Genomic DNA, 57,671 nt, shown 5'->3' on the forward strand with positions numbered 1-57,671 from the left:
CGGAGATCGACAGGCGGGCGAACGGCCTGATGATCGGCATCACGACCCTGCGCGTGGTGCTGCGCTGGCTCTTCAGGAAGGCCGCTTTGGCCCCCTCGTCGATCGGCAAGGACCGGTCCAGGTACAACGCCAGCCACGGATCGGGATCCCCGGGGTCGTGCTTCATCTTCCTGAAAAGGCCCTGAAAGTCCATGTCAGTAGCTCCCGATCTCCTCGAGCTGGAGGCGGTAGAGTCGCGCGGTGACCCGGGCGGCCTTGAGGATTTTCGGCGCCATCCGCGGGAGGTTCAAGATACCACAGCGGAGCGCCTCTTCCAGCTCGCCCAGGTGATCTTCGTCGGCCTTCGCGTGATAGAGATAGAAGCTGACCGCCTGCGCCTCCAGGCGAAGGGCGGACTGCACATGCTCGGCCCACTGGGCCGCGACCCGCTTGCCGAGGCCCTCGATGATGTACATGGCGCCGAGGAGATCGAAGGGGTTCGGCTGATCGGCGCGATGGAAGATCCAGGCGGACAGGGCCTCGCTGCCGATGTTCAGCTCGTGCCGCGCGAGCCCGGCCGGGTCGCCGCCGCTCTTCAGGTAGTCTTCCTCCAGCATCAGGTAATCGCGGTGCTCCGCGGCCGCGTGGCGGATGAAGCGCGAGCGCAGCTCGGCGAACTCGTGGCCGATGTTGGAGGCGGCGCGCGCGATCCAGAGCGCCCCGTTCATCACCTGCGCCCGGTGGTTCAGCAGGAGCTCGTGGTAATCGGCCAGGCGGATGCGACGCTCGAACACGCGCCGCACGATCGGGATGTGATGCACCTGGGACTCGAAATCCAGCCAGATGGACGACAGCCCGCGCAGGACGGCCTGCGGTGAATCTTCGTCTCGAGGCGACGTACGTTCCGGAAGCATCCTGAACCTCCCTGGTGATGACGGCGGGTCAGACGACCGTGAGCAGCATGAAGGCGATGACGCAGCGGCCGCTCTCCGGGATGAAGCCGAGGACCTGCTGGCCCGGCTGCAGATCCCGCTCCTCGATCAGCTGGTGCAGCATGAGGAGAATGGATGCGGCCCCCGTGTTCCCCTGGGAATAGAGGTTCGTGAACCAGCGAGCCTCGGGCACCATCGCCCCGGTCTTCGCGAGCAGCTTGACCATCTCTCCGCGGAGAGAGTGGGACGAGTAGTGCGCGAGGAAGTGGTCGATGGCTCCGGGCCTCAGACGTCGCCGATCCACGAGCTCGAGGTAATGCTTCGCCCACACGGGGAACATGCGGTAAAGCAGATCGAAGTCCTGCTTGAGGACGACGGCGCCCTGCTTTGCCGCGAGCGCAGGGCTGTCGTAGTGACTCCAGGGCTTCCTCTCACCTGCCCGGTTCCTGGAGGTGCCGGCGTACATGCAGGGGTCGAAGCGGTCGGCGTAGGAGCAGAGATCGATCCATTCCACCCTCAGGGAGCGGCGCCCCTCGTTCGGCCTGGTCTCCAGGAGCCAGGCGCCGGCCCCGTCGGAGAGGGTCCAGCGGAGAAACTCGGTCTCCATCAAGGCGGAGGAGTCCTCGCCTTCCTGCTCCCGACCGGCATAGAAGCCAGGTCGGAAGAAGCGACTGGAGAACTCGGCGGCGCAGGCCACGCCGCAGTCGTGCTCGCCCGCCTTCAGCTGGAGGTAAACGGACTTGAACGCCATCATGCTGCTGGCACAGACGCTCTGAAAGCTCGCGATCTCCATGGGTCGCAGGCCGAGCTCGCCGTGGACCGCGCTGGCAAAACCGGGGACGAGGAGGTCGCCCTGGGTGGTGGCCGCCGCCAGGAAGGAGAGCCTCTCCGCGGCGATCTCGCTGCGCGAAAGCGCGTCCCGGATCGCGCGAGCCGCCATGTCCGCGCTGCTGTGAAGGTGCACGCCGTCCGGCGTCAACGCATAATGACGTGTCTTGATGCCGTTCTGCCGCAGGACGAAGCGCCCGAGCCTGGAGCGTCTGTCGTTGATCTCGCCGATGTACTGCTCCATCTCCTCGTTCGGGACCGGCTTGCCAGGCAAGAACGCGCCAGTGCTGGTGATGTAGACGGAACGATCCATGATCCTTCTCCGTGGCAGACATGGGCTTGGAGCTCGTCACGGCGGCATGCGGCATCAACATTACCTCAATCGCCCTCGCCGGGCCGAGGCGTAACCATGTCCCGTCCTCGCGCTCTCGCGCGCACCCGTCTTGGTCGGAACCTGCGCGATCGTGCTCCGGGCCGTCGAAGAGGTGAACCGCGCCGAGCTCGAGGGCATCCGCGCGCAGATCGAGCACGGCGTGCCTGTCGATGAGCTGCAGAGCTCGGCGCCGCCGCCCAGGTTCATCCACATCCTACGGCCCGTCGGCGCCATCCATGCGGGTCGACTTGGCAGCCGTCGTCGTAGCCAGACACGAGCTTCGTGCGCGGTGGCGCCCCGCTTGCATCAAGACGGCAGCGTCAGGTGCAGCCATGGCGCAAGAGGCCCCCAAGACACCCGAGAAAAGACGGCCAAAGCACGTACGCAGCCCCCTGAAAGACGTCGCTCCGAGCCGTCCCAGGGGAGCTCCTGCGCAGGACGATCGAGAGCAAGCGCCGAGGGCCGAGAGGGACCGCTCGCCCGCGCCGCCCGGCGAGCGATCGACCCAGGCGCCCCACGGAGCGCCGCGGCGTGAGCACGAACCGCGCGGCGGGCGCGAGGGGCAACACCGGGGCAGCGCCGAGCAGGCTCACGGTCATCGTGAGCTCGCTCAGCAGCTTCGCGTCGATAGCCTCCGCTGCTCGACGATGGCCGGCTCCGGGCACCCGACCTCCAGCCTGTCGGCGGCCGATCTCATCGCGGTGCTCCTCCGCGACTACCTCCGCTGGGATCTGAGCCATCCGGAGAACCCGAACAACGATCACGTGATCTTCTCGAAGGGCCATGCCTCCCCGCTGCTCTACGCGATGCTCAAGGCGGCGGGCGTCATCTCCGACGCGGAGCTCCTGTCGTATCGGCGCCTCGGGAGCCCGCTGCAGGGGCACCCGGTGCCGACGCTCCCCTGGATCGAGGTGGCGACCGGCTCCCTGGGTCAGGGGCTCCCCGTCGGCGTCGGGATCGCGCTCTCCGGGAAGTACCTCGAGAAGGCTCCCTACCGTGTCTGGGTGTTGCTCGGCGACAGCGAGATGTCCGAGGGCTCCATCTGGGAGGCGTTCGACCACGCGCGCCACGCGAAGCTCGGCAACCTCACGGCCATCCTCGACATGAACCGCCTGGGGCAACGCGGACAGACGCCCCTCGGCTGGGATTCCGCAGCCTATGCAGCGCGCGCCCGCGCGTTCGGCTGGCGCGCCCTGGAGATCGACGGCCACGATCCAGCCGCCATCTCCGGCGCCTATGCCGAAGCCCTCCGCGCCTCGGACGCGCCCGCCCTGATCGTCGCGCGCACGGTGAAGGGAAAGGGCGTGTCCCTCGTCGAGGACAAGGACGGCTGGCACGGAAAGGCGCTCGACCGTGCGCAGTGCGCGCAGGCGATCGAAGAGCTGGGAGGCATTCGCGACATCGTCATCGAGCCAGAGGCGCCTGCGCCGGGTGAGCCTGCGCCGCGGCCCGCCGCCGAGCCGCTGAGGCTCCCGAGCTACGAGCGCTCCTCGACCGTCGCGACGCGGAAAGCGTACGGCGACGCGCTCGAGGCGCTCGGCGCTGCGCGCGCGGAGATCGTCGCCGTGGACGCCGAGGTCAACAACTCGACCTTTGCCCAGGAGTTCGCGAAGGCCCATCCAGACCGCTATTTCGAGATGTTCATCAGCGAACAGCAGATGGTGGCCGCCGCCGTCGGGCTGAGCGTCCGGAGCTGGTCGCCGTTTGCGTCGACGTTCGCGGCTTTTCTCACGCGCGCCCACGATTTCATTCGGATGGCCGCGGTGTCGAGGGCCAATGTCCGCGTCTGCGGCTCGCACGCGGGCGTATCCATCGGCGAGGACGGTCCGTCGCAGATGGGGCTCGAGGATCTGGCCATGATGCGCGCCATCCACGGGAGCACCGTGCTCTATCCGTGCTGCGCCAATCAGACCGCGCGGTTGGTCGCTGCCATGGCCGACCAGAAGGGCATCGTCTATCTCCGGACGACGCGCGAGAAGACGCCTGTCCTGTACGATGCGACCGAAGCGTTCCCCATCGGCGGGAGCAAGGTGCTGCGCGAGACACCCCACGATCGCGTGACGATCATCGCTGCCGGCATCACCGTCCACGAAGCGCTGAAGGCCCACGCAGAGCTCGAGGCGAGCGGGCTCTCCGCTCGAGTCCTCGACGCGTATGGCGTCAAGCCGATCGACGCCGCCGGCATCCGCGCGGCGGTGCAGGCCACGGCTGGAAACGCCGTCATCGTGGAGGATCACTGGGCCGAGGGCGGCCTGGGCGACGCCGTGCTCGAAGCCCTGGCTGGCGAGGAGCCCGTCGTCGCGCGCGTCGTCCACCTCGCCGTGAGGGAGATGCCTGGCTCGGGCACCCCAGCCGAGCTCCTGCATGCGGCGGGGTTGGATGCTTCCGCCATCGTCGGCGCAGCGAAGCGCCTCGTCTCCGACGCAGCACGCCCTCTCCGGTGACAGAAGCGTGCCCTGTGCCTCGCGGTGAGCCGCCACGGCACCCGCGCGGGTGCCGTGGCGGAGGCGCGCACAAAATAAAAAAAAGAGCGCCCGTCCGACGGTGTGGGGGGGGAAACCGTCCCTCAGGCGCTCCGGTGTCATGGCTATGCAGGAGCTGGGCCAGGAGTCTCCTGACGGAGGTCCGTGAATTTACGTAGGCGTCGTCCGGGTGAGGCTTTCGTTTCTGGTGTGGTGGATTTCGTTGCTGAAGCGCCGGGGGGCCGTTTCCCGCGGGCGGTCGCGCGGCGGCGCCTGCCCGAGCGTCACGCGCGTGCTGCGCCTGGGCGGCCAGGCGGGCGCTGCGCCTAGGCGGGGCGGTGGGGCGTGCCGGCGATGGCTCCGACGCGGCGCGTCTTCGCCACGCGCCTCGCCTGCTGCCGGATGTGCTCCACGGCCTTCTCGAAGAAGGCGTCGGGGGAGGACTTGCTGACGGTGATCTGCTCTCCGCCGATGAGGACGACGAGGAGGCCCCTGTCGGTCCTGCCCACCGCGAAGAAGTCGACGGTGAACGGCAGCTCGTCCTCGACGGTGAGGGACAGCTGGCACTTCAAGACCTCGCCGACGCCGGGCTGATTCTCGACGACGAACCGCTGCAAGAGCCCGTTCGCGTGGGCGTCCCCGGCGATCCGGTTGAGCGCCCACTTGTCCCTCGGCCAGGCCATGTGGTCGCGGAGCTCATATATCCACTGCAAGAGCTCCTCGGCGACCTGGCCGATCGCCGCCTTGGAGGCCTCATAGGACAGCTTGATATGCTCGTATTTCGTCATCGGGGCTCCATCGCTCTCCGGCGCGCCCTCGAGGCTACCAGATCGCCGCGCCTCGCCGCACGCGGATCCGGCCCCTCGGCCTAGCCGACGCCGCGCGATCCCACGGCGCGGCGCGCGGCGTCGCGGGCGGCCTTCGGGGCGTGTGTCTGCGCACCCGGGCGGCTTCGGAGCCCGCTGGCCGTCCACGCCGCCGGCGGCTCCAGCACCACCGGGATATCGCCGGGCGCTCTGCTCGCGCTTCACCCGCCGCGTCGCGCACCCGACGGGCGCTCGAGGCCGCCGGGTTGCGCCAGCGCGGTGCGGGGGCGTGGCGCTGGTACCGTAACGAGCGGGCGACGCTCGAGATCGTCGTGGGGTGCCTGGTTCAACCGGTCTGCTGCCCCGTGGGGCCCGCCGGCGACCGTCGGGCGGGTCACTCTCCGTCGAACGTCTCGAAATAGTGGACGGCCCACGGAGGGAAGGGGGGCGCGGGCTGCTGGCGATGCCAGACCATCGGCACGAGCCCATCGAGGTGCTGTGGAAGTGCCTCGATTCCTTCGGGCGGTGCCTCGTGCTCGAAGCACCAGCCGCCCGAGAGACAGTCTTCCGATTCGATTTTCAGGTAAAAGTATCCCGCCATCGCCGGGATCTTCATCCAACGAAACCGCCCCAGCAGCGCATTGCCGAACAGCTTGATATTATAGTATTCTCCAGTTCCGTTGGCGTCGCCCTGATAGCGATAGATGAGCCGGATATCGCCGCCGTGGAGCTTCACGTACACGACAGTGCCAGAGTTCATATCGCGCCAGACACCCTCCAGTGGTCGCAACGCGATGCTTGCCGAGCCTGGCCTTGATCCTGCCGGCTCCGGCGCTGCCGCGCTGTTCGTTGCGGCTGCCAGCACCTGCCGGAAGCTCTCGGTCTGCGCTTCGAGCGCGACTCTGAGCGCCGCGACCTCCGACGCGAGCGTCGAGGGGCCTGTCGCATGCGCTGCAGCGCGGCCGTGCTGTCTTCCGACGGCGTTCCTGAACAGCGTACACACGGAGCCCAGCGCGGCTTGGAGGTTTCCGTCAGCGCGCCGCGCGAACGTGGCGGCCGTGACCCCGGCGAGGTCGCTCGGGAGGCCAATCGGCTCGTCCCGACAGTACACGATGAAGGTGCGCTCCCGGCCCAGTGCGCCCATGAACAGCCCGAGCTCGAACAGGACGTTGTCGCGAGGGCTGTTCATCGTCTGGCTGCGCTTCTGAACCAGATCGTCGGGTGTGAGGACCAGCACGGCGAAGTCGAAATCTCGGATCGCGCCGCAGAGGCTCTCCAGCGTGCCCCCGGAGAGGCCGAACACGCCCTGCGACCAGACCGTGCAGTCCGCGTCGTAGTCCATCCCGAGCTGGATGTGCTCGGCGACGCGGAGCCCTTCCACCGACGAGCCGATGAAGATGCGCGGTCTGGTGCTCAACGAGAACCCTCCCTCGAAAGCCCTCAGCGTACTTGCCTCGCACGTGCCTGACAAGACGCGTGCCGTCCCCTCGAGGCCCAGAGGCCCTCTCTCGCCTCGGGCCGCACGCTCAGGCATATTGTTGCAGCAGCGCGCCGCGCATGGGGTTGTCGCAGGCCTTCACCGCCGCGCGGAGCGCGTCCCTGTCGACCGGCACTCGGTGGAGGCTGACGTTGACCGCTCCGCCGCGCGCCTCCACGATCGCGTACTCGGCGTGGTGCAGCAGCGTGGGCGGCCCGCCGTTCGCGTACTCCTTGAACGGCATCCCGACGCTCCCCGGGTTCACGAGGAGCGTGCCGCGGTGCTGGCGGAGCATCTGGAGGTGCGTGTGCCCCCCGGCCATCACCGTCGCAGCGTGGCCCGCGAGGCGGCGATCGAGCTCCTCCGGCGGGGTGTTCGCGAGCAGATCCTCCATGTGAGACCGCGGCGAGCCGTGGAACACGAGGAGCGTCGACTGGGCGTCGAGCGGGATCTCGAGGCGCGCCTGGAACGTGCGCAGGAAGGCGAGCTCGTCGTTCGACAGCCGATCACGGCACCAGTCCACCGCGTCGACCACGATGGGGGCCTCGGTGTAGGTGCGGATCAGCTCGGGATCCAGCATGAACTCGTCGTGGTTCCCGAGGATGCAGGGGCACCCGAGCTCCTGCAGCATGTCCAGGATGGCCGAAGGCCGCGGTCCCAGCGTCGCGACGTCGCCGAGGCAGATCACCTGATCGACGCCCGTCGCCTGGATGCTGGCCAGCACGGCCCTGAGCGCCACTTCATTGCCGTGGATGTCGGATATCAGCGCGATCCGCATGGTGAAAACCTCCCCTTCGGCGGCCATCGAGACGTTGGAGCGGCTCTCGGCGCCTCGCGGCGTCCGATGGGCGGATTCGTGACGATAGACCATGTCGGCCGGCGCCTCCAGCCCCTCACGGCCGGGCGGGCGCGGCGCGGGGCAGCGCGGTGCTGCGACGGCGCGACGGCTGGCGGCGATGGACACGCGCATCACAACGGCGAAGTCTCCCTGTCCGCGCCGGACCACGAGCGGGTAGGATCGGCGCGTGCGCTCGCTCTGGCCGGTGGACGTCGTCGCCTTGAATCCCGTGTCGTGCGGCGCGGTCCTGTGGCGCATCGGCGGCGTGCTGCGCGTCACGATCATCGTGAAGGCGACGTTTGCGCTCGGCGCAGACGGCGACGCGGATCTCGTGGCGCCCGAGCCCGTCGAGCGCGAGGACCGCTTTCACGACGATGACCCCTCGCGGAGCCTGCGCGCGGCGAGCGACATCGCGCCGTACCTCCCCGGCGCGGGCGTCGTGCTGACCGGGCGCGCTCATGCGCCGGGCGCGGTGCCGGTGACCGCGCTCTCCGCGAGGCTCGCGCTCTTCCGCGATGGACCGCTGCTCGACAAGACGATCCACGTCTTCGGCGATCCGGCGCCGGGCAGCGGCGCGCCCGCACCGTTCCAGACAATGCCGCTCGTGTACGAGCGCGCGCCGGGCGGGTCCAGCTTGCCCTGGAACCCGGTCGGCGTCTCCGAGGCCGCCGATGGGACGCTAGCCGACGCGCTGGATCCAGCGGCGCGCTCCGGTCGAGCGCGCCCGAACCTGGTCAATCCCGCGAACCCTCACCGGCCTGCGTGCTTTGGACCGATCGCGCCTCACTGGCCCTTGCGGAAGCGGCTGTTCAACGGCCTCGAGCCCGGCGCGGCGGGGCCCTCGGTACAGCACGGCTCGCCCGGCGCGGACCCCGCCCTCGCCGAGCGCGCGAAGGTGCTTCACCTTCCCGATGATTTCGACTTTCGCGCCTTCAGCCCGGCGCCCTTCGATCAGCAGATCCCCTTTCTTCAGGGCGATGAGTGGATCCTCATGGAGCACCTGAGCGCCGGGAGAGCGCGCGTCCAGACGCGCCTCCCCGCGGCGCGCGCTCGCGTGCGCCGCTATCGCGTCGATGCCGCGCGGGTGAGCGGACCGCAGGAGATCTCGCTGATGGCCGACGCGCTCGTCATCGACGGTGATCGACAGACCGCCTCGCTGGTGTGGCGGGGCAACTTCGCGATCGAGAACCAGGACGTCCTCCAGCGCATCCGCCTGTTCGCAGGCGTCGAGACGCGCACTGTGACCGTCTCCTGGCCGGAGCACGGCGCGTCGCCCCTCGGGGAGCCTGCGGCGACACACAGGAGCTCGACGCCGGCCGCGCCCGTCCCCTCGTCGAGAGCGGCGCCCGCCGCGCTGGCGAAGACCGGCGCTCTCTCGAAGGTGGGAGCGCCCGTGCTCCCGTTCCGCGATGTGTCTGCCGCGCCGCAGGCTCCTTTCTCCCTCCTCGTGAACGGAGGCTCAACTCTACCGCTGGGCCAGCGGGTGCCGATCCCCGAGGACAGGCTCGCGGAGCTCGGGGCAGAGCGGGCGCGGTTCCCGGTGGCCGCGCCGGGTACGAGCGGGATGCGCGGGGAGGCACCCATCCCGGGCGCGCCGTGGAGCTCCGTGCCCGCGCCTCCGCTCGTCGTCCCGGGCGACCCTCGATCCTCGCAGGGGGCGCCCACGCTGGTGGGCTCTCGACCTCCGGAGCCGGGTGTCGCGGAGCCGGCGCCGCAGCCGGAGCCGGATCCCGCCGCAGCTCCTTGGCCGGAAGCGTCAGGGTCGATGCTCGTGCTGCGAGAGCCCTCGAAGCAGGCGGCGGCCATTCCGGTGGTGGAGGCGGCAAAGCCGGAGGCGATTGGCGTGCAGATCGAGGCGGCGCTGCCGACACCGGCCGAGGTGGCGCCGCCGGAGAGGGTGGCGCCGCCGGTCGACGTCGCGCCGCCAGCGCCGGCCGGGCTGGCGCCACCCGTGGACGTGACGCCGCCGGCCGCGATCGAGCCGCCTTCGGCCATGGCGCCGATGGCATCGATTCCGCCGCTCGCCGGGCAGGACGCGCGGAAGCGCGCAGAGGCGAAGCTCGCTCAAGGCCAGGCGCTCGACGGAGACGATCTGTCGGGCGGCGACCTGTCGGGACTCGACTTCAGCGGGCGATCGCTCGCGCGGTGCTCGCTGCGCGGCGCCAAGCTCCGTGGCGCGCGCCTCGCGGGCGCCACGCTCGTCGAGGCGGTGCTCGACGAGGCGGACCTCCGCGGCGCAGATCTGTCCCGCGCCGTCCTCACGAACGCGCGCGCCGATCGAGCGGAGCTCGTCGAGGCGGTGCTCGAGGAGGCGGACCTCCGCGGCGCCTCGCTCTCCAGGGCGAACCTCGGGCGAGCACGGCTCGCGCGCGCCCGCGGCGATGGCGCGACCCTCGCCGCGGCGAACCTGGAAGGCGCCGACATGGAGGGATCGCGCTTCGTGGGGGCCTCCTTCGCCGACGCCAACCTGCGGGAAGCCAAGGCCGACAGCGGCGATTTCACGTCGGCGCGGCTCGATCGCGCCGATCTGGGCGCGGCCTCCTTCCGCAAGGCCCGCCTCGTCTCCGCGGTGCTCGCGCATGCGCGGCTCGACCTGACCGATCTCCGCGGCGCTGACCTCGCGCGCGCCAACCTGCACGGGGCAGCACGGCGAAGAGCCAAGATCGCGGGCGCGAACATGAAGGATATCGACGAGACAGCGCCGGTGGCCCCCGATGACCCCGAACGCTCGTGAGCGCGTCCAGGCGGAGCGCGCGCAGGCGGCGCAGGCCCGGCGCTGCCCGGTCCGCTCCGGTGCGACGGGGCGTGGTGTGGTCGCCTTGCGAGGAGCCATGAGATGAACGGTGATCCCGAGGCCGCGCTCGCGCGTCAGTTCCGCGAGCTCGCCGGCGCGCCCAAAGAGACCGAGTGGCCCGTCGACTTCCACTTCAACATCGGCGGCTCCCCGGTCCGCGTGACGTATTCGGTACAAGACTTCATCCGGCTGAGGTCGCCGTACGCGCCCGGCGCGCAACGGCCCGTGGACGGCGCCCAGGCGGCCTATCGCGACCCCGCCGGCGCGCCGCTCTCTGCCGTCCGACCGATGGCCATCGAGCTGCGGCCCGAGACGCCCGAGCACCGCGCTGCCAAGGCCGCCCTCGTCTCGACCGAGGTCCAGACGGGCGATCCACCGTTCGATCACGAGGTCTATATCCACTCGCCGAGCGATCCCCACGTCGTCCAGCGGGTGCTCGGCTCGCCCGAGCTGCGCGCGAGCGTCCGCGCGCTGCTGGCCGAGGGGTTCTCGAGCATCGAACTCGACGACGATCGAGGCGAGATCTGCGCGCATCTCCAGGCGTTCACGGACAGGCACTGCAGGCCCGGCTGCGCCGCGCGCATGCTCGATGCGTTTGCCGCGATCGCCCGCAACGTCCCTCATGTGGCGCGATCGTCCGCGCCGCGGCCGGCGGACACCGGGCGCGCGCTGCTCCTCGTCGGCGGCGTCCTCTGCGCTGTTTTCCTCTTGCTCGGCGTGCCCGCCTATTTCCTCGCAGCGGGAGATCGCTGCGACTTCGAGAACAACGGCGGCGCGAGCGTGCTGCTGTCGTGGGATGGGTGCTTCACGCCGATTCCTCTGGGCATCGCGGCGGGGCTCCCCGTCGGGCTCGCGCTCGCAGCCGCCCTGTCGAGCCGCGTCCGGGGCCGGTCGGACTCCCACGAGCGCGCGTCGTCCGTCCATGCGATCTTGGTGATCCTCGCTGTCCAGCTCGCGATCGCCCTGTCCGCCGCCGTGCTGTGGGCCACGTAGCCAGCCGGGCGCCCGCGCGCGCAGCTCGCCTTCCGAGGCCCAGATCGCGCGGCTGGCGCGCTCACGGCGCGAGGACGATCACGTTGGTCACGCTCGGCACGATCTTGGCGCCGGGCGCGTTGGTGTTGTTCTGGATGGTCATGCTGGTGAGCCGCGCCAGCGGCATCCCCCCGACCACCACGGTGAACGCCGCTGTCACCGTGCGCGCAGGTCCCATGACGGTGCCAGAGGCGACGCCGGTCGCCAGCCCCGCGTTATCGCCGTTCGTGAGGACAGGCATCGTCGCCATGTTGTGCGCAGGCGTGCACGTCATCAGGACGTTCGGCACGAACGCCACGTTGGTGGGCTCGAGGCCGATGTTCGGGTAGGGGACGGGGATCGGGGCCGGCGCGGGCGGAGCCGGCGTGAGGCACACGTCAGGAAACGCGAGGCACATGCCGCCCGCGCTCGTCTTCGCCAACATATCGGGTTCTCCTCTCTTCGGCGCAGCGATCAGCCGAGGTGGATCTGCTCGCCGTCGACCTTGGCGAGGACACGGGCCGAGATGATCGCGTTCTCGCCGCGAATGCCGACCAGGTTCTGGGCGCGCAGATCGATGGTGCCCGCGCGCGTCTGATCGATCTCCTCGACGAAGCGGAACACACGTTTGACGCGTTGTGTCAAACGCGTGAGCGCCGTGTCGGCCTCCTGCGCGATGAGCGCGATCTTCGTCACTTCGGCTTGCACCAGCCTGCCGAAGAACCCGAGCTCATCGATCGCCACAGAGCCCTTCCTGGCGCGTACCTGCACCTCGGCGCCGGTCACGGCGACCTCGCGTGCGCTCGCGATGTCGATGCGCTCCGAGGCGCAGACCGCGAAACGTCCCCCACGGGCCTGCACCACCAGATCGCCGTCGGTCGCGAGCTTCGTCGGCGCGCCCTCGCGGCCGTCGAGCACGGCCAGCACATAGACCCCATCCGGCTCGATGGCGCAAAGCACCTTGTCCCCGACGTCGGGCGCAACGAGGCAGCTCTTCGCGCGCCGCGCCTCGCAGCTCCCCGAGGAGAGCCGCACCGCGAACGCCGCGCCGACCCGCTCGACGCGCCCCGTCTCCATGTAGGTCTCTGGGCTGGCCAGCTTCTTCGCTGCTGTCATGATCTGTCGACCTCTCGCTTCCTCGTGTGCGCGGCGGAGATTCTCCGCGAATCATCGTCTCTGGGGGCGTTCATCGGGTGTCCCTGCGTCGCGAGGGCTGACGACGCCCTGGCTCTCCTCTTCGCGCGCCGTGCCGTGCCTGGGCTGCCACATCTCCAGCCGGGCCAGGGCCTCATCGTCGCCGAGCCAGCCCGCGCCGCGGGGGAGCGCCGCGCCTGCGCGCTTCGCCAGATGAAACCGGGTGCGGTGGAGGCCGGCTCCCGAGAAATCAGCGCCCGACACGTCGGCGTGAGAGAAATCCGCCTCGCGGAGCTTCGCATTCACGAACGACGCTCCGAGCGCGAGCGCACGACCGAAGTAGGCCTCCTCCAGCGTCGCGCCGGACAGGTTCGTCCTGGTGAGCTCTGCTTTCTCGAAGACCGCCTGCGCGAAATTACCGTTCACGAGGCGCGCCCGCGGCAGCTTCGCCTCACCGAAGAAGCACTGCGGCCCATGGGCACCCTCGAACGTGGCGTCGCGAAGGTCGGCGCCCATGAAGTTGCACTGAGCGCAATCGACCCCCGCGAAGCTCGCGCCCGCGAGGTCGCTCTTCATGAACTGTGTCCGGAACAGCCTTGTTCCAGCGAAGCTCTTCGGTCCCAGCTTGGCCTCGACCAGCGTGGTCAAGGTGAGATTTGCGGCTGTGAGGTCGGCTGTGCGGAGGTCGGCGCGGTACAGCGTCGCCTTCTCGAGGTTCGCGCTGGCGAAGCCCGTCTGGTCGGCGTCGATCTCGACGAGGTTCGCGCGGTCGAGGTTCGCGCCGGCGAACGATGCGCCCCGGAGCGACGTCTTCACCCAGCTCGCGAGCGGGGCCTCGGCCTCCGCGAGCGACGCGCCGGCCGCGGAGCACTCGGTGAAGCTCGCCGCGATGAGCTTGCCGCGATCGAAGCGCGCGCGGTCGAGGCTCGATCGGAAGACGCTCGCGAGATGCAGGTCGGCGCCCGTCAGATCACACCCGGTGAAATCACAGCCAATGAAGACGGACTCCTCGAGGCGCGCGCCGCCGAGCGCCTCGGGGAACCGCACCTCCTCGAACAACGCGCCCGAGAGATCCGCGCCGGTCAGCGCGAGGTGCGACAGATCTTCGCCCCGGACCGGCTCTCCATGCCGGATCTTGTCGAAGAGCTCGTCCCGATTCATGCGCCGCTCCTCGGAGGGACGTCCGCTGTCGGCAAGAAGCGCACGTGATCGACCTCCGCCTCCGCGAATGTCGTCCGGCCGTCACCCACCACACGGGAGAGATCGGCTCGGGCCAGGTTCGCCCCCGTGAAGTTCGCGCCGGCGAGGCGGGCCTTCGAAGCGAGCGCGTCCATCAGGTTCGCCCCGAGGAGCGATGCGTTCGCGAGGTTCGTGCGGATGAGCAGGCTGCCTTTCAGCACCGCGCGTTCGAGGCTCGCGCCGGCGGCGTCACACTCGGACAGGTCAGCGCCGCCGACGTTGGCCCGGTCGAAGCGCGCGCCCTCCAGCGCCGTCCCGCGGAGGTTCGCCTTCTCCATGTCCGCGTCGCGGAAATCCGCCCTGGGGAACGCTGATCCGTGCACGATGGCGCCCTGGCGGAAGCGCGCTTCACGGAACGAGACCCGCTCTCCTCTGCAGCTGACGAAGGTCGTCTTGAGCAGCGTCGCTCGCGAGAAATCCGCGTCGTCCAGCGTGCACTCGACCAGGTTCGCATCCGACATGTCCGCCCCCGCGAAGCGCGCGCCGGTGAGGTCCGCCTTCAGCATGTTGCACTGACCCAGCTGGGCGCCCGACAGATCGACCGCGCCGATCTTCGCCTCGAGCCAGTCGGCGCCGGTGAGGTTGGCTCCGGCGAACCGCGCGCCCGCGAGCTCGGTGCGGTTCAGGACGGCCTCGGTGAGGTCGGCGCGATCGAGGATCGCGTCGCGCAGCACGGCGCCGCCGAGGTTCGCGCCGGAGAGCCGGGCTCCGGTCAGGTCCGCGCCGCCGAGGTTCGCCCTGGCGAGCACGGCGCCGGCAAGGTTCGCGCCGGAGAGATTGCAGCCCGACAGGTCGGCCGCCTCGAGGAAGGCGCCCGACAGATCGACGCCGTTGAGGCGCATCCCCGCCAGGTTCGCCCCCGTGAAGTCACGGTTCGCGAGGCTCTCGTTCGACTCCATCGCGAGCGAGATGACGATTCGCGCCCGCGCCGAGGCGTCGGGATCCATCGCCCCAGCCGCCGGCTGGAGGTGCGCGAAGCTCCGGTACATCTCGCGCAGGCGCTCTTCCTGCTGCACGATCTGCGCTCGGTAGCCCGGGTCGGCGATCGCTTGCTCGAGGTCCTCCAGCGCGCCCCCGTCGGCGCGGGCCTCCTCGGCCATCGACCGCAGCTCCTCGAGATGGGCGGCGGCCGAGAACCTGGGCGGGCCGCCGCCCGTCTTCTCGGCCTCGGCCATGACGGCGTCGTAGTCCTGGCCCATCTCCGCATAGAGCTCCCGGGCCCTCTCGCGCGCTTCCGCCTGCTTTGCGTCGACGCTGTCGAACGCCAGATCCGCGCGCGCGGACTGCTCCTCCATGAAGGTGGCGAGCGCGTCGAGATCGTCGAGCGGCGGCGGCTCCTCGGCTGGCGGCAGCTCGGCGGCGCCGTGGTCCTTCGGGTCGATCCCCGCGGCCTCGAGGCGCGCGCGCGTCTCCGCGAGCTGCCGCTCCTGGCCGCGGCGCGCGTTCTTCAGGGCCAGATCGTCGCCCTTCAGCCACCGGCCCATGTCGATCTCGCCGAGGCTGACGTTGGGTGTGACCCCCGAGGCGCGCGGTGGCATCAGGTCGCTGTCGGAGATGCCCGCGAGGGCGCCCTTGTCCTTGTCGAGCCGACGCGCGAGCACGTGCTGGTAATGCTCGGCGGGGCGGGGCGATGACGGGTCCTCGCAAGCACACACGAGGTGAACGATGTCTGCCGCGTCGTCCTCGGCGATCGGGAGCGTGCCGTGGAAGATGACCACGCCGAGCCCGGCCGCGGGGAACAGCCACACCGTGTCGCAGCGCAAGGCGATCTCGTGGAAACGCTCGCCGTCCCTCGTCCGCTGCGTGACGAAGCTCCGCGCCGAGAGCCCCGGGAGACGCCCGTCGATGCGCGGCTCGCTCGGGTGCATGTTCTCGACGGACAGCTCCTCGTCGCCCCGGAAGAACCCGTCAATCCACTGATCCTCGGGCGCCACGTTGAAGAACGTCGGATCCGCGTCGGGGGGCAAGCCGGGGAAATGCTCCTTGAGCCAGTCGTCGTCGTAGGTGCCGGCGCGCTTCCTGCGCTGCGCGAAGGTGATGTCCATTGGCAAGAAGCCCGCCGGCTCCGGGCGCTCCGAGGGGGCGCGCATCATGAACCCAGTCCCGTAGCGCTCGACGTTCGGCAGCGGCTGCGCGGCGCGCCCGTTCACCTCGATCGCCTCTGCGCCCTTGCCGTACGGGTTCCGGTCGTACCTGGGGCCGCCGAACGCGTGGGCCCAGTCGATCGGCAGCGTCGCGATCGGCGCAGGGGGCGACGGCGCGCCGCCCTGCCAGAAGCGATCGCCGACGACGGCGAGGCGCTTGTCGACGGCTCCGACCCGCGCGCGCACGTAGGAGGCGGGGAGCGGCTTGCCCCCGGGGGCAAAGAAGTGGCCGCACACGAGCAGCTCGCCGCGCGTTTTAGCGATGCCCTCGTCGATGACGCCCTGCGCGCCGAGCTGGGTGGAGATAGCCGTCCAGAACGAGAGCTCGTCGAGGAGCGCCCGGGGCTCGGCCAGCGGGAACGCCAGCATGGCGCCGAGATGGAAGGTCGGCTTCCGCGCCACCTCGATCACGCGGTGGAGCACGGGCATCTTCATGGGCTTGATGACCTTCATGGCGCGTCGTCGCTCCCCTGGGCGGCCGAGCGGCGCCCCTCGCACGGGTCACCCGTCCTCACAGCGTCCTCACAGCTTCTTGAAGCCGTACGTGCAGATGGACGCGGCGGCCTGGCGCAGGCTGAACGCCTTGACGTCCTGCCCGGCGCCGCATTTCTTGCTCGCGATGCCGACGTGATCGACCTTGATGCCAACGCTGTCCGCCTTCATGCCGATCCTCGAGGCCGCGATGGCGGTGGCCTCCACCTTCGAGATGTTGATCGACATGTTGATCGCGGTGTTGTCCCACTTGTGCACGCCGGCCGAGTTCTTCGTATAGAACGTCTCGATGAGCGCGTTGGTGTGCTTGTACACCTTCGCCGGCGCCGTGATGCTCACCTCCTTCGCGTCGAGCGTGATCTTCGTCGGGCTCTTCACCGTGACCGTCCCGCTCGTGCTCTCGATCGTGATGTTGCCCTTCACGGTGTGCGACCACGCGCCCTTGATGTCCGCCGTCCACCCCTTGCCCACGTCCGTCTTCCACTCGCCGTAATCGTCGTGGTTCTGTGCGCTGACCTTGTGCAGCCAGCTGCCCGTGACCTCCTGTTTGCCGCCGGGCTCGATGGTCTGGGTGAGGCCCCCATGGATGTCCTGCGTCATGCCGCCCGCCTGGACCGTATCGGTGCGGCCCGAGTGCACGGTGACGTTCTGATGGCTGTTGTAGAACTCGTTCGAATCGCCGTCCACGTTGAGCGTGTGGATGCCGACGTAGTGGATTGTCGCGTTGTCGCTGACGTCGACGTAGTACTTGCCGCCGACGTTCTGCCACCAGTCGCCGCACACGTTGAAGCCGGCGTTGCCGTCCGTGTAGACGTAGAACATGCAGTCGACGGCCTGGATCGTGGGGTTTGCGTCCGGCGTCAGGGGAGGCACGACGAAGGCCTGACGGGTGGGGCCGCCCATGTGGAGGTTCGTGCCGCCGACGGGGGTGTACAGGTCGATGTGCTGCTTGCCCTCGAGATCCTCGACGACCATGTGGTTCTTGCCGCCGGTGCGCAGCACGTTCTGTGTCTGGTTGCGGCTCGTCACCGTGCTCGGCCGGTGGGCGTTCGGCACCACGCCGGCGATGACCGGCCGGTCCGGGTCGCCGCCCTGGAACGACACCATGACCTCGGTCCCTTTGCGCAGCGGGAAATGCCATCCCTCGATGCTGCCTCCGTGCGGCTGCATCATGCGCAGGTAGGTCGACGTGGAGCCGTCGGGCAGCTCGCTCGCGTCGAAGTTGAAGCGGACGAGGTACCGCCCCTGGTCGTCGATCTGGGCGTACTGGCTCTCGCTCGGGCCGTCGACGACGCCGTTCTCGAAGCCGTAGATGCGCGGCCACGGCGTCGACTGGGCCGCCCTGAACTGCACGTCGGCGGGGATCGCGACGACCTCGACGCGGTACGTCTCGTTCGCCTCCAACCCGGTGAAGCGCGTGATATCGAGGGAGCCGCTCGTGATCGCGGCTGTGTGCCGCACCTCGACGGCGAGGTAGCGGGTCGGCATGTCCGAAGGGCCGTCCTCCAGCTCGAAGATGTAGCCGGCCCGCAGCCCGGTGGCGTTTCCGGTCGCGTGCAGGGTGAGCTCGCGGCACGCGATCGACTGCGCCTTGACCTGGGCCAGCCGCGTCGCCTCGTCCTGCGTGAAGACGCGGTAGCCGTACTCGCGGACCTCGCCGCGGCCGCTCCTGGACACCGTGTGCTCCCCCGACACCGAGGCGGCCGGGTTTGCATAGTTGTAATCGTTGATGAGCACCGCGGCAGGGAGCGTGCTGAAATCGACGTACACCTCCCGGAAGCACTCGCCGGCCGTCACATCGTTGCTCGAGGTCGGATGGTAACGGACCCTGCCATCCCCGCTCAGCGGATCGTGCTGATCCTTGCTGTCGACGATGACCATGACCTCCGCGCCGTCGTCGCCGACCGGGTGCTCGAAGTGGTAGTAGAGCCCCTCGCGCTCGAGCCAGCGATGGGTGAAGTCGAGGTGGCTTTCCCGGTACTGGCAGACGAACTCCTCTTCCGGATAGCGGTCCGTGTCGATGCTGAACCGGAAGTCGCTCGTCGAGAGGCCACCGTGGGTGAGCGTCTTCGTCAGGAAGGCGTCGATCTTGCTCTTCGTGTGGACGAAGCTGCGCACGGAGTGGCGCTGGAGCCAGAGCCTGGGCATGAGCGACCCCTGGTAGAGCGCGCGCTCGCCCGACTCTCGCAGCAGGCGCAGGCGCACGAACACGCCGTGCCAGCACATCGGCGGCAGGTTGCCCCCGCGCTGCAGCGTGAGCGTCGCCGAGGCGGTGACGGCGGCGCGGACGTCGGTGCCCGCCGGCACGGTGAACAGGATGTCGAGCTCGAACGGCCGGCACAGCGCCTCGGTGCCCTTGAAGCCGACGGCCCGGGCGGCCGGCAGCGCTGCGCAATGCATGGCAAGAACGTCCGCGCTCATGAGCTCCCCACCAGGTTGTGGTCCACCCGAGGCCCCCTTGAGTGGAGCGGCCGCGCGCGGACGTTTTCACGACACCAGCCCTTACACCAGAAGAGCGCCCGCTTGGCAAGCGAGCGCCGCCCTCGCTCAGGGCTCGAACTTGACCGCGACCGGCGACGGCTGATCCCCGACCCCCTGGCCCACGCCGAGCTGCCCCTCGGCGTTCTCGCCCCAGCAGAGGATCTCGCCGGTCGCCTTCAGCGCGCACGTGTGCTGGTAGCCCCCGGCGAGCTGCGCCACCCCGTCGATGGGCACGTCGACCGGCTGCGTGGACAGCATCCCGTCTCCGTTGCCCAGGTAGGCGACTCCCCACATCTTGAGCGCCCGCGCGTCGCCGGACACCGCGCCGCTCCGCTCGCGGCCCACGTCGATGCGCGCCGCGCGCGGCACGGCGACGAGCGTGGGCTCCGGCACGGGCCCGTAGCGATTGGCGCCCACCGCGCCGTTGTAGTCGTTGCCGAAACAGTAGACCTCGGCGCCCTTGCGCGCGCACGTGTGCCGGTCGCCCGCGGCCACCTCGTCGACGCCCGCCGCGAGCGGCGCGAGGACGTTCACCGGAGAGGGCGAGCTCTCCTGCCCGCCGTTGCCGAGCTGTCCATCGAAGTTCCTGCCCCAGCAGAGCACGCCCCCGTCGGAGGCCTTGATGGCGCATGTGTGATCCTGGCCGGCCGCGACCTGCCGGAGTTCGCTCCGGACGAGGAGCGGCGTCGCATAGCTCGACTGCTCCGCCGCGCCATTGCCGATCTGGCCTTCCTCGTCGGATCCCCAGCAGTATAGCTCGTCGCCCGTCTTCACGGCGCACGAGTGCGCCGCGCCCAGCGAGATCTGAACGACGTTGATGAGGCTCGTCACCCGCGTCGGTCCGACGGAATCGAGATAAGCGCCGTTGCCGATCTGTCCGCGCCGGCCGTTTCCCCAGCAGACGACCGTCGTGTCTTCCATCACCGCGCAGGAGTGCGCAGGGGCACTGTTGTCCGTGCGCGAGTATCCGCCGCCCGCCGCCACGTGGACCGCCTTGCCGGGCAGCGACACCCGCGCGGGCCAGGCCACGCTCGGCTCATCGATCGGCGCTCCGGCTTCCCCGAACGTGTTCCTCCCCCAGCACCAGACGCTGCCGTCCCCTCGCAGCACGCAGGTATGGGCGAACCCGGCCGAGATCTCGACCGGGTCGTTGCAGAAGGCCCCGTCGGCCCCGTCCACGCACTCCATCGCGCAGCGGCGGTCGCAGGCGCCGCAGTGCTGGGGATCGCGCGCGCTCGCCTCGCAGCCCGGCGCCGCGGCGTCGCAGTCGAGGAAGCCCGCGTCGCACGCGAGGCCGCAGACGCCGTCCTCGCACGTGGGCGCCGCGTTCTCCCCGGCGGGGCAGTCCTTCGGCGAGGTGCACGCGACGCCGTGGCCGCCGGCGCCGCCCTGGCCGCTGGCCCCACCCTCGCCGCCGGCGCCGGCGCTGCCGTGGCCAGCGCCGCCGCCCTGGCCGCCCCCGGCCGAAGCGAAGTTCCGCTCGGAGGGCGAGCAGCCGGCGCAGAGGGCGATCGTGGCGATCGTGAGGAATCCCAGCGCGGTCATCGGCAGGCGAAGCCTGTGCATGATCGAAGCTCCCGAAGCGGCAGGTGTCCCGGAGCAGCAAGTTGCTCCTTGGTCAGCTTTTTACGCTGCTGCTCTCCGCGCGGAAAGCCGCTCCCGCCGGCGGGCGCGGTGGTCCGGTCCTGCGGGCGTGGACGCCTGGCGCCGGCTCGATGCGCTCGCGGCGAGGGGCGCGGCGCTCGCCGTGCGCTGCTGGGACCTGCTCCGGCGGCCGACATGAAGTAACCTTTCCCCCAGCGCGGATCGACGCGGTGCGCCGCGCCCGCGCCACGCCGAGAGCCCCCTTCGATTCGAGATGAGATGCAGCGCATGAGCGCCGACGGCCGGGATCCCGGCGCCGCGGCCCCCTTCGACTGGAACCGCGCCGAGCCCGCGCCAGGGGAGCGCCCGCCGCGCCCCGGAGGGCGGTTGTCGCCCTCCGGCGGGCAGCCGTCGCCCTCCGGCTCCGGCGGGCAGCTGTCGCCCGCCGGCGGGCTGCAGCCGCCCTCCGGCGGGCAGCAGCCGCCCTCCGGCGGCCTGGCCGCCGACGCGTGGGGCGCCGCGCGTGCCGACGGGGACGCGTGGCTGCCCTTCGGCCGGGGAGCCCGGCCGGTCGAGGTGCTCGACGAGACGCTGCGCGACGGCATCCAGGGCGTCTCCACGGTGAACCCGTCGCGCGCGCGCAAGATCGAGCTTCTCCATGCGATGGCGAGCGTCGGCGTCGACGTCGTGAACCTCGGCATGCCGGCGACCGGGCCGCGGCAGTTCGACGACGCGTGCCTGCTCGCCCGGGAGATCGTCGCGTCCCGCCTGCCGCTCGGCCTGACCGCGGCCGCGCGGACCCTCGCCGCGGACGTCGAGGAGGTCGCCCGCGTTGCCGAGCGCACCGGGGCGCCGATCATGGTCTACGCGTTCATCGGCAGCTCGCCGATCCGGCACTTCGTCGAGGGGTGGGGGCCTGATTTCCTGGCCCGCAGCGTCGACGAGGCCGGGCGGGCGGCCGCGGCGGCTGGCCTGCCCTTCTGCCTCGTCGCGGAGGACGCGACCCGCTCGCCGCCCGACATGCTCCGCACGCTCTTCCGCGCCGCCGTCGACGCCGGCGCGGCGCGCCTCTGCCTTTGCGACACGACCGGCCATGTCACCCCGCCGGGGGTCGAGGCGCTCGTCGCGTTCGCCCGGCGCGAGCTAGGCGCGTTGGGGGCGACCGGGATCGAGCTCGACTGGCACGGCCACAACGATCGCGGGCTCGGCCTCGCGGCCGCGCTCTGGGCGGTGGCGAGCGGCGTCGAGCGGGTCCACGCCACGGCGCTCGGCGTCGGGGAGCGGACGGGCAACACCTGCCTCGAGCTGCTCGTCGACAACCTCGGCCGCCTCGGCGCGCGCCCCCCGGTGCCGCGCGAGCGCCTGGCCGCCTACTGCGCGGCCGCGTCGCGCGCGCTCGCCTGGCCCGTCGCGCCGGACCACCCGATAGCGGGGGCGCTCAGCCGCCGGGGGTGAGGTTGCCCCCGCCGACGCGCGCCAGGGCGGCGCGGACGATGGGCGCAGCGGGCGCGAGCGCGTCCGCGAGCTCGCCGACGCGGCCCGCCGCGCGCTCGGCGCGGGCCCACGCCGACGAGAAGCCGAGCGTGCCGGGCGGATGGGCCTCGGCGAGGGCGATCGCCTGCCGGAGGTCGTCGCCGACCGCCGCGATGGCGTGGAGATCTGCCACGCTCGCCCCGCGGGAGCGCGCCTCGGCGTAGAGCGCGCGCACGATGCCGAGCAGGTCGCGGGCGGCCTCCAGCGGGAAGGGATCGTGGCGGATCGAGAGCACGCTGGCTGCAGATCAGGGGGACCAGGCGGGTGCGTCAAGCAGGGGGATACGCGTGCGATGCGGTTTGAAACTTGCAGCGGACGGTGATCATGAACCACCGCACGCATGAGCTCGCAAAGACGGACGTTCCCGGCGACGACGAGGATGCCCCGCTGCCGCCGAACCCGGGGGATCCAGGGCCGGAGCAGCCGGAGCCGCCGTCGCCCGATCCGACGGAGGACCCGCGCTTCCCGCCGCTAGGCGAGTTCCCGCGCGGGGTTTGAGGCGAGGCGAGGGCTGCGCCTGGTCGCCTGAGATAAGCGGGGTGAGGAGTTGGAGGCAAGGAGTACCGCGAGTCCTATCGCCTCACCACGGCGGCTTGGGATACTGTGCTCCTCGGACAGGCCGTAGGCCCAGAAAAAGGGTGTTCGTCGCGCGAGCCAGGCAAGTACGACTAGACGATCGAGCAGGTTTGCGTCGGGCTTCAAGCGCCTAGGGCGATGCCGGCTTTTGCTTACCGGGGAACATGCGTTGCAAGGCCGGTGCACCAGGTTTCCCATTCACCGTGAGCGTACCGTCCAATTCACGCGCAATGGTGGGCGGCGCTATCTTTGGAAGTTCGAGCGGCCGGAACGCGGCAGGGTCCGAACGCGGCCCGGCATCTGGTCCGGCATACCATCCGATTTCCCCACTCGGCAGCTTTCGTGCGACAACCACTCCATCCCCGTCGGTCGGCCATTCTTCCGGCTTATAAACGCCAGTCGTCCCGTTGGGATGCTGGACGATCACAGCCTCGGAATAGCTGTCCAAGAGCTCACGGTTTCGCCGGATCTCTGCGGCGCTCGGCGTGCGTTGCGGGTCGACGGGATCGAGTTCTGGAGAGTCTTGCTGAGATCGTTCGTGAGCACTGGACGGCTCGGTCTTGTGGATCGGCGCGACGAAGGCCATGCAGATAGCCAGTTGCGCCTTCGTCGAGGCGAGCTCGGTGCGCTCAGCCCTGCAGCTGCCGCGGGTAGGCGCCTCGATGGTGGGCAACGATGCCGTGGTCGACCGCGAGGGCGATGTGCTCTCAAGCGCTTCGGCGACTCGCGTATCGCGCGGCACGGCGCGCCCGATCAAGATGCCGATGATGCCGGCAACGAGCGCGAATAGAATGGATCTGCGCATTGTCATGCAACTTCTCGCTGCTATAGAGGACACCCTGGTGGTACAGGCTGGCAATACTCATGGTCCTGATTCGGCCATTCCTGAGGAATAATGTCGAGGTGGCAGGGCGTCAGGAAAAATGACAGATCGGTTTGTGGGCAAACCTGGTTTCCGTTGAGTTGCTCTGCTGTTGCGCGGTTTATCACGGTGAACTCGAACAGTAGCTCCCTGTCACCGGCCGAAATGTGGCTGCACGCGGGCGTGAATGCGACCACTCCCACGTCTTGGCAGTATGCGGCGCAGCCGATCGGCGGGTCGGTGTAACAGAAGGGCTTGTCCGAAGGTGGAAGCGACTCGCCGCTTTGAGAGGTGCATTTCTTCGCTCCGATGGAGCATAGCGCAAACACGAGCACCAGCAGGGTGTGCGAAACCGATCGTTTCATGGACTCTCCTTTAGGGTCAAGCCCAGGCCACGTCCTCCGTACGCTTTCGCGACCAGCGGCAAGCCTTGGCTCTGTGCTGGTTGCGATCGTCGGCAGGCATCAGGGCGACGTCTGAGCCCGACGCGCGCACCTTGAAACTGTAGTTTCATTCGCGGATGTACGCTGAACTTCACTCGCTTTGGATGTGGCGACCGTTTTCTCGACGGAGCGCGGCGTCAAGAAGTAATTCGTATTACAATTTATGTCCGTGCAAGACGATCGACCGATCTCCGCAAATGGTGCAGCCTCGACGGTGCCGTTGGAGCGCAGAGGTCGAGGCGCAACGAGCCCAGGCGAACGGGTAGGACGGAAAATTCGTGCACCCTGGCAGAGGGGTGAGGCGTCCGGATTTCACGTCATCGTGATCACCGAGATCGCCGCATCGAGATCGCTCGGAACAGTGCATCGTGATCACCGGGAGCAGCCTTCGTGTCGCCGTCCCCGTCCGCCAAACGTTCCGGGCCCCTTTTGAAGGGTTCTGAGTGCGCTCTCATCAAAGCCCGTATCCGCTCCCCAAAATTGGTGATCTGATCGTGCGTAAGCGGATCAGAGCGGGCGCCAACTTTTCTGATGGGGGGGCCGCCAGGATGCCGCGGACGGCGGGGTGCCCAGAATGGCGCACAGGAAAGTAGAGCGCCGCACGGGTGGTCTCGGTGTCAGGTGCCTTCTGACCATGTGCATGCGACGAGCGCACGATTGGGACACTGGACATGCGGCGCACCGAACGTCGCGAGTCGCGCGCTCGCTCCGTCGGAGACGCGCGCGTAACCAAGCGGTGGACCGAGCCATTGATCGAATCATGGCTGAAGGAGAGCGAGAAACGTCCTCGCTGTGACAATATTCATCAGCGGCCCTGCTGTCCCCACTGTGACGCTCTTCATGCCGAGATTGATGCTGTCTAAGGCGTCCCATCAGGTGTAGCGTCGCAGGTGGAGGCGAGCTGTTCACCGCCGCCGCCTGACCTTTGCCAGCAGCCAGCATTGGGGGAAATCGATGGAACCTCACGAGACGGTTCTCCACTCGCATCATGGCGAGCTTGCCGCCCTGCGCGCTCGTGTGTCCAGGCTAGAGCAGATCGAGCGAGATCTGCGTGCCGAGCTCGGACGTGCGAACGCGGTGCTACAGGCAATTCCGTACCTGCTCTGCGTCCACGACCCGGTCGAGCAGCGAAAGCTCTACGAGAACCGCTCGCTGGCCGGCGAGCTCGGATACGAGGCCGACGAGGCGGGCCTCGCGGGCCTCGATGCGTTCGTGACGCTCGCGCACCCCGACGACCAGACCCGGGCTCGCGAGCAGCTCGATCACGCCGGAGAAGGCCAGGCGAGCGACTCGGCGGAGCTCGCGTATCGGCTGCGCAAGGCCGACGGGTCCTGGTGCTGGGTCACCCGGCGCGAGATCGTCCTCGCCCGCGACGGCGCCGGCAAGCCGCGCCAGGTCATGAGCGTAGTCCAGGACATCACAGGTCGAAAGGACATGGAGGTGGAGCAGCGCCGCCAGGCCGAAGAGCTCGGCGTGTCGAAGACATTGATTGACAATGCGCTAGATGGCATCACATTGACGTCCATGAGCGGGCAGGTCGTCTACGCCAACACCGCCTTCAAGGCGATGAGCGGCTTCGGCGACAGCGCGGTCGGCTGCGGGCTGACCGACTTCTATGCGCCCGAAACCTTCCGCCAGCTCTCCGACGAGGTATTGCCGACCCTGATGAAGGACGGCGCATGGCGCGGCGTCCTCAAGATCCGGCGCCCCGACGGGAGCGACTGGATGGGGCAGACCACCGCCTTCGTGGTCCTGGGCCCGGCGGGCGAGCCGACGGGCATGGCGGCGTTCTTCAGGGACATCACGGAGCAGCTCCGGTACGAGGAGGAGACGCTCGCCCAGATGCGGGTGATCCAGGCGCAGCAGGCGGCGCTCCGGGAGCTCGGAACGCCGCTCATCCCGATCGCCGACGGCGTGATCGCGATGCCCCTCATCGGGGCGATCGACCGGGAGCGCGCGCAGCAGATCCTGGAAACGCTCCTGAACGCGCTCGGCGAGAAGCAATCGGCCGTGGCGATACTCGATATCACCGGCGTGAAAGCCGTGGACGGAGAGGTGGCCGCCGCGCTGGTCCGCGTCGCGCAGGCGGCGAGGCTGCTCGGCGCCGACGTCGTGCTGTCAGGCGTCCGCCCCGTCGTCGCGCAGGCGCTCGTCAATCTTGGCACCGAGCTCAGAGGGCTCGTCACCTGCGGCACCCTGCAAAGTGGTATCGCCTACGCGCTGAAGCGCAAGGCACGCTCGATGACCGTCTGAGCTCCCACGCATCGTCCTCTGCAGTTCAAGGGGGAGGTTCGATCATGCGCGCTCACGCGACAAAAGCTCGTCTGTCCCACGCACCAGGGGAGCTCCCGCGCGAGCTCCCCGCGCTCGATCTCGCGACCGATCGCCCACGCCCGCCCGCGCCCTCGCGACGTCGCGCGTCGGTGTCGCGAGAGCTGCCGCCTCGGCTCGCCCTGGAGCTCGACCGCGTGCGCCGGGGCTCGGGCGCGACGCTCTTCGTCACCCTTCTCTCGGCTTATGCGGCGCTGCTCTACCGCCATACCCTTCAGAGCGAGATCCTGATCGGGACGCCCTGGCCTCGCCGCGGCGGCCGGTGGGGCTGGCGCGCGGCGCCAGGGCCCCGCCATCCGCTCGTCCTGCATGCCCGCATCGACGAGGAGCTCAGCTTTCGAGACCTCCTCGCGCAGATCGCCGCACAGATCGCCTCGGCCGAGGGGCCCCGGCACATGCCTCCGGCCGAGCCGCTCGCGGAGCCCCGGGCGGCGGAGGACCCAAACGATCACCCGACGTTCCAGACCACCTTCGAGCTCGCGCGACCCGGAATTGTCCTGCGCCGCGCCGCGATCCGGGCGGCGACAGGGGCGCGGAGCTCGCGCCCCCGCCCGGCCACGCTGGTCGATCTGTCGCTGTCCGTCACGGCGTCCGAGCGAGGGCTCGCCGCGACGATGACGTACAGCACCGACGTGTTCGATCCCGGGACCATCGAGCGGCTGCTGGACCACCTCGGCCTCCTGCTCGCGGGCGTCGCGGAGGACGCCGAGCGGCCGATCGCCGAGATTCCGCTGCTCACGCCGGAGGAGCGGCGCCGGATGACCGTGGTCTGGAACGCGACGCGGACCGCCTACCCCCGCGAGGCGTGTGTTCATGAGCTCTTCGAGGAGCACGTCGCGCGGACGCCCGACGCCATCGCTGTCATCGAGGGCGGCAAGGCGCTCACCTACCGCGAGCTGAACCGCCGCGCCAACCGGCTCGCTCATCGGATCTCCGCGCGCCACCCCGGCCCCGAGCTGCGCGTGGCCGTCGTCGTCGAACGTTCGTCGAGCGCGCTCGTCGCCCTGCTCGGGGTCCTCAAGGCAGGCGGCGCCTACGTGCCCCTCGATCCGAGCTATCCAGACGAGCGGCTGCGCTTCATGCTCGAGGACGCGGCGGTGAGCCTCGTGCTCGGGCAGCGAGCGCTGGTGACGCGGCTCGACTTCCGCGGGGACGTCATGTGTCTCGACGAGGACCACGGCGCGCCCGGCGACGACAGAAACCCCGCCATTCCTGCTGCCCCGACCGATCTCGCTTATGTGATGTTCACATCGGGCTCGACCGGCCGGCCCAAGGGCGTTGCCGTCCCGCACCGAGGGGTCGTCCGCCTCGTACGGGACACCGGCTATGTGGCGTTCGGGCCCTCGGATCGCGTGGCCCACGCCTCCAGCCTCTCCTTCGACGCGTCGACGTTCGAGATCTGGGGCGCGCTGCTCAACGGCGCATGCCTCGTCATCGTGTCTCACGAGACGCTGCTGTCGCCGGAAGCGATGCCTGCGCTCCTCCGCCGCGAAGCCATCACCGTCCTGTTCCTGACGACAGCGCTCTTCCACCACCTCGCGCGAGTGGGCCCGGACGCCTTTCAGGGGCTCTCCTACCTCGTCGTCGGCGGCGACGTGCTCAATCCGACGCTGTCCAGAGAGGTGCTCCTGAAAGGCCCCCCGAAGCACCTCGTGAACGGCTACGGTCCGACCGAGAACACGACGTTCTCCACGGCTCACCTCGTGCGCGCGGTCCCGGAGGGCGCCTCCCGCGTGCCGATCGGAAGGCCCATCTCGAACACGCGCGCCTATGTCCTCGACCGCCGGCTCCAGCCGGTGCCGGTCGGGGTCCCCGGTGAGCTCTACGTCGCCGGCGACGGGCTCGCCCGAGGCTACCTGAACCGACCCGATCTGACCGCCGCAGCGTTCGTCCAGAACCCCTTGCCCGAGGAGCCGGGAGAGCGCCTGTACAGGACGGGCGATCAGGTCCGTTATCTGGCCGATGGGTCGCTCGATTTCCTGGGGCGGATCGACGCCCAGGTGAAGATCCGCGGCTTCCGCGTCGAGCTCGGCGAAATCGAGGCGGCGCTGTGCGCGTGCCCCTCCGTGCGCGAGGCCGTGGTCGTGCTCCACGAGCACGCGCCCGGCGACATGCGCCTCGTGGCGTACGTCGTCTCGGACTTCGGCTCGGGCGGCCTTCCGTCGCGCCCCCCGTGCGGGGATCGGTCGCAGGGATCGGAGGCCGGCGCGGACAGCAGCGGCCCCGCGAGCTGCGGCCCCGCGTCCCGCGATCTGTCGAGGAGCCTGCGCCGGTTCCTGCAGGAGAAGCTGCCCGACTACATGATCCCGGCCGCGTTCGTCGTTGTGCCATCGCTGCCGCTCGCCGCGACAGGGAAGGTCGATCGCAAGACGCTGCCGCCGCCCGACGCCGGCCGGCTGCACACCGGAGAGCCGGAGAGCACCCGCACTCCGATCGAGCGCCGGGTGGCCGAGATCTGGGCGTCCGTCCTCCATACCGACCGTCCGGAGGTCGACGATGACTTCTTCGAGCTCGGCGGAGACTCCCTGCTGGCGGCGCAGGTGCTCCTCCAGGTGCGGACGGTCTTTCATGTCGACGTGCCCGCGCGCCGGCTGTTCGAGTCGCCCACCCTGGCCGGGCTCGCCCGCGCCGTCGAGGAGGCGCTGCGCTGGAAGGCGCGCGGCGCCAGGGCGTCGATGGGCGCGGTCGACCTCCGCGCGGAGGCCGCCCTCGCCCCCGACATCCGCCCTTGCGGCTCGTTCGTCGACACGGGCGCTCCGCCTCGCCACGTCTTCCTCACCGGCGCCACGGGGTTCCTGGGCGCCTTTCTCGTGCGCGACCTCCTCGAGCAGACGGGCGCCACGGTCCATTGCCTGGTCCGCGCCCCCGACGCCGCCGCAGGCCTGGCGAGGCTCCGGCGGAGCCTGGAGGCCTATTCGCTCTGGGATCCCGCGGCGAGCGCGAGGATCGTCGCCGTGCCTGGCGACCTGAGGGAGCCGCTGCTCGGGCTCACCCCGGCCTGCTTCGAGGCGCTCGCGCAGCGCATCGACGCGATCTACCACGCCGGCGCCGAGGTCAATTACATCAAGCCGTACGCGTCCCACAAGGCGGCGAACGTGCTGGGGACGCAGGAGATCCTGCGGCTCGCTTGCCTGCGCAGGACGAAGCCCGTGCATCACGTCTCGACGATCGGGGCCATCGGCCAGATCGGCTATTTCACCGGCGCCCGGACCGTGCGGGAGAGCGACGATCCCGATCGCTGGGTGGACCACCTCCACACGGACATGGGGTATTCCCAGAGCAAGTGGGTCGCCGAGAAGCTCGTGTGGCTCGCGCACGCGCGCGGGGTGCCCGTCACCGTCTTCCGCCCCGGGTTCATCCTGGGTCACAGCCAGACGGGCGCCGCCAACGTGGCCGACTTCGTAAGCAGGATGATCAAAGGCTGCGTCGAGATGGGATGTGCCCCCGACCTCCCCGCGCAGAGCAAGGAATTCGTGACGGTCGATTACGTCAGCCGGGCGATCGTGCGCCTGTCCTGCCGGCCGGGCTCGCCGGGGAAGGCGTTCCACCTGGTGCCCCCCTCGCCTCAGCGGCTCGATCTGAACGGCTTCTTCGACCTGCTCGTGTCCCGCGGCTACCCGCTCGTGCGGCTGCCCTACGCGCAATGGTGCGAGCAGCTGCTGGCGTGGATACAGAGATCGGGCGACAGCCCGTTCCTTCCCCTCCTGCCCATGCTGACCGAGAAGGTCCACGGCGACCTGACCCGATGGGAGCTGTACGCGCAGATGCCCGCCTTCGACTGCCAGAACACGATCGATGGGCTGGCCGGCACGGCGATCGCGTGTCCCCCCATGAGCGCCCAGCTGCTGGACACGCTCCTGGCCCACTACCTGCGCAGCGGGCACCTGAGCGCCCCGGCGCCGGCCGCGAGCGGCGTGCGCCTGGCCGCGCCGAGGGCCCGCAGCCCGCTGCGATGGCAAGATGTCGCGCGCACGCGGCGGGGCTCGCACGGCTGAGCGCGCCTCCCGCGCGCCGCGCGCCCCTCGCGGAGGCTGTCCTCGCGGAGGCCGGGGCGGGCTACCCGCGATCCTCTTCCCGCCGCACCTTCACCGCGCAGGCCTTGTACGACGGCTGCCGGGAGTACTGGTCGAAGGCCGGGAACGTCAGCTTGTTCGTGATCTCGTAGTGCATCGGGACGAAGATCTCCCCGGGCTTCACCGAGTTCGTGACGAACGCCCGCGCCTTGATCTCCGCGCGGCGGGACGCGATGACCACCCACTCGTTCATCTCGATACCGATCTTCTTCGCGTCGACAGGGCTCAGCTCGACGTAGATCTCCTTCGGATAGAGCCGCTGCAGCACCGCCGACTTCTTGGTCCGCGTCTGCGTGTGCCACTGGCTGGAGCTCCCTCGCCCCGTGAGCAGCGTGAAGGGATACTGCTCGTCGGTCGGCTCCGGCAGCTGGCGGGGCGCCTGGAAGGTGAACTTCGCCTTCTGATCCGGGCGGTAATACTGGCCATCCTCGAACAGCCGCCGCTCGTTCGTCTCGAAGGCAGCCCCCTCGGGGTAGGGCCACTGGATGCCGCCGCGCTCGTCGAGCATCGTGTAGCCCTCGATGCCCGTGATGTCACACGGCTGCCCCTTCGAGAGCCGCTTCATGATCTGGAAGACCGCCTCCGGGCTCTTCCACTCCTTGAACAGCTCGCCGCAGCCCCAGTACTGGGCGACCAGCTGGAAGATGTGAAAGTCCGCCAGCGCCTGGCCCGGGGCCCGCGCGACCTTCTTGACGAGGCCGATGCGCCGCTCCGAGTTGATGAACGTGCCCTCCTTCTCGGCCCACGAGGCCGCCGGGAGGACGAGGTGGGCGCGCTCCGCCGTCTCCGTCGTGGAATACATGTCCTGCACCACGAGGAACTCCAGGCGGCCGAGGAGCTCGTGCAGGTCTTCCTGGTTGATCCAGGAGTGGGCCGGGTTCGTCGCGATGATCCAGAGGCCCTTGATCTTCCCCTTCAAGATGCCTTCGATGATCTGGTCGTAGGCCAGGCTGTTCCGGGTCGGGATGACCTCCTCCGGAATACCGAGGATCCCGGCGATCTTCTTCCGGTGCTCCTCCTTCGTGAAGTCGTGGCCGGCGAACAGGCCCGTCGTGTTGCTGAACATCCGCGAGCCCATCGCGTTGCACTGGCCCGTGATGGAGTTCGCCCCGGTGCCGGGACGGCCGATGTTCCCCGTCATCAGCGCCAGGTTGATGAGCGACTGCGCGACCCGCACGCCCTCGTGGCTCTGGTTGACGCCCATGGTCCACCAGAACGACACCCGCTTCCCGCTATGGATCTTCTCCGCGAACGACGCGAGCTGCGCCTCGCTGAGCCCCGTCGTCTCGGAGACCCGCGCCGGCGTGAAGTCCTCGACGCTCGCCTTGAACGCCTCGAAATCGACCGTGTGCGCGTCGATGTACCCCTGGTCGATCCACCCTCGCTGGATGAGGATGTGGGCGATGCCGTAAAACAGCGTCAGATCCGACTTCGGATTGAGCGCATAGTGCGCCGTCGCCGCCATCGCCGTCTCGGTCTTGCGCGGATCCACGACGAGGATCTCGGGGCGGTTCTTGTTCTTGCAGAGCCGCTCCCACATGATCGGGTGGGCAATGCAGAGGTTCGAGCCGACGAGCACCACGACGTCGGACTCCTCGAAATCGCGGTACGTGTAGGGCGGTGCGTCGAACCCGAACGCCTCCTTGTACGCGACCACCGCCGTCGCCATGCATTGCCGGGTGTTGCCGTCCCCGTGCAGCATGCCCATCCCGAACTTCGCGAGCGCCCCGAGGAAGGCCATCTCCTCGGTGACGATCTGCCCGGTGCTGATGAACGCGACCGACTCCTTGCCGTGCGCGTCCTGGATCGCCTTGAACCGATCGACGAACGTGCGGAGCGCGACGTCCCACTCCACGCGCTCCAGCTTCCCGCGCGCGTTCCTGAGGAGCGGCGTTGTGGCGCGATCGGTCGCGCGGAGCGGCGTGAGCGCCTCCCAGCCCTTCGGGCACGCCATCCCGAGGTTCACGGGATAGTCGGTGTTCGGCGAGAGGTTGATCGCCTCGCCGTCCTTGAGGTGCACGTTCAGCCCGCACCCGGTCGAGCAGAACCCGCACACGACCGTCGTCGTCTGGTCGGGCTTGAGCCGCGCAGGCACCCTCCCGAGGCCGAACTCGCCAGGGGTGAGGAGCAGCTCGCGCGTCAGCGGCCCGTTGCGCTGCAAGAGGAGGTTGTCCACCTGCTTGGGCGCCGGAGACGTCTTCTTCGCATCGCTCGCATCGCTCGCATCGCTCGCATCGCTGGTCGTCATCAGGAGAGCCCTCCGGGCATCTTGGAGGCGGGCGCCGCTGCGAAGAAGAGGTACCGCTCGAGGAACTCGCCCGCGAGGCAGAACAGGAACGCCACGACCGCCATCGCCATCAGGACTTCAGAGCTCACGCCGCTGTTCGGCGCCGAGAAGAGGCTGAGCGCCGGCAGGACGATCCCGCCGAGCGCCCCGCAGGCGAAGCGCCAGCCCGTCGCGCCCTTCAGCTCCCCCGTCATCAGGATCGCGCTCCGCTTGAGCGTCGAGTGGCTCCGCTTCCGCAGGTGCCGGAACATCGAGAGCTCCACGAGCAGCTTGAGCGCCGTCGCCACGCACAGGAACGCGCTCAGCCCGCGGAAGCCCCGGGTCAGGAGCAGCGCCGCGTGCTCGGCGCTCAGGAGCAGGCCGATCATCAGGACCGTCGAGCTCCCGAGGATGGCCGCCGTGGTCGCGAACTTGAAGCCCGTCAGGGCCCCGCGCCAGTGCTCCCGCTGCGTCGCGGCGTACACCATCACGGAGCAGAAGACCCCGAGGATCCCGCTCAGCGCGACCGCATAGGAGAGCGGCGCCTGCAGGGGCCCGATCGGGGGCAACATCGAGAGCGCCGGGATGGCAGGCACCCAGAAGGACGCCGCGTACAGCGTCGCGGCGCCCGCGAAGAGCGAGAAGCCCAGGATCTCCCGGCTGAGCCACGACGTCTTGAGGCCCAGGAAGGCCCGGAACGCGAACTGCGGCCGGCCGAGGTGAAAGAGGCTCGCCTTCAGCGCGGCGATCCCGAAGACGAGCGCGAACGTGGCGCTGTGGCCGCCGAAATCCCGCGTCGCCTGCGCGCCGAGGAGCTCGTTGAGCGCCAGGTTCACGCAGAACGCGCCCACCGAGAGCTGCGTCAGCACCAGCATCGCGACGAGCGGAGGGTGGGAGTGCTCCCGGCTCACCTGGTAGAAGTCCGCGGGGAGCATGTTGCGCGGGAGCGACTTCTGCGTCTTGTAGGTCGTCGTCGGGATCGTGATCTCCGGCGCCGCCGCCCCCGGCAAGAAGAGGCTCGTCTGGCTCTCTTGCACCGCCTGCTGCTGGTCGACCATCGTGATCCGGATGGCGCCGTTCGGGCACGACTGCACGCACGCCGGGGCCTCGTCGTTGGCCAGCCGATCGCTGCACATGTCGCACTTGCGCACGATCCCCCGCTCCGCGTTGAACTTCGGAGCGTCGTAGGGGCACATCAGGATGCAGTACTGGCAGCCGATGCACTGGTCATCGAGGTGCTTGACGATGCCGGTGATCGGGTCCTTCTCGTAGGCCTTGACCGGGCAGCCCGACATGCACGCCGGGTCCAGGCAGTGGTGGCACGCCGTCGTCACGCTCTGCTGCGCCGGCGTCTGGGGCGTGCCGCCGTGGAGGAGCCCGACCGAGCGCCACACCTCGTTGTCGTCGAGGCCGTTCAGGCTGTGGCAGGCGGTGACGCACGCCTTGCAGGCCGTGCACGCGTCGAGGTCGACCTCGAAGCCGTACTGCTGGCCAGGCTTCGGCTTCTCGAGCGGGATGAGGTCGCGGTAGTACTTGGACTGAGCCGGGAGCGCGTGCTCCTCGTGCATCCTGGAGAACTTCTCGACCGCCGTGAGCTTCTGCTGGTCGGCCAGGAGCGACTCCAGCAGGCTCTTGTTGTTGTCGTGGATCTTCGGCGCCGAGTTGACGATGGGTAAGCGAAAATGAGTGTCCGACACCTTTGCAACGCTCATCGAAATTCCCTGTCTACCCGGCGCGGAAGCCCAGCCCCGAGAACTCCAAGAGAGACACAGCGAACGGCGGCGCGTCCGCCGCAAGGGAGCGCCTGGCGCCGGCTCGCCAGGTCATCCCGTCAGCTCGCCGCCGCGAGCGGCTCCGCCGCGGCCTGGATCTCGACGCGCCCGGCCCGGATCCGGATGGGGTACACGGGGACGCTCACGCCCGGGTCGTCCAGGCACTGACCCGACCGCAGATCGAAGTTCTGCTTGTAGATCGGCGAGGCGATCTTGGGGACGCCCCCCTTGTCCCCGACGATCCCGCGGGAGAGGACGAACGCCTTGCTGAACGGGTCGAAGTTGCTGATGGCGTAGATCTCCTCCCCCTCGCCGACGCGGACCAGCGCGATCTGCCGCTTCCCGACGAGCGCGCAGACCCCCGTGTTCGGGATGATGTCCTCCACCCCGCAGACGTCGACCCAGACCTGGGTCGTGGTCTCGCTCCGAGGCGCTTTCGAAGTGTGCAGCTCGCTCATGACGGTCTCCCTCAGACAAGGCCCCTCGGCCCTGCCGTCAGATCATCTCCTCGACGAGGTTCGACTTCTCCTGCCACGCCGCGGGGCGGTGCTGCGCGCGCTCGCTGACGAACACGATGCTCCGGTCGGGCTCGCCGACGTTCACGAACTGGCGGAACTGCTTGAGCTTCTCGGGGTCGTTGACCGCGGCCTTCCACTCGCACTCGTAGGTGGCGATGAGGTGGGCCATCTCCTTCTCCAGCTCGTCGCAGATCCCGAGCGAGTCCTCGATGATGACCTGGCGGAGGTAATCCATGCCGCCCTCGAGGTTGTTGAACCACACCGACGTGCGCTGGAGCCGGTCCGCCGTGCGGATGTAGAACATCAGGAACCGGTCGAGGTACTTGATGAGCGTCGCCTCGTCGAGATCCGAGGCGAAGAGCTGGGCGTGCTGCGGCTTCATCCCGCCGTTGCCGCAGAGGTAGAGGTTGTAGCCCTTCTCCGTCGCGATGATGCCGAAGTCCTTGCCCTGCGCCTCGGCGCACTCGCGCGCGCAGCCGGACACCGCGGACTTCAGCTTGTGGGGGCTGCGCAGCCCCTTGTAGCGGTTCTCGACCGCGACAGCGAAGCCCACCGAGTCCTGCACGCCGTAGCGGCACCAGGTGCTGCCCACGCACGACTTCACCGTGCGCAGCGCCTTGCCGTACGCGTGCCCCGACTCGAAGCCGGCGGCGATGAGCTCGCGCCAGATGTCGGGCAGCTGCTCCAGCCGCGCGCCGAACAGGTCCACGCGCTGGCCGCCGGTGATCTTCGAGTACAGGTTGTACTTCTTCGCGACCACCCCGAGGGCGATGAGCTGATCCGGCGTGATCTCGCCGCCCGCCACGCGCGGGACCACCGAGTAGGTGCCGTCCCGCTGGACGTTGGCCAGGTACCGATCGTTCGTGTCCTGCAGCGGGAGGTGCTTCTTGTTCAGGATGTGCTCGTTCCACGTCGACGCGAGGATCGACGCCACCGCGGGCTTGCAGATCTCGCAGCCCTTGCCCTGGCCGTGGCGGGCGACCAGGTCGTCGAAGGTCTTGATCTGGTGGATCCGGACGAGGTGATAGAGCTCCTGGCGCGAGTGGTTGAAGTGCTCGCAGATGTAGTTGTTGACCGCGACGCCGGCCTTCTTGAGCTCCTTCTTCAGGATGTCGGAGATCAGCGTGGTGCACGATCCGCAGCCCGTGCCGGCCTTGGTGTGCCCCTTGATGCCGGCGACCGTGACGTGCTTGTCGTCGCAGATGGCCGAGCAGATGGCCTTCTTCGTGACGTTCAGGCACGAGCAGATCATCGCCGTGTCGGGCAGCGCGTCGACGCCGAGGCCCGCCGGCTTCGCGCCGTCCCGCGCCGTGACGATGAGATCCTCCGGGTTCGGCGGGAGGACGATCTTGTTCTGCACGAGCTGGAGCAGCTGACCGTAGTTCGCGGCGTCGCCGACGAGGATGCCGCCGAGGAGGAGCTTGCCGTCCGAGCTGACGACGAGCTTCTTGTAGACGTTCGACGTCGCGTTCATGAAGCTGAGCACGCGCGCGCCCTGCTGGGTCGCGAACGCGTCGCCGAAGCTCGCGACGTCCACGCCCATCAGCTTGAGCTTCGTGCTCATGTCGAAGCCGCCGAAGGTCTCCTTCCCCCCGGTGATGGCGTCGACCGCGACCTTGGCCATGTGGTAGCCGGGCGCCACCAGGCCGTAGAGCTGGCTGCTATAGCTCGCGCACTCGCCGATCGCGTAGATGTCCGGATCCGACGTCTGACAGCGCTCGTTGATGGCGACGCCGCCGCGGTTCCCGAGCGCGAGCTCACACGCCCTCGCGAGCTCGTCCCTCGGGCGGATGCCGGCCGAGAAGACGATCATGTCGGTCGAGAGCTCGCTCTGGTCGGCGAAGACCATCCTCGCCACGCGGCCGTGCTCCGCGACGATCTCCGTCGTCGACTTGCTCGTGTGCACGTTCACGCCGAGCGACTCGATCTTGGCCCGGAGGATCGCGCCGCCGGCGTCGTCGACCTGGAGGGCCATCAGGCGCGGCGCGAACTCCACGACGTGGACCTGGAGGCCCATGTTCTTGAGCGCGTTGGCCGCCTCCAGCCCGAGCAGGCCGCCGCCGATGACCGTGCCGACCTTCGCGACCTTGGCGTAGGCGTCCATCGCCTCGAGGTCGTCTATCGTGCGGTAGACGAAGCAGCCCTTCGCGTCTTTGCCCTTGATCGGCGGGACGAACGGATACGAGCCGGTGGCGAGGATGAGCTTGTCGTAATAGACCGTCTTCCCCTTCGCCGACGTGACGGCCTTCTTCCGCCGATCGATCGAGACGGCCTTGTCGTTGAGATGGACCTGAATGCCCGCCTCCTCGTAGAGGCCGGGCTTGACCATCGACAGATCCTCGGCCGATTTGCCGTTGAAGAAGGCAGACAGGTTCACCCGGTCGTAGGCGAGCCGCGGCTCCTCGCAGAAGGTCGTGATGTTCCACTCGCGCAGGAAGCCGCCGAGAACCATGTTCTCGATGAACTTGTGCCCGACCATGCCGTTGCCGATGACGAGGAGGTCCTTCTTCTTGCTCATGAAACCCACCTTTGGACCCGGTGAGTCCTTCTCACCGTCACTGCCGCGCTGCCGTCCGAACGAGGCATCAGCCACAGTCCCGGACCAAAAACTGTGTACTGTGGGCTCTGTTTCGCAACTGTTTCGCACGAATAAATTGTCGGCCCGACGGCGCGCCCAGCCCGGGACATCGCCTCTGTTTCATGCATGTTTCGCCGTCATCGACGAGCCCAACAAGGCCCCGAGCGAGCCTGGACGCGACAGCGTCGATGAAAGGAAATGGGCGCATCCTTCAGAGCTGAAAGAGTCTGTTTCAGTGACGTATCGCGCCCCGGGGCGGAAGCATTGCACTTCTGAAATGGAGCGCGGGCCGATCAGCCTCGTGGGGCGGCTTCGGCGAGCAAGGACAGGAGCTGCGCCGTCGCGACCGGCTTGGTGAGGTGCGCGTCGAAGCCGGCTTCGCGCGAGCGGCGGCGGTCCTGGTCTTGACCGTAACCGGAGACGGCGGCGATGTAGGAGCGCGTGAGCTCGGGCTCGGCGCGCAGGCGCCGGACGACCTCGTAGCCGTCCATCCCGGGAAGGCCGATATCGAGCAAGACGAGCTCGGGCTTCGACGCGCGCGCGGCCTCGAGCGCCGCCGGGCCGTCGTGGACCACCGAGACGGCGTGGCCGTGGAGCTGGAGGATGCGCCGGAGGCCCTCGGCGGCGTCGACGTTGTCGTCGACGACGAGGACGTGGAGGGCGCGCGCCCCGGAGCGCCCAGGGGCGGCCTCGAGCGCCGGCGGAGGCGCTGGCGGAGGGGGGGATTCGGCCGGCGCGCTCGGCGGGCCCGCGAGCGGGAGCCAGACGCTGATGGCCGTCCCCTCGCCGTGGCCCGCGCTCAGCGCCTCGACGCGGCCGCCGTGCAGCTCGGCGAGCCGCTTGACCAGCGTGAGCCCGATCCCGAGGCCTCCCTGGGAGCGGTCCAGCGTGCGCCGGGCCTGCATGAACGGCTCGAAGACGCGCGGGAGCAGCTCGGCGGAGATGCCGACGCCGGTGTCGGTCACCTGGATCCGCGCGTCGCCGGCGATCGCGGCGCAGGCGAGCGAGACGCGGCCGCCGGGGTTCGTGTACTTGATCGCGTTGTTGAGGAGGTTCACGACGATCTGCTCGAGCCGCACGCGGTCGCCGTGCACGAAGACGCCCGGATCCACCGACAGGACGAGATCGTGCCTGCGGTGGACGAGCAGCGGGCGGACCGACTCGACGGCGGTCTCGATCACCGAGGCGACGTCGAGCCGCTCCCGCTTCAGGTCGATCTTGCCGCGCGTGATCCTGGAGACGTCGAGGAGATCGTCGACGAGCCGGGCGATCGTCTTCACCTGCCGCTCGAGGGTCGCCAGGATCTGCCCATCGTCGCGATCGGCGCGCTCGCCGGCGCTCATCTTGGCGCTCATCTGCAGGAGCTCGAGGCCGGTGGTGAGGGGCGCCAGCGGGTTGCGGAGCTCGTGCGACAGCATGGCGATGAACTCGTCCTTGCGCCGGTCCGCCTCGTGGGCCTCGCGGTAGAGCCGGGCGTTCTCGAGGGCGACGCGCCGCTCGCGCTCGACGAAGGCGGCGCGCTCCTCGTGCAGGCGGGCGCGCTCCATGGCCTGCGCGCACTGGCGCGACACCGCGACGAGGAACTCCTGCTCTTCCCGGTCGAACGGGCGCGGCTCCGCGAAGCTCAGCCCGAGCACGCCGATGGGCCGCTCCTGGACCACGAGCGGGAGACAGCAGAGCGACTGGGTCGCGCCGGACAGCGCGGTGCTCACGATGTGCGGGTAGCGGGCGGAGCACTCCTCGCGCGAGCGCAGCCAGACGGGCGCGCCGGTCCGCAGCGCGTCGGTGAGCGGGAGCGCGGCGTCGCGGGGCATCTGCCGGAAGCGCTCGACGGTGTCACCCTCGTAGCCGGCCGCCTTGAGGCACTCGAGCTCGTCGCCCGCCGTCACGACGATGGCCCCGCCGTGCGCGCCCGCGGCGGCGACGCCGACGTCGACGACGACCTGCGCCACGGCCTCGCTGGTGAGCGCGTCGGCGAGCGCCGCCGTGATCCGCTGGAGGCCGGCCATGCGCTGCGCCGCGCGCTCGGCGGCCCGGCGTGCCTCCTGCTCGGCGAGGAAGCGCCGCCGCGCCTCGGACTCGGCGTCGCGGGCCATGTCGTAGAGGCGCACGCGCTGCAAGGCCACCTCGATGCGCTGCGCGAGCTCCTCGGCGAAGGCGAGATCGGCGGCGCCGGAAGCGCGATCCGCCACCTCCGCGGACGCGAGCGTGAGCGCCGCGAGGACACACCCGTCGCCGCGGATGGGCACGATCATCGCGGAGCGGCAGCCGAGCTCGCGCAGGGCGGCGATGTGATCCGCGTCGGCCAGCGCGTGGCCGGCGAGGTCGGCGAGGAGCCGGCCGTGGCCGCCGTGGAGCACCTCGTGCAACGGCGACGGCGGCGTCCCGGGCTCCGGCCGGGTGCGGCTGGGCCGGGCCAGCCGGGCGGCGAGCTCTGCCTTGGCGGGATCGGCGTGCGCGACGACCCGCGCGTGGACGGAGCCGTCGGGTTCGAGCGTGTGGACGGCGCAGAGATCGGCCACCGAGGTGACCGCGAGGGCCGCGACACGCCGGAAGCCCGCGTCGCGGCCCTGCGCCGGATCGAGCGCGGCCGACGCGTCGGCCAGGAAGCGCCGCGCGTCCTCGGCGCGCTTCTGCTCGCTGACGTCCGTGACGAGCACGAAGAAGCCGCGCACGTCGCCGCCCGCCCCGAGGTGGGGAATGTACTGGATGCGCACGTGGCGCCAGCCGCCCTTTCGGTAGGAGAGCCCCGACTCGAAGTCTTGCGGCCGCCCGGCGAGCACCGCGGCGATGTGCGGCTTCACGGAGGCGTAGGCGACGTCGCCGATCACCTCGCGCACGTGCCGGCCGACGACGGAGCCGCTGTCTTCGCCGAACCAGCGCTCGTAGGCCCGGTTGACGATGCCGTAGCGCTCGTCGCTGTCGATATACGAGATGAGCGCCGGGAGGGCGTCCAGCAAGCGCTGGAGCTGCTCGGCTTCCATCGTCACGCTCGGCTCGCCTGCGCTCATGAGGCCGCTCTCGTGCGCCGTGGCGGGGGCTTCCGGCCTACGCATCTCGGCGTAGGCATATCCGCAATCCTCGCGGGTCGCCACCCGTCGGTCCGCTGCCGTCCGGCTCGAGCGTGCTATGGTCGCCGCCGATGCGGATCCTCGTTGTGGGCGCGGGCGCGGTGGGCGGCTATTTCGGGGCGCGGCTCACGCTCGCTGGGGAGGACGTCACCTTCGTCGCGCGGGGCGCGCACGCCGAGGCGATGCGGTCCCGCGGGCTCATCCTCCGCACGCCGTCCGGCGAGCTGCGCACTCCGCCCCTCCGTGTCGCCCCGCTCGACGGGGCGCGCGGGCCGTTCGATCTCGCGCTCATCGCCGTGAAATCGCCGTCGCTCGCCGCGGTGAGCGCGGAGCTGCCCGGGCTGCTCGCCGCGGACGGCCTCGCCGCGCCCCTCCTGAACGGGCTCGACTCCGAGGACGTTGTCGCGCGCGACGTCGGCGCGCCGCGCGTGATCGCCGCGATCGCGTACATGTCCTCGGGCGTGGCCGCGCCTGGCGAGATCGAGACGCTCGCGCCGACGCGCGCCGGGCTCGCGCCCTACCGGCCTGGGCAGGAGGCGCGGGTCGAGGCGACCGCCGCGCTGCTCGAGCGCGCGGGCATCCCGGTCCGCCGCGGGGCGGACCACCGCGCCATGCTCTGGGAGAAGATGGTCTGGAACGCCCCCTTCAATGCGATCTGCGCGCTGACCGGACAGCGCGCCGGCGTGGTCGCGGAGCGGATGGAGGACCTCACCCGCACGGCGATGCTCGAGGTGATCTCGGTCGCGCGGGCGGAAGGGGCGGAGATCTCCGAGGCGACCGCGGACGCGATGCTCGCCCTCACGCGCTCGGAGTTCCCGCTCACCGAGCCCTCGATGCTGCAGGACGTGCGGGCCGGCCGCGCGACGGAGGTCGATATCCTCCAGGGCGCGGTGGTCGAGCGCGGGCGCCGGGCCGGGGTCGACACCCCGGTGCTGCGCACGCTGGCGACCCTCGTCCGCGGCCTGTCGCCGCGGGCGAGCGCGCCCTCTGCGGGCCGATAAACAGACCTCGCGCGCGCGACGGGACCGGCGATGGCGAGGGCGGCGCGCGCCGCCCCCTGGGCGCGTGGGCGCCCTGGGAAACGCGTCGTCGCGACCGCCACGGCGGTGTCTCGGGTGCTTCGGGGAAGGGGAGTGGAGCGCGAGGCGCTCATCTCACCTCCTGGGGATCGAGAGGAGATGAGATGAGTGCCTGTCCTGGGGCTCGGCGATCAGGCGCCGCCCGCGCCGCCGGCGCCGCCGGCGCCGCCCGCGCCGCCGCTTCCGCCGGCGCCGCTGGTGCTGGCCGCGCTGCTGGTGCTGGCCGCGGTGGTGCTGGCCGCGGTGGTGCTGGCCGCGGTGGTGCTTGCCGCGCTGCTGCTGGCGGCCGCGCCGCCGCTGCCACCCGCGCCGTCGCTGCCACCCGCGCCGCCGTCGCCGCCGCCGCTGCCGCCCGCGCCGCCGCTGCCGCCCGCGCCGCCCGCGCCGCCCGTGCCCTCGTTGCTCAGCGGGTACAGCGGGTCGAGGCAGAAGAAGCCGTCAGGCGTCTCGGCGCACTCGTCCGGGTCCTTGCAATCGCTGTTGTCCTCGCAAGGCAGCTTGTCGAAGATGCAGAAGCCGTTGTTCGGGAGGCCGAAGTCCTCGCAGCGGGCGTTCGGCAACAGGCAATCGTCGTGCGCCGTGCACGCCCTGGTGCAGGCGCCGAAGTCGCCGGCGCCGACGACCTCCGCGAACTGGTAGAGGCAGATACCGTTCTCGAACCCGCCGCAGTCGGACTCGAGCGGATCGCCGCCGAAGCCGCAGAACTCGGTGCACGCGCTGACGCCGCCGGGGAAGCCCACGCACCATCCGGCGCACGGATCCTCGTCGGCGTCGCGGTCGCACGCGGCCCCCATCGGCAGACCCTCGTGCGGCGTGTCGACGCACGCGTTCTGCCTGGGATCGCAGCTGCGGCCGGAGTCGGAGCACTGGGAGTCGGAGCCGCAGTTCGGCATGCAGACCGTCACGCCGTCATCCACCTCTTCACAGCGCAGCTCGTCGCGGCCGTGGCACTTGAGCGGGTCGAGCTCATCGTCGAGGGCCGTGATCTCGGGCTCTCCGAGGACGCAGCCCAGGTAACAGATGCCATTGACGCAGGCGCTGCCCTCGCCTTCACAGTCGCCGTCGTCGGCGCACTCCGTCGTGCAGTACCCGCCCGCAGGACCGGCCTCCCCATCCGACTCCAGGACGCACACGCCGTCCGGCCCGCAGTCGGCGTCGGCCGTGCAGCTGGTGCCGAGGAACTCGGCCGTGTTCGCGCCCGCGCCGCTGCTCTGGGCGACTCCCCCCGATGACGAGCTCGTGGTCGAAGAGGAAGAGCCGCCGCCCGTGCCCCCGCCCGAGTCGTCGTCACCGCAACCGATGAAGCCTGCAGAGAAGGCGACCGAGGTGAGCAGGATCGCCGAAATGCGTTGCACTTTCATTACTGTCTCCCGAGCCAGGAGGCCCTGCCCACATCGGGCGCGCCTTCATGTGATTTCGGGACGGTAACGGAATCGGTGCAGCTCCGCCATACCGGACGGGCTGGGGAGCGCGCGATGTCGAGCTCAGCGGAAGGCCCGTGGGCGCGGAGGGCGCTCCAGGGGGCCGGCATCAGGACGTCAGTGCGACGACTGATGGTCTATTTTTCAGGTGATACCCGACTGGACCACTACGTGGACTTCGTGATTTTTGACACCTACCGCACGGCCCTCCGGTCGGGGCCTCCGAGCGGCAGCGCGCGCTGCGCGCCGACGTCGTAGATCAGGCTGCCGGCGCCGTCGGGCCGGGCTGCGGGGTTCAGCTGGTGCGGGGTCCGCGCGCCGGGGCCGAGCAGGTGGACGACAGCGAGCCCGCGCGCGACGAGGGCGTCGGCGATGAGGCGGCGGTGACACCGCCACCAGAGCGTCTCGGCGCACAGGAGGGCCATTCGCCGTCCAGCGCGCGCTTCCGCCTCGAGCTCGGAGAGCGCGCGCTGGAACGCGGCGGTCTCCATGTGATCGGCGTAGGCCCGGAAGCTCGGGTTCTCCCAGGCGACGTGCGGCGAGTCGGCCCGCCCGGTCCGCCGCCCGCCGAGGGCGTCGCCGCGGAAGACGTAGGTCACCCCGAGCCGAGGCAGCGCCTCGGCGAGCGAAGCGCGGCCGAGGTGAGGGGAGCGGCTCGATCCGGGGAACCTCCGGACGTCGACCAGCGTGTCGGCCGGCCCCTCGCCGAGCAGCTCGACGAGCTCCTCCACGCTGCGGGTGCCGTGGCCGACGGTGAAGAGGGTGTCCACGGGGAAGAGCTTTGCGCCCCCGCGGCGCGCGGGCAACGTGGGGAGCGGGGGCGCCCGCGCGCTCCGGTACCGGTCAATCTGAACAGGGAGACGGGGAGGCAGGGAGAAAAACTTAGTGAATCTCCCTGTCTCCCCGTCTCCCTGTGTCTTTCTCGGGCAAAGTCGACCACCACCCGCGCTCTACCCGATGGAGCGCAGCAGATGATCGAGCGCCCGGCGCTCCTCCGCGTCGGTGACCGACTTCAGCGCCCGGTTGACCTCGCCGACGGCGGCCGCCGCCAGCAGCGCGACGGCCGCGGGGTCGGGCGCCCCGCGCGCGCGCAGCCACGCGAGCGCCTCGTGCTCGGTGTTGACGACGATGAGGCTCCGGCTCGCCTCGTAGCGGATCGGCCGCCCCGAGCGGCCGTCGACGACGGCGCGCACGGGGGACCCCTCGAGGTTCATCCGGGCGATGGCCTCGTGGATCGCGGCCGCGAGCGGGCCCCCGGTCGCCGCCTCCTGCCCCTCGGGCGTGGCGCCGGGCAGCGGCGCCGCCTCGCCGCCGAGCAGGCCGAGCACGCTGCGCCACAGCGCGAGGGCCCAGGCCCGCGCGCCGCTCGAGTCGGGCGGCGCCTCCGCGGCAGGCGCCTCCGCGCCGTGGGCGCCCGTGGCGGGAGAGCCCGCGCCCGCGGCGGGAAGGCCCGCGCCCGCGGCGGGAAGGCCCGTCCCGGAGGCGGGCCCGATCTCCACCGCGGTCGCCCCGGCCGGGGCGGGCGTCGCCGCGAGGGCGCCGAGCTCGCGCAGCGCGCCGGGGGCGGCGCGGTGGCGCAGCACCTCGACGAGCGGCGAGCCGTCGTCGAGCAGCACGAAGGGCGGCGCGCCGTCCGGGAAATTGCCGTCCGCGCTCCCCCGGCGATCGGAGATCCACAGGCAGCCGCTCGCCGCGAGCTCGGCGCGGACCGCCGCCGGGCCGACGCTCTCGCCGGCGGCGGTCCGCGCCGTGAGCTTGCCGCCGGAGAGGCGGCCGAGCAGGTGCAAGTTCCACAGGTACGGCGCCGCGGCCGCCTGGTCCGAGAGCTCGGCGGCCATGGACGCCGCGGCCTCCATGGCGAGCTCCGCGATGGCGTCCCAGCGCGCCTCACGCAGCGGCCACACGAGGAGCCTCCCCTCGACCGGCGCGAGCTCGACCACGCCGGTCGCCCCGGAGCCCACGCCCGCCCCGCAGCGCAGCGCGACGGGGGTGAAGCCGCCGCCGTCGCTCCCTTCGCCGCCACCGCCGCCGCCACCGCCGCCGCCACCGCCGCCGCCACCGCCGCCGCCACCGCCGCCGCCACCGCCGCCGCCACCGCGGCCGTCGCCGAGGATCGCCGCGGAGGGCGCGGCGACCAGCACCCGGGGCGCGCGCGGCCACCGCGCGGGCAGCCAGAGCGCGCCGGTCACGAACAGCGGCCGGGGCCAGGTGGTGGCGACGTCGATCCACCGCGTCGCGAGCGCGTCGCCGGGCGGCGCGAGCCGGGCGCGCAGCCACCGCGCGGCGGCGTCGCGCACCGCCTGCCGGAGCCGCGACGCGTCCCCGCGGGCCTTGAGCCCGTCGAAGGCGCGGTTCGGCTCGAGCGCGTCGTCGTTGACGGCCGCGCACAGCGGCCACCCGTCGCCGGCGTCGAGCGCGCAGAGCGGGCGGCGCCCGACGTGCACCGCGATGCCCGCCGCCCCGGCGTGCTCCGGGGCGAGCAGCCCGATCTCGCCGCGCGCGGGCGGCGCGCCCTCCTGCGCTCCGGCCGGCTGCTCGAAGGGCAGGATCGCGAAGCACGCCGCGCGCGCGGCCGCGTCGAGGCCGACGGCGGCGAGCGGCGGCGCCGTGACGCGCTCCTCGGCCGCGCGATCGCGCGCGACCGCGTCGGTGATGTCCTTGATGAGCACGGCGGTCGCGAGCTGCAGCCGCTCGGGCCTGCTCAGCGCGAGGACCGGCCGCTCGTAGCGCTGCTTCGGGTAGGGCGGCGGCGTCGAGGTGCACAGCCACTCGGCGCGCGGGTCGCGCCGGAGGTCGTCGAGCGAGAAGAGCTTCCCCTCGATGTCGTGGAAGAGCTGCGCGCGCGCCGCCTCCGCGACGACGCGCTTGCCCTGGGCCAGCGTCTTCAGGACCGCGCGGCGCGCGTGGCTCCGCGCGAACGGCGGCAGCTCGTCGAAGCGCGGCGCCAGCGAGATCAGGTGGCGGCCCGCGGCCTTCGCGAGGCGGGTCAGGATCGCGCGGGAGGCGTCCCTCGACGGGTCCGCGGCGCCGGCGCGCACGAGGAGGCGGAGCGGGATCGGCAGCTCCACCTCCACGCGCCGCTCCGCGCCGTCGGGGCCGACGAAGCGGGCGTCCGATACCGGCCCCTCGACGATCTCGATCTCGCCTTCGAGCCCCTGCATGCCGAGCGCGGCGGCGCTCACCCGCAGCAGCGGGTGCGAGGGCGCGCCCGTCAGCGCGAGCGGCGCGCGCGGCGGGCCAGCGGCGCCGCGCGGGCCATGCTCCTGCTGCGCCCCGCCGGCGAAGGCGCGGCGCTCCTGCGCGGCGGCGGCGCGCTGCCGCCGCGCCGGCACCCCGCTCTGCGCCAGGAGGGCGCGCCCGCCGGCCCACCGCATCAGGGCCGCGCGCTCCCGCGGGTCGCGGGCGACGAGGGGGTGCCAGGAGAGCGTCTCGAAGCCGGGCGCCGCGTCGAGCACCGGGATCGGCGCGGGCGCCGGGTGGGTCTCGTCGAGGGCCTCGAGCGAGCACGCGACCTCCTGGCCGCGCGCGTCGAGCATCCCGAGCAGCGGCAGGCGCCGGATGCGGGCGGCGAGGTCGCTCTGGGCGGCTCTGAGGGGCGCGCTTCCGAGCGCCCGCGCGCGCGCCTCGAGCGCCTGCGCGCTGTCGAGCAGGTAGGCGCTCACGCGGGCGTCCGGCCTGCCGCGCTCGCGGAGCGGATCGCCCCGCAGGCCGAGCCGCGCGCGCGCCGCGGCGTCGCCCTCCAGCGCGGCCACGAGCGCCTCGCAGAGCGCGCGCTCGACCGCGTGGACGACGACGTCGTTGCGCGGCGACAGGAGGCCGTCCCAGCCGCTGTTCGGCGCGGCCGTGTCGTCGTCGATCGCGATGGCGGCGGGGCCGAGCAGCGGCGCGGCCTCCAGGGTGGCGAGGGGCCGCGACGCGTGGTGCCACGCCTCCACCATCGCGTCGCTCGGCGTGGCGAGCGCGAGGAAGCCGGGGCCGCTGACCTCGAGGACCGGCGCCGCGGCGGGGAGCGCCGCGAGCCGCTCCAGCGACGCCGCGAGCGCGCGCCGCCGCGCCGGCCCCCGCGCCGCGAGCTCGTCCTCGGTGAAGAGCCCCGGGGCGTAGGGGACGAGCTCGCGCTCCGGGAGCGCGGCGGCGAGCCAGTCGAGCTCGCGCTGCGACGCGGCGAGCACCGTCCTCCGGTCGGCCGCGCGCCCCCGCGCCTCGGGCGGCGCCGTGCAGAGGCTGCGCGTCGGCCGGGAGAGCGCGGAGAGTCCCTTCAGGCTCACGAACCACCCGGCCGCGAGCGTGGGCCAGATCCGCGCGTCCAGGAGGCCTTCGAAGCTCGCGGGCGCGAGGCCGTCGTCCGGGGCCGGCGCGGCGCCGCCTCCGCGCCCGGGGCTGCCGTCCGCGGCGCCGAGGCGCGGCGGCGCGCAGAACACCGCGCCGATCGCGGCGCGCAGCGCGGGCCTCACGCGCGCGAGCTCGCCCTCGGGCGCAGGCGCGGGCGTCGTCGAGCGCGGGCCTCGCCGAGCGTCCCTCGGGCCGAAGAGCCGCCTCGCCTCGCGGTCGGCCGCGGCGAGCGCGACCTTCAGCGCGTGGCGGACGGCGCGCCAGAAGCGCGCGTCGCGCTCGACCCCGTCGTACGCGAACCGCGGCCGTATGCGCCCCTCCCACGCGAGCGCGATCTCGACGGGCAAGGGGACGGCGGCGGGATCGAGCTCCACGGTCTCGAGGTGCCGCCCCTCCACGAACACCCGGACCTCCGCGCCGCGCGGGGGCTCGCGGGCGCCGGCGAAGACCGCGAGCTCGCCGCGGAGGCCGGCGAGCGGCCCGTCGTCGACCTGGAACGCGTCACGGAACGCGTGCTCCGGGGAGGGCGGCACGACGGGATCGCCGGCCGCGTGCAGGAGGAACGCCCTGCGGCGCTCGGCGCCGAGCTTCGCCTGCTCGATCATGGCCTCGGCGTCGGCGAGCGGGAGCCCGGCGAGGGCGTGCTCGACGAGGCCCCCGGGGCTCCAGACCACGTCGCCGGCCCAGGGGGCGAGCTCCTCCGGGAGCCTCGCGTCGCCGCGGAAGAGGAAGAGCGGCGACGCGTCGCGCGCGTGGCGCGCGTCGAGCGCCGCGAGCGATGTCGGCCGCCCGCGCCCGTCGCGAAGGAGCGGGAGCTCGCGCACGGCCTGCGCCTCCGCGGGCAGCTCGGCGCCCGTCCGCGCCGCCCCGGTCGCGACGCAGGCGAAGGCCGCGAGCGCGTCCGCGAGCCGGCCGCGGTCCTCGTCGACGACGAGCGCGCCGTCGGGGACCGCGCCCTCGCCGCACACGAGCGCGGCGAGGGCCTTGATGGCGTCGAGCAGCGCGCCCGCCGCCGCCTCGCGCAGCCGCGCGCGGAGGGGCGCATCCTCGCGCAGCGCCGAGCGCGACGCGTTGGTGGGCAGCGCGTCCGCGTCGACGACGACGCGGACCGGGAGCTCGACGCCCTGGTAGGGCGCCGAGGGGAACCGCGGGGCGAAGCTCCAGCGCTCGCGGACGAGCCGCACGCCGTGCTCGAGGTAGTCGACGGCGGGGAGGCCGGAGGGGAGGGGAGTGGGGAGGGGCGCGGAGAGGGGCGTGGAGAGGGGCGTGGAGAGGGGCGCGGAGACGGGCGCGGCGCGGGGGCGCGAGCGGGGCGCCGAGCTGGCCGGCCCTCCGGCGGGCTCGGGGGGCGCGACGATCTCCAGCGCGGCGCGGCGCGCGCCGCGCACGTGGAACGGCACGCGCACGAGCACCGCGACGTCGCTGCTCGGGAGAGCGCGGCGCAGCGGCTCGCCGGCGAGCGCGATCGGGACCGGGAAATCGCCGGTCGCCGCGGCGAGGTGCGCGAGCTCGGGCGGGCTATCGCCCGTGATCGCCCGGCGGAGCACCGACCAGCCGAGCCTCCGCCGCACCTCGATGCGCAGGCCGGCCGCGGGCATCCCGGGCGGCCTCGGGACCTCGTCGCAGGCGGGGCCGGCGGCCGGCGCGGGGGCCTCGGCGGGCGCCTCGAGCAGGGCGGGCGTGAAGCGCACGCGCGTGCAGGTCGCGCCTCTGGCCTCGCCGGACGGCCCGCGGCCCGTCGTGAGCAGGTCGACGCGCGCCGGGCGCAGCCCGAGCGCCGCGTTCACGCCGAGGGCGAGCAGGCGGAGCCTCCGGGACGCGGCGTCGGGCGCGGCGTTGAGCACGTGGTCGAGGAGGCGCGCCAGCGCGGGCCCGTCGGGCGGCTCTCCGTCGAAGGTCACGACGACGTCGTCGGCGTCGTAGCGGAGATCGATCTGCGTCGCGCCCCCGGCCGCGGCGGCGCGGACGAGCTCGAGCAAGTAGAGGTCCAGGTCGACGAGCAGGTGCTCCCTGAGCTTCTGGACGGCGCGGCGGGCATCGACGCGGATCGCGCCGCGGGCGACGACCCGGCTCACCGCGGCGACCCCCTCGGCGCGCGGCGCGCGCCGCCTGCGGGCGCCCGCTCGCCGCGCGCCGCGCCCGCGAGCGGCGGCGGGCTCGCCGAGAGGTCGAGGAGCCGGTCGCTGTCCTCGGGATCGAGCGGCCCCTTGGCCTCGACGAGCAGCGCGCGGGCGAGCAGGTTGCCGGCGGTCACCGCGTCGACGGCGGCGCGCCTGCGCGCGAGGGCCACGGTGTCGCTCTCGATGTTGAGGTAGAGGGCGTGCCCGGGCGGGAAGCGCGCCGCGCGGCGCACGACCTCGCGCGCCGCGTGGCAGCTCTGCTCGGGCCCGGCGCGCTCCTCGCTCCCGGGCAGGAGGAACCCGCTGCGCTGGCGGAGGGCGCCCTCGACCTGGCAGAGGCTCACCCGGGCGACCCCGTGCCGGGCGCGGGCGAGCGCGTCGGCGATCACCTGGAGGAGCGCGGCGTCGGCCGCGCGGGCGCGTTTCGGCTCCTCGCGCTCCTCGCGCACGAGCAGGTAGGCGGCGTGCGCCTTCTCGACGCGCGCCGCCGGGAAGCACCGCTTCAGCAGCGCCCTGGTCGCGCGGTGGTTGCACAGCACGACGGGCAGCCCGCCGCGGGCCATGGCCGCGGTCAGCGCGTCGGATCGCCTGGCCACGAGCAGCGGCTCGCGCCCTGGCGCGAGCGCCCGGAGCCCCGCGCGGCTCCTTTCGCCGGCGACGGGGCTCGCGAGCGGGAACGGGATCTCGTCCGGATCGAGCGCGGTCGGCGGCGACAGCGCCGCCTCCAGCAACGCCGCGTAGGTGGCGGCGCCCTCGGCCTCGCCGGCGGCTGCGGCTGCCGCGGCCTGCGGGAGGCGGGCGGCGAGCTCGCGCCGGAGCGGACCTTTGACGAGCTCGCGCACGCGCGCGATCGCCTCCCAGAAGGCGTCGTCGCGGCGCACGTTGTCGCGGCTCAGGGTGTGCTGGAGGTGGTGGCTCATCACCTTGAACCGCACGCCCGCGAGCCCGCTGAAGAGCTCGTCCGCGGTCTCGAACAGGGTGAGCCCGCGGTTGTAGAAGCCGGCGAAGCTCTGGCCGTGCTCGACGGCGGGGTCTCCGTCCCCGCCCGTGGGCCGTGCGAGGTGCTGAGCGCCGGCCGAGGGGCCGACAACCACGGTGGTCTCTTCCTCGACGGCGGTCACGGACACGGGCGCTGCGATGGCGAGCGGGGAGTCGATGCGCATCGCGCCCGTGCGGGAGCCGCCCTCGTGGTCTGCGATGCTGAGGGTGATCTCGCGGTCGGCGTGGCGGCACCAGCGGCGGAGCGCGGCCTGCGCGACGCGCGCGTGCTCCACGAACGCTTCCCGGCCGAGCCGCTGGATCAGGGTCACGCGCGTGCCGCTGCCCTGGCGCGGGCCGGCGTCCTCGAGCTCGTAGCTCGTGTCGCTGTGCAGCCGGAGGAGCCATGCCTTCCCGTCGCGCCACGTTTCCACGTCGACCTGCTCTGGCTGGAGGGCGAACACGGAGACGAAGCCGACCCCGTATTTACCGATCTTCGTCGCGTCGCCTTCCTTCGACGAGCTGAAGAGGGTGAGCAGCGGGCCCTCGATGTCCTCGCGGCTCATGCCGCACCCGTCGTCGGTGACCGAGGTCGCGCACGCGCCGGGCAGCGCCTCGACGCGCACGGCGATCTTCCGCGCGCCGGCGTCCATGCCGTTCTGCACGAGCTCGCGCAGGAAGGCGTACGGGTCGGCGAACTGCTGCACCATGTCGGCGACCGGGCCAGGGGGAGGCGGCGGGGGCGCGGCGCGGTCCTCGCGAGAGGAGCGGTAGGGTGCCATGCGTCCTGCGAGGCTATCACACGGCGCGAGCTGCGGTTGGAAGAGGGCCTGTGGGGGCTGGAGGGGTGGAGTCGCCGCGAGAGATCGGGAGTTCTGGGGGGAGGACGAGAAAGCTGTTGTGGGGTTGCCACGCCTCGCGGCGCACGAGGCGATTCCTCTCTTGGCTTTGCGTGAAACCTTGTCGAGGCCCGTGCGGCGCGGCGGCTATCGCTGCTGGCCCGTTGCGGCCGATCGCGAGACCCCCTCTGTGGCCTCAGGAAGCCGCGTTCCCGCCTTCCAGCGCGGTTAGCACGCCGGATCCGCGCTGATGAGCCGGCGCTGCCACCCGCTCCGGTCCACGCAAGTCGGTGTTCCGCCGTCCTGCGCCCACCTCGCCGTAGCTCATTCAGCGGCGAGCCGGCTCACCGTCTTGCCGCGCAGCGCCCGCCACGCTAGCGCTAGCGCCCCCACGAAATGGCGCGTTTCTCCCGGCTCAATCGCACAACGGCCGCCAGGGAGCTCTTTCGCAGCCTGCTCCGTCCACGTTATACTTATCCTTCTCTGCTCTCTGAGGAGTTGTGAGACTGATGGAATCTGCCCCCAGCGTGCTGCTCGGCGAGCTCTTCGCCCGTTCTGCCGATCTGCTCTTCATCGCCTCGGCCGAAGGAGCGTTGCTCCACGGGAGCGGCGGGCTCCGCGAGGCGCTCGGCCCCGGGGTCGCGGCGGGCGCGCTCCTCGCGGATCTCGCGCACCCGGACGATCGCGCCGCGCTCTCGGCGGCCTGGTCGTCGCTCCTTCAGAGGGACGAGCCCGTCTCGTTCAGCGTGCGCCTGCGCGACTCCGGCGGCGCCTACCGGCCGCTGTCGTGCAGCGTCAGCCGGTCATCCGACCGGAGCGCCGTCCTCGGCTCGCTCCGCCCTGCGCCCGCGCCCGCCGCCACCCCGGTGACCGAGGACGAGCTGAGCACGCTCCGGCTCAAGGCGCGCATCCTCGACGGCCTCGTCGAGCACGTGGATCCCATGACGATATGGGCGCTCGACCGCGACGGGATCTACGTCTATCACGACGGCAAGTCGACCGCGAAGGCCGGGTTGAAACGGGGGCAGCACGTCGGGCACAGCGTGTACGACCTCTATGGGACCACCCCGGAGGCCGCCGCCGACATGCGGCAATGGTACGACGGCCAGGTTCGCCGCGGTCGGGGCGAGGCGCACGGCGCCGACTGGGACACCTGGCTCATCCCGCTCCGCAGCGAGCCCGGCGGCCGCATCGACGGCGTGCTCGGGGTCTCGCTCGACGTGTCGGACTCCAGGCTCGTCGAGAAGGAGCTGCGCATCCAGCTCGACCAGATCGCGGCGCAGCAGAAGGTGATCCGCGATCTCTCGACGCCGATCATCGAGGTCTGGGACGGCGTGCTCACGCTCCCCATGGTCGGGACGGTCGACAGCGTCCGCACCGCCGAGGTCATGGACAGCCTGCTCGCGCAGATCGTCGAGAAGCGGGCGCGCTTCGCCATCCTCGACCTCACCGGCGTCGAGGTCGTCGACACCCGGGTCGCGAGCCACCTCATCCAGCTCATCACCGCCATCCGCCTCCTCGGCGCGGACGGCATCGTCGCTGGCATCAAGCCGACGGTCGCGCAGACCATGGTCGCGCTCGGCCTCGACCTCTCCCAGCTCAACACGCAACGTAACCTGCGCGCCGCGCTCAACTACGCCATCCGGGCCATGACGAGCGCCCAGGGCGCCTCCCCCGCCGCGAGCCCGGCGCCCGGCAAGAAGCCAGCTCCCTGAGCGGCGTCATCGCCCGCCGCCCCGGGACCGCGCGCGGCGCGCCCGTTCACGAGATCGAAGCCGCTCACTCGTCCACGAGATCGAAGCCGCTCACTCGTCCACGAGATCGAAGACGATGCCTCCCTGCGTCTTGATCCGGTGAGTCGACCGGTTCGCGCTGTTGACCGGAGAGGGCGTCAGCGGGTTCGGCGCGGCGCCCACGATGACCGGCCGATCCGGGTCGCCGTTCACGAAGGCGATGAGCACCTCGGTCCCCGGCTTGAGCGGGAAATGCGTGCCGTAGTTCGCTCCAGCGTGGTTCTGGAGCATGCGCACCGGCCTGGACGTCACGCCGCCGGCTGCCCCCGTGTCGAACAGGAACCGGACCATGTACCTGCCCTGATCGTCGATCTGCGCGTCGTTGCCCCCGCCCCCCGGCCCGGCGTCGACGATCCCCGTGACGACGCCGCCGATCCGGGGCGCCTTCGTGACGCGCGGCGGCCGGTACGTGTTCTTGCCCGGGATCGCGCGGAACGTGTTCACGTAGCGCCGCGGCTCGTCGCCGCCGCCCAGGCCGCCGGCCGCCTGCGACGCGCGGTGCTCCACCTCGACGAACAGCAGATCGAGCGACTCCAGGCTCGGGTGCCCTTCCAGCACCGATCGCCCGCCCGCTCCGATCGCGCACACCGAGCTCCTGCCCGCGTACACGAGCTGCGTCGCCTGCCGCTCCTCGGCCCGGACCTGCGCCAGCGCCTTGCCCTCCGCCGGCGTCTTGTAATGGCCGCCGTACTCGACGATGCCGCCCGCATATCCGGTCGAGAGGACGTGCTCCGACGTCAGATCGAGCATCGGTTGCCGGTAGTTGTAGTCGCGGGCCACATACACGCTCGGCACGAGCCGCGATCTCGCCTCGAGCTCGAAGACGTCCCGCGTCTCGCCGCGCTCGCGGAAATGGACGGACTCGGCGCCGGCCGCGGGCTTGAACCCGGCGCCGTCGGTGAAGACCATCGTGTCCTGCCCGTCCTGGTGCTCGAAGAAGAAGCTGATCCCGGCGTGCTCGGCCAGGCGGGAGACGAAGGCGAGATCGGTCTCCTGGTACTGCACCGTGAACTCCCGCGGCGGGTAGGTGCCCGTCAGCCGGAGCTCCACGTCGCTCCCGCTCAGGCCCACGAGCTCGAGCTTCTGCTTGATGATGTCCGGCACCGCCTTGTTCATCGAGATCTCCGTGGTCTCGACCAGCGTCAGCCGGAAGGCGCGCGGGACGATGCGCAGCCGGTAAGCGCGGTAATCGCGCAGGTTCGCGAGGAGGTCGTGGACCTCCGCGATCATCCCGTGGACGCGCCGCAGCTCGACCCCGTCCTGCTCGAAGACGATCGCGACGCTCTCGCCCGTGAGGGTCTGTCCGTCGACCCCGGCGTCGCTCGGACAGGCCACCTCGACCTCGAACGTGAAGAGCTGCGAGATCGCCTCGCGCCCGGACAGCCTGTTCACCTGGAGGAGGTCGGACGAGAAGCCGGAGAGCTCGAGTCGAATGTCTAGTGAATCGGATCGGGTGGTCATCGTCGCAGCTCCATCCTTCGTGCCGTGGGAGAAGATCTCCTGCCTTGGGGCGCCTCGCGCGCGGACGCCCCTCGCGCTCGTCGAGGTGGGCTCGGCGAGCTACCGTTTGCGCGAGCTACCGTTTGCGATCGAACCGTTCGTAAAGGCTCCTCCTCAACGCAGGGGAAGGGGTCGGCAGCGCCGGGCGCTCCGGCGGAGGTGGCGGCGGCCGTCGGGGCGGCGGGGCCGGCGGCGGCTCGTCCGGCTCGGGGGAGCGCGCCGGCGAGGCGCTGAGCACCGGCCTCGGCGGGGGCGGAGGCTCCGGCAGCGCGAGCTCCGGAGGCGGCGCGGCCGGCTCCAGCTCCTGGAGCGGCGCGGCCGCGGTCTCCGCCGTTTCCGCGTGAGCAGGCGTGATCGCAGGCGAGGCCGCGGGCGCGCGATCGCCGGAAGGGTCGGGCGCGCCGGCGCCCGGCGTCCAGTCGTCGTCCAGCGAGAGGGCGAGCGTGCCAGAGCCCGCGCGCTCCTCCGCCGCGACCGGCTCCTGGGCCGTCATCGAGGGAGGCAGCCCCGCGCCCGGGGGCGCCGGCTGGAACGGGAGCGCCGGCTGGTCCGTCGCGTCGGCGTCCTGCTCGGGCAGCAGGGCCAGCGTCGTGGCCGGAGACGCCTCCGGGCCTTCTTCCACCGAGGAGATCGAGAGGGTCCCGGTGTCGATCCGCGGCCCGGGCGCGCCCGCGGCCGGCCCGACGATGTCGCCGGGAGCCGACCCGGGGCGGAACGGCGTCGCCGCCGCCGAGGCCAGGGCAGCCGCCGCCACGCCGGCGTCCGGGAGGCTCAACGTGCGCGCCCCGGCGGCCGGAGCGGCCAGGGTCTCCCCCAGGCCGCCGTCGTGGTCGGGGTCGACGGCTCGCGCGGGTCCGCCCGCGGCGCCCTGATCCGCAGGCAGCTCGGGCCACTCGAGCGGCTCGCCGGGGAGCTCGACCCCCGCCACGAGGGTGGCCGCCGCGAGCGCGGCCTCGTCGGGGACGACCAGGCTGCCCCGGAAGACGAGGGTGCAGCGCTGCTCGTCGCCGTCGATGCGCAGCGTGTCCGCGTTCAGCTCGAGCGGGTGGCCCTCGCCCACGCCGAACGCGGAGAGGCCGTGGACGCGCGCTCGCCCGCGCGCCTCGGGCAGCCGCGTCCGGAGGCGCGGCAGCGTGGGGTGGAGCCCGTGGAGCTCGATCCACTCGCCGCCGCGCAGGTAGCGCGTCCGCTGATCGGGGGGCGCCGCCTGGTAATAGGCCCACTCGAAGGGATCGGGGATCTCGGCGATGGCGGCGTCGAGCGCCTTGCGGGGCGTGGCCCCGAGCAGCCGCCTGCGCGCGGGCCAGGCGCGCGCGATGGGCCCGAAGCCGGCCGCGCGCGCCGGCTGGAGCGGATCGACGATGTTCGCCTCGGGCTCGGACGCGTCGCCCGTCCCCTGCACGCCGAGGAAGTTCTCCTGGTCGTTCTCCCCGCGGAGCGCCCGCTCGTACACGAGCGGCATCCGCTGGAACCCGGCCCTGTCCTTGACCAGGAGCTCCTTGTCGAGGAGGGGCCCGCCCTCATCGGAGATCGCGAGTCGCACGGGCAAGGCGTGCACGGGCGCGCCGGGCGGCGGCGCGTGGGCGTGGCCGGTAAAGAGCACGTCGGCGCGCTCCAGGTGCGGCGCCAGATCGCTCGTGAGCCGGACGCTCCGCCCAGGGTTGTTGCCGTGATGGACCTCCGCGTGGACGACCTGCTGCGGCTCGACCCTGGGCATCTCCGCGTCCGCCGCGAAGGCGAAGGTGGCCTTGACGATGACGGTGATGTGGAGCTCGCCCCGGCTGCGCCATGCGACGGCGGCGGCTGCTGCTCCGTTGAGCGGCGTGACCCTCACGGGCCCGGTCGCGCCGTTCGTCCCACGGTTCATCGCGCTCTTGGTCGCACCGTTCGCCATTCCGCGGCGTTATAGCACGGCTCTCGTCACGAACTTGCCGCCGCACTGCGCCCATGCCACCCACGGCGATCATGAAGCTGGCTGGAACCGCTCGTGGGCTGGGATCGGCGCTCGCCCTCCTCGTCATGATTGCCTCGTTCGGCTGCGACACGGTGGCGACGCTCGTCGCGCCTGCGGTTCCGGTGGTCATCGAGAAGGCGACCGCGCCCGGGGAGCCGGCCGCGCCCGAGGATGCGGCCGCCGCGCCCGAGACGCCCGAGAGCCGGAAGTGCTGCTTCCGGAGCGGCGAGGGCGCCGCGAAGGTGTGCGAGAGCCAGGAGCGCTGCTGCTCTGGCAGGTACGACCGCAGCGCGTGCGAGGACTCCGGCGGTCTCTGGTTCAACAGCGCCGACGGCTGCGCCGGCGCCTGCTGAGCGTCTGGCCCGTTCCTGCACCGGGACAGGCGTCGAGGCGGTGAGGGGGGACAGGCGTCGAGGCGGCGAGGGGGACAGGCGTCGAGGCGGCAAGGGGGACTGGCGCCGAGGCGGCGAGGGGGACAGGCGTCGAGGCGGCGAGGGGGACAGGCGTCGAGGCGTGACGGCCGCAGTGCAGCGCGGGGCGATGTCGCGACAGCCCTGGCGTCCGCGCCGTCCGCCGGCGTAGGAGAGGGTGTGCGCGAGATCGACACCGACGCCCTGCTCCGGCTCGTCCAGCGGGCCACGGGCCATGTCCCGTCGTCGATGGTCCCGCTGCGCGGGGGCGTGTCGTGCCGCCGCTATCTGCGCGTCGTGACGCCGGCCGGGACCGCGGTCGCGATGTTCGCGCCGAGCGCGGAGGGCGACGGCGTCGCGGTCGGCGTCGCTCCCCCGCGGTGGGCTTTCCTGGAGGTGCACGCGCTCCTCCGGGAGCGCGGCGTCCGGGTGCCGGCGCTGCTCGGTGAGGATTGCGAGCACGGCCTGCTCCTCCTGGAGGATCTCGGGGACGCGACGCTCTCGGCCTTCGTCGAGCGCGCGCCCGCCCGCCGCGCCGAGGTCTACGCGCTGGCCGCGCGCGATCTCGCCCGGGCGCAGCGGGCGCTCGCGGCGCTCCCGAGCGGCTCGATTATCGACTCGTGCGCGCTCGACGAGACGCTCCTGCGC

37 protein-coding genes (2 of these 37 running past the window's edge) are annotated in these 57,671 nt (G+C 71.4%); 11 read left to right on the top strand and 26 right to left on the bottom strand.

Translation table 11 applies throughout. The features are described from left to right. The 3 genes in view from WMF29_RS44745 to WMF29_RS44755 are tightly spaced (at most 28 nt apart) and all read right to left on the bottom strand, a layout consistent with a single transcriptional unit that may run on beyond the window. A protein-coding gene (locus WMF29_RS44745; protein ID WP_437326146.1) for a DUF6999 family protein crosses the window boundary here: on the bottom strand, positions 1–193 show its 5' portion. Its footprint begins 713 nt before the window's first position; 193 of the gene's 906 nt are visible here — the first part of the coding sequence; it begins with the start codon at positions 191–193; its stop codon lies off the left edge, out of view. A gap of 1 nt (position 194) precedes the next feature. Then, positions 195–893, bottom strand: coding sequence for an iron-containing redox enzyme family protein (locus WMF29_RS44750; protein WP_437326147.1), 699 nt, complete (start codon positions 891–893; stop codon positions 195–197). 28 nt (positions 894–921) lie between these two features. Further along, positions 922–2,052, bottom strand: a complete 1,131-nt coding sequence (locus tag WMF29_RS44755) for a beta-ketoacyl-ACP synthase III (protein WP_437326148.1) — start codon at positions 2,050–2,052, stop codon at positions 922–924. 392 nt (positions 2,053–2,444) lie between these two features. Between WMF29_RS44755 and WMF29_RS44760 the strand changes: the two genes are divergently transcribed. Beyond that, the gene (locus tag WMF29_RS44760) at positions 2,445–4,556 is read left to right on the top strand and encodes a transketolase (protein ID WP_437326149.1); all 2,112 of its coding nucleotides are present in this window, start codon (positions 2,445–2,447) and stop codon (positions 4,554–4,556) included. A 344-nt stretch (positions 4,557–4,900) separates the two neighbouring features. Here WMF29_RS44760 and WMF29_RS44765 read toward each other — a convergent pair whose 3' ends face one another. From WMF29_RS44765 to WMF29_RS44775, 3 genes are all read right to left on the bottom strand, one after another. Then, positions 4,901–5,362, bottom strand: a complete 462-nt coding sequence (locus WMF29_RS44765; RefSeq protein WP_437326150.1) for a hypothetical protein — start codon at positions 5,360–5,362, stop codon at positions 4,901–4,903. A gap of 412 nt (positions 5,363–5,774) precedes the next feature. Further along, positions 5,775–6,797, bottom strand: coding sequence for a TIR domain-containing protein (locus tag WMF29_RS44770; protein WP_437326151.1), 1,023 nt, complete (start codon positions 6,795–6,797; stop codon positions 5,775–5,777). A gap of 109 nt (positions 6,798–6,906) precedes the next feature. Then, positions 6,907–7,635 carry a metallophosphoesterase family protein gene (locus WMF29_RS44775; RefSeq protein WP_437326152.1) on the bottom strand — a complete coding sequence of 243 codons (729 nt, stop codon included), beginning with the start codon at positions 7,633–7,635 and terminating at the stop codon, positions 6,907–6,909. A 247-nt stretch (positions 7,636–7,882) separates the two neighbouring features. Here WMF29_RS44775 and WMF29_RS44780 point away from each other — a divergent pair, with 247 nt between their 5' ends. Then, positions 7,883–10,429 (top strand): DUF2169 domain-containing protein, encoded by a 2,547-nt coding sequence (locus WMF29_RS44780; protein WP_437326153.1) that lies wholly within the window; start codon positions 7,883–7,885, stop codon positions 10,427–10,429. 102 nt (positions 10,430–10,531) lie between these two features. After that, positions 10,532–11,482, top strand: coding sequence for a hypothetical protein (locus WMF29_RS44785; protein WP_437326154.1), 951 nt, complete (start codon positions 10,532–10,534; stop codon positions 11,480–11,482). Positions 11,483–11,543: 61 nt separating this feature from the next. Here the strand turns inward: WMF29_RS44785 and WMF29_RS44790 are convergent, their stop codons facing one another. The 6 genes from WMF29_RS44790 to WMF29_RS44815 form a co-directional block, all read right to left on the bottom strand. Beyond that, a complete protein-coding gene (locus WMF29_RS44790) occupies positions 11,544–11,945 on the bottom strand; it encodes a DUF4150 domain-containing protein (RefSeq protein WP_437326155.1) in 402 nt (133 codons plus the stop codon). A gap of 29 nt (positions 11,946–11,974) precedes the next feature. Next, positions 11,975–12,616: a DUF3540 domain-containing protein gene (locus WMF29_RS44795; RefSeq protein WP_437326156.1), complete on the bottom strand. Its 642-nt coding sequence runs from the start codon at positions 12,614–12,616 to the stop codon at positions 11,975–11,977. 51 nt (positions 12,617–12,667) lie between these two features. Beyond that, positions 12,668–13,795, bottom strand: a complete 1,128-nt coding sequence (locus tag WMF29_RS44800) for a pentapeptide repeat-containing protein (RefSeq protein ID WP_437326157.1) — start codon at positions 13,793–13,795, stop codon at positions 12,668–12,670. Next, entirely contained in the window at positions 13,792–16,470 is a 2,679-nt protein-coding gene (locus WMF29_RS44805) for a DUF2169 family type VI secretion system accessory protein (protein ID WP_437326158.1), read from the bottom strand. The genes WMF29_RS44800 and WMF29_RS44805 overlap by 4 nt, the downstream gene beginning before the upstream one ends. A 69-nt stretch (positions 16,471–16,539) precedes the next feature. Further along, positions 16,540–18,909 carry a type VI secretion system Vgr family protein gene (locus WMF29_RS44810; RefSeq protein WP_437326159.1) on the bottom strand — a complete coding sequence of 790 codons (2,370 nt, stop codon included), beginning with the start codon at positions 18,907–18,909 and terminating at the stop codon, positions 16,540–16,542. A gap of 147 nt (positions 18,910–19,056) precedes the next feature. Next, the gene (locus WMF29_RS44815) at positions 19,057–20,556 is read right to left on the bottom strand and encodes a hypothetical protein (protein WP_437326160.1); all 1,500 of its coding nucleotides are present in this window, start codon (positions 20,554–20,556) and stop codon (positions 19,057–19,059) included. A gap of 306 nt (positions 20,557–20,862) precedes the next feature. Between WMF29_RS44815 and WMF29_RS44820 the strand changes: the two genes are divergently transcribed. Next, positions 20,863–22,029, top strand: a complete 1,167-nt coding sequence (locus tag WMF29_RS44820; protein ID WP_437326161.1) for a 2-isopropylmalate synthase — start codon at positions 20,863–20,865, stop codon at positions 22,027–22,029. Here WMF29_RS44820 and WMF29_RS44825 read toward each other — a convergent pair. Continuing rightward, entirely contained in the window at positions 22,013–22,342 is a 330-nt protein-coding gene (locus WMF29_RS44825) for a hypothetical protein (RefSeq protein WP_272096180.1), read from the bottom strand. The two genes, WMF29_RS44820 and WMF29_RS44825, sit on opposite strands and share 17 nt — an antisense overlap. An 89-nt stretch (positions 22,343–22,431) precedes the next feature. On the opposite strand from WMF29_RS44825, the gene WMF29_RS44830 reads away from it, so the two are divergent. Further along, positions 22,432–22,605 carry a hypothetical protein gene (locus WMF29_RS44830; RefSeq protein WP_437326162.1) on the top strand — a complete coding sequence of 58 codons (174 nt, stop codon included), beginning with the start codon at positions 22,432–22,434 and terminating at the stop codon, positions 22,603–22,605. Between the two features lie 208 nt (positions 22,606–22,813). Here WMF29_RS44830 and WMF29_RS44835 read toward each other — a convergent pair whose 3' ends face one another. Both WMF29_RS44835 and WMF29_RS44840 read right to left on the bottom strand, forming a co-directional pair. Continuing rightward, positions 22,814–23,494 (bottom strand): hypothetical protein, encoded by a 681-nt coding sequence (locus tag WMF29_RS44835; protein ID WP_437326163.1) that lies wholly within the window; start codon positions 23,492–23,494, stop codon positions 22,814–22,816. 14 nt (positions 23,495–23,508) lie between these two features. Continuing rightward, entirely contained in the window at positions 23,509–23,910 is a 402-nt protein-coding gene (locus tag WMF29_RS44840; protein WP_437326164.1) for a hypothetical protein, read from the bottom strand. A gap of 1,155 nt (positions 23,911–25,065) precedes the next feature. On the opposite strand from WMF29_RS44840, the gene WMF29_RS44845 reads away from it, so the two are divergent. Further along, positions 25,066–26,241, top strand: coding sequence for a PAS domain S-box protein (locus tag WMF29_RS44845; protein ID WP_437326165.1), 1,176 nt, complete (start codon positions 25,066–25,068; stop codon positions 26,239–26,241). 44 nt (positions 26,242–26,285) lie between these two features. Then, positions 26,286–30,314 carry a non-ribosomal peptide synthetase gene (locus WMF29_RS44850; RefSeq protein WP_437326166.1) on the top strand — a complete coding sequence of 1,343 codons (4,029 nt, stop codon included), beginning with the start codon at positions 26,286–26,288 and terminating at the stop codon, positions 30,312–30,314. Positions 30,315–30,375: 61 nt separating this feature from the next. On the opposite strand, the gene WMF29_RS44855 is transcribed toward WMF29_RS44850, so the two are convergent. The 5 genes from WMF29_RS44855 to WMF29_RS44875 all read right to left on the bottom strand — a co-directional run bounded on the left by WMF29_RS44855 (position 30,376) and on the right by WMF29_RS44875 (position 40,582). After that, the gene (locus WMF29_RS44855) at positions 30,376–32,640 is read right to left on the bottom strand and encodes a molybdopterin oxidoreductase family protein (RefSeq protein ID WP_437326167.1); all 2,265 of its coding nucleotides are present in this window, start codon (positions 32,638–32,640) and stop codon (positions 30,376–30,378) included. Next, positions 32,640–34,370 (bottom strand): DmsC/YnfH family molybdoenzyme membrane anchor subunit, encoded by a 1,731-nt coding sequence (locus tag WMF29_RS44860; protein ID WP_437326168.1) that lies wholly within the window; start codon positions 34,368–34,370, stop codon positions 32,640–32,642. Before WMF29_RS44860 ends, WMF29_RS44855 begins: the two co-directional genes overlap by 1 nt. A 119-nt stretch (positions 34,371–34,489) precedes the next feature. Beyond that, positions 34,490–34,888: a nitrite reductase small subunit NirD gene (gene nirD / locus WMF29_RS44865; protein ID WP_437326169.1), complete on the bottom strand. Its 399-nt coding sequence runs from the start codon at positions 34,886–34,888 to the stop codon at positions 34,490–34,492. Positions 34,889–34,925: 37 nt separating this feature from the next. Beyond that, a complete protein-coding gene (gene nirB / locus WMF29_RS44870; RefSeq protein ID WP_437326170.1) occupies positions 34,926–37,466 on the bottom strand; it encodes a nitrite reductase large subunit NirB in 2,541 nt (846 codons plus the stop codon). A gap of 353 nt (positions 37,467–37,819) precedes the next feature. Next, entirely contained in the window at positions 37,820–40,582 is a 2,763-nt protein-coding gene (locus WMF29_RS44875) for an ATP-binding protein (protein ID WP_437326171.1), read from the bottom strand. A gap of 86 nt (positions 40,583–40,668) precedes the next feature. On the opposite strand from WMF29_RS44875, the gene WMF29_RS44880 reads away from it, so the two are divergent. Continuing rightward, positions 40,669–41,598, top strand: a complete 930-nt coding sequence (locus WMF29_RS44880; RefSeq protein WP_437326172.1) for a ketopantoate reductase family protein — start codon at positions 40,669–40,671, stop codon at positions 41,596–41,598. 209 nt (positions 41,599–41,807) lie between these two features. Here the strand turns inward: WMF29_RS44880 and WMF29_RS44885 are convergent, their stop codons facing one another. The 4 genes from WMF29_RS44885 to WMF29_RS44900 all read right to left on the bottom strand — a co-directional run bounded on the left by WMF29_RS44885 (position 41,808) and on the right by WMF29_RS44900 (position 51,309). Further along, positions 41,808–43,037 (bottom strand): hypothetical protein, encoded by a 1,230-nt coding sequence (locus WMF29_RS44885; RefSeq protein WP_437326173.1) that lies wholly within the window; start codon positions 43,035–43,037, stop codon positions 41,808–41,810. A 254-nt stretch (positions 43,038–43,291) separates the two neighbouring features. Continuing rightward, positions 43,292–43,867 (bottom strand): DUF488 domain-containing protein, encoded by a 576-nt coding sequence (locus WMF29_RS44890; protein ID WP_437326174.1) that lies wholly within the window; start codon positions 43,865–43,867, stop codon positions 43,292–43,294. Positions 43,868–44,047: 180 nt separating this feature from the next. Further along, a complete protein-coding gene (locus WMF29_RS44895) occupies positions 44,048–49,504 on the bottom strand; it encodes a hypothetical protein (protein ID WP_437326175.1) in 5,457 nt (1,818 codons plus the stop codon). Beyond that, a complete protein-coding gene (locus WMF29_RS44900) occupies positions 49,501–51,309 on the bottom strand; it encodes an ATP-binding protein (protein WP_437326176.1) in 1,809 nt (602 codons plus the stop codon). The genes WMF29_RS44895 and WMF29_RS44900 overlap by 4 nt, the downstream gene beginning before the upstream one ends. A 566-nt stretch (positions 51,310–51,875) precedes the next feature. On the opposite strand from WMF29_RS44900, the gene WMF29_RS44905 reads away from it, so the two are divergent. Beyond that, positions 51,876–53,081 carry an STAS domain-containing protein gene (locus WMF29_RS44905; protein WP_437326177.1) on the top strand — a complete coding sequence of 402 codons (1,206 nt, stop codon included), beginning with the start codon at positions 51,876–51,878 and terminating at the stop codon, positions 53,079–53,081. Positions 53,082–53,171: 90 nt separating this feature from the next. Here WMF29_RS44905 and WMF29_RS44910 read toward each other — a convergent pair whose 3' ends face one another. Then, positions 53,172–54,620, bottom strand: coding sequence for a type VI secretion system Vgr family protein (locus WMF29_RS44910; RefSeq protein WP_437326178.1), 1,449 nt, complete (start codon positions 54,618–54,620; stop codon positions 53,172–53,174). 115 nt (positions 54,621–54,735) lie between these two features. Then, positions 54,736–56,553 carry a DUF2169 family type VI secretion system accessory protein gene (locus tag WMF29_RS44915; RefSeq protein WP_437326179.1) on the bottom strand — a complete coding sequence of 606 codons (1,818 nt, stop codon included), beginning with the start codon at positions 56,551–56,553 and terminating at the stop codon, positions 54,736–54,738. Positions 56,554–56,624: 71 nt separating this feature from the next. Between WMF29_RS44915 and WMF29_RS44920 the strand changes: the two genes are divergently transcribed. Beyond that, complete coding sequence (locus WMF29_RS44920) at positions 56,625–56,966, top strand: hypothetical protein (RefSeq protein ID WP_272096212.1); 342 nt, start codon at positions 56,625–56,627, stop codon at positions 56,964–56,966. A 237-nt stretch (positions 56,967–57,203) separates the two neighbouring features. Next, positions 57,204–57,671 carry the start of a phosphotransferase gene (locus WMF29_RS44925; RefSeq protein ID WP_437326180.1) on the top strand. It continues 558 nt past the right edge of the window, so only the first 468 of its 1,026 coding nucleotides appear in the window; it begins with the start codon at positions 57,204–57,206; its stop codon lies off the right edge, out of view.

The organism is Sorangium sp. So ce381, assembly GCF_051473845.1.
Classification (GTDB): Bacteria; Myxococcota_A; Polyangia; order Polyangiales; family Polyangiaceae; genus Sorangium; species Sorangium atrum.

Coding starts and splice junctions, on each gene's coding strand:
- WMF29_RS44750 (WP_437326147.1), bottom strand. CDS start 893: ATGCTTCCGGAACGTACGTCGCCTCGAGACGAAGATTCACCGCAGGCC.
- WMF29_RS44755 (WP_437326148.1), bottom strand. CDS start 2,052: ATGGATCGTTCCGTCTACATCACCAGCACTGGCGCGTTCTTGCCTGGC.
- WMF29_RS44760 (WP_437326149.1), top strand. CDS start 2,445: ATGGCGCAAGAGGCCCCCAAGACACCCGAGAAAAGACGGCCAAAGCAC.
- WMF29_RS44765 (WP_437326150.1), bottom strand. CDS start 5,362: ATGACGAAATACGAGCATATCAAGCTGTCCTATGAGGCCTCCAAGGCG.
- WMF29_RS44775 (WP_437326152.1), bottom strand. CDS start 7,635: ATGCGGATCGCGCTGATATCCGACATCCACGGCAATGAAGTGGCGCTC.
- WMF29_RS44785 (WP_437326154.1), top strand. CDS start 10,532: ATGAACGGTGATCCCGAGGCCGCGCTCGCGCGTCAGTTCCGCGAGCTC.
- WMF29_RS44790 (WP_437326155.1), bottom strand. CDS start 11,945: ATGTTGGCGAAGACGAGCGCGGGCGGCATGTGCCTCGCGTTTCCTGAC.
- WMF29_RS44795 (WP_437326156.1), bottom strand. CDS start 12,616: ATGACAGCAGCGAAGAAGCTGGCCAGCCCAGAGACCTACATGGAGACG.
- WMF29_RS44800 (WP_437326157.1), bottom strand. CDS start 13,795: ATGAATCGGGACGAGCTCTTCGACAAGATCCGGCATGGAGAGCCGGTC.
- WMF29_RS44805 (WP_437326158.1), bottom strand. CDS start 16,470: ATGAAGGTCATCAAGCCCATGAAGATGCCCGTGCTCCACCGCGTGATC.
- WMF29_RS44810 (WP_437326159.1), bottom strand. CDS start 18,909: ATGCATTGCGCAGCGCTGCCGGCCGCCCGGGCCGTCGGCTTCAAGGGC.
- WMF29_RS44815 (WP_437326160.1), bottom strand. CDS start 20,556: ATGCACAGGCTTCGCCTGCCGATGACCGCGCTGGGATTCCTCACGATC.
- WMF29_RS44820 (WP_437326161.1), top strand. CDS start 20,863: ATGAGCGCCGACGGCCGGGATCCCGGCGCCGCGGCCCCCTTCGACTGG.
- WMF29_RS44830 (WP_437326162.1), top strand. CDS start 22,432: ATGAACCACCGCACGCATGAGCTCGCAAAGACGGACGTTCCCGGCGAC.
- WMF29_RS44835 (WP_437326163.1), bottom strand. CDS start 23,494: ATGACAATGCGCAGATCCATTCTATTCGCGCTCGTTGCCGGCATCATC.
- WMF29_RS44840 (WP_437326164.1), bottom strand. CDS start 23,910: ATGAAACGATCGGTTTCGCACACCCTGCTGGTGCTCGTGTTTGCGCTA.
- WMF29_RS44850 (WP_437326166.1), top strand. CDS start 26,286: ATGCGCGCTCACGCGACAAAAGCTCGTCTGTCCCACGCACCAGGGGAG.
- WMF29_RS44855 (WP_437326167.1), bottom strand. CDS start 32,640: ATGACGACCAGCGATGCGAGCGATGCGAGCGATGCGAGCGATGCGAAG.
- WMF29_RS44860 (WP_437326168.1), bottom strand. CDS start 34,370: ATGAGCGTTGCAAAGGTGTCGGACACTCATTTTCGCTTACCCATCGTC.
- nirD (WP_437326169.1), bottom strand. CDS start 34,888: ATGAGCGAGCTGCACACTTCGAAAGCGCCTCGGAGCGAGACCACGACC.
- nirB (WP_437326170.1), bottom strand. CDS start 37,466: ATGAGCAAGAAGAAGGACCTCCTCGTCATCGGCAACGGCATGGTCGGG.
- WMF29_RS44875 (WP_437326171.1), bottom strand. CDS start 40,582: ATGCGTAGGCCGGAAGCCCCCGCCACGGCGCACGAGAGCGGCCTCATG.
- WMF29_RS44880 (WP_437326172.1), top strand. CDS start 40,669: ATGCGGATCCTCGTTGTGGGCGCGGGCGCGGTGGGCGGCTATTTCGGG.
- WMF29_RS44885 (WP_437326173.1), bottom strand. CDS start 43,037: ATGAAAGTGCAACGCATTTCGGCGATCCTGCTCACCTCGGTCGCCTTC.
- WMF29_RS44900 (WP_437326176.1), bottom strand. CDS start 51,309: ATGGCACCCTACCGCTCCTCTCGCGAGGACCGCGCCGCGCCCCCGCCG.
- WMF29_RS44905 (WP_437326177.1), top strand. CDS start 51,876: ATGGAATCTGCCCCCAGCGTGCTGCTCGGCGAGCTCTTCGCCCGTTCT.
- WMF29_RS44910 (WP_437326178.1), bottom strand. CDS start 54,620: ATGACCACCCGATCCGATTCACTAGACATTCGACTCGAGCTCTCCGGC.
- WMF29_RS44915 (WP_437326179.1), bottom strand. CDS start 56,553: ATGGCGAACGGTGCGACCAAGAGCGCGATGAACCGTGGGACGAACGGC.
- WMF29_RS44920 (WP_272096212.1), top strand. CDS start 56,625: ATGAAGCTGGCTGGAACCGCTCGTGGGCTGGGATCGGCGCTCGCCCTC.